The 54983-nt window shown below is 71.2% G+C and carries 56 protein-coding genes and 1 pseudogene (1 of these 57 only partly in view); 29 read left to right on the forward strand and 28 right to left on the reverse strand.

The window, feature by feature from the left end:
• Positions 1 to 789: pseudogene (locus ACGF3C_RS10085) on the reverse strand (hypothetical protein); the annotation flags it as partial.
• A 598-nt stretch (positions 790 to 1387) separates the two neighbouring features.
• On the opposite strand from ACGF3C_RS10085, the gene ACGF3C_RS10090 reads away from it, so the two are divergent.
• The gene (locus tag ACGF3C_RS10090) at positions 1388 to 3166 is read left to right on the forward strand and encodes a glycoside hydrolase family 6 protein (RefSeq protein WP_393220508.1); all 1779 of its coding nucleotides are present in this window, start codon (positions 1388 to 1390) and stop codon (positions 3164 to 3166) included.
• A 126-nt stretch (positions 3167 to 3292) separates the two neighbouring features.
• Here ACGF3C_RS10090 and ACGF3C_RS10095 read toward each other — a convergent pair whose 3' ends face one another.
• The 5 genes from ACGF3C_RS10095 to ACGF3C_RS10115 all read right to left on the reverse strand — a co-directional run bounded on the left by ACGF3C_RS10095 (position 3293) and on the right by ACGF3C_RS10115 (position 7640).
• Positions 3293 to 3679: a hypothetical protein gene (locus tag ACGF3C_RS10095; protein ID WP_357224280.1), complete on the reverse strand. Its 387-nt coding sequence runs from the start codon at positions 3677 to 3679 to the stop codon at positions 3293 to 3295.
• A 111-nt stretch (positions 3680 to 3790) separates the two neighbouring features.
• Positions 3791 to 4099: a hypothetical protein gene (locus ACGF3C_RS10100; protein ID WP_355008983.1), complete on the reverse strand. Its 309-nt coding sequence runs from the start codon at positions 4097 to 4099 to the stop codon at positions 3791 to 3793.
• A gap of 16 nt (positions 4100 to 4115) precedes the next feature.
• On the reverse strand, positions 4116 to 5774 hold the full coding sequence (locus ACGF3C_RS10105; protein WP_357224284.1) for a sodium:solute symporter family protein: 1659 nt from the start codon (positions 5772 to 5774) through the stop codon (positions 4116 to 4118).
• 187 nt (positions 5775 to 5961) lie between these two features.
• A complete protein-coding gene (locus ACGF3C_RS10110) occupies positions 5962 to 7035 on the reverse strand; it encodes a hypothetical protein (protein ID WP_393220513.1) in 1074 nt (357 codons plus the stop codon).
• Positions 7036 to 7046: 11 nt separating this feature from the next.
• The gene (locus tag ACGF3C_RS10115) at positions 7047 to 7640 is read right to left on the reverse strand and encodes a hypothetical protein (protein ID WP_357204252.1); all 594 of its coding nucleotides are present in this window, start codon (positions 7638 to 7640) and stop codon (positions 7047 to 7049) included.
• 287 nt (positions 7641 to 7927) lie between these two features.
• On the opposite strand from ACGF3C_RS10115, the gene ACGF3C_RS10120 reads away from it, so the two are divergent.
• From ACGF3C_RS10120 to ACGF3C_RS10150, 7 genes are all read left to right on the forward strand, one after another.
• Positions 7928 to 10411 (forward strand): nitrate- and nitrite sensing domain-containing protein, encoded by a 2484-nt coding sequence (locus tag ACGF3C_RS10120; RefSeq protein ID WP_393220517.1) that lies wholly within the window; start codon positions 7928 to 7930, stop codon positions 10409 to 10411.
• Positions 10411 to 10833, forward strand: coding sequence for a roadblock/LC7 domain-containing protein (locus ACGF3C_RS10125; protein ID WP_357204255.1), 423 nt, complete (start codon positions 10411 to 10413; stop codon positions 10831 to 10833). The genes ACGF3C_RS10120 and ACGF3C_RS10125 overlap by 1 nt, the downstream gene beginning before the upstream one ends.
• Positions 10823 to 11212, forward strand: coding sequence for a DUF742 domain-containing protein (locus ACGF3C_RS10130; RefSeq protein ID WP_393220520.1), 390 nt, complete (start codon positions 10823 to 10825; stop codon positions 11210 to 11212). The genes ACGF3C_RS10125 and ACGF3C_RS10130 overlap by 11 nt, the downstream gene beginning before the upstream one ends.
• A complete protein-coding gene (locus tag ACGF3C_RS10135) occupies positions 11193 to 11795 on the forward strand; it encodes an ATP/GTP-binding protein (RefSeq protein ID WP_355008977.1) in 603 nt (200 codons plus the stop codon). Before ACGF3C_RS10130 ends, ACGF3C_RS10135 begins: the two co-directional genes overlap by 20 nt.
• 87 nt (positions 11796 to 11882) lie before the next feature.
• The gene (locus tag ACGF3C_RS10140) at positions 11883 to 12920 is read left to right on the forward strand and encodes a lactonase family protein (RefSeq protein ID WP_393220523.1); all 1038 of its coding nucleotides are present in this window, start codon (positions 11883 to 11885) and stop codon (positions 12918 to 12920) included.
• 158 nt (positions 12921 to 13078) lie between these two features.
• Complete coding sequence (locus ACGF3C_RS10145) at positions 13079 to 14836, forward strand: substrate-binding domain-containing protein (RefSeq protein WP_357224304.1); 1758 nt, start codon at positions 13079 to 13081, stop codon at positions 14834 to 14836.
• A 216-nt stretch (positions 14837 to 15052) separates the two neighbouring features.
• Entirely contained in the window at positions 15053 to 16534 is a 1482-nt protein-coding gene (locus ACGF3C_RS10150) for a sugar transferase (protein WP_387354612.1), read from the forward strand.
• A gap of 7 nt (positions 16535 to 16541) precedes the next feature.
• Here ACGF3C_RS10150 and ACGF3C_RS10155 read toward each other — a convergent pair whose 3' ends face one another.
• Entirely contained in the window at positions 16542 to 17672 is a 1131-nt protein-coding gene (locus ACGF3C_RS10155; protein ID WP_357224308.1) for a PP2C family protein-serine/threonine phosphatase, read from the reverse strand.
• 97 nt (positions 17673 to 17769) lie between these two features.
• Here ACGF3C_RS10155 and ACGF3C_RS10160 point away from each other — a divergent pair, with 97 nt between their 5' ends.
• Positions 17770 to 18396 carry a MarR family transcriptional regulator gene (locus ACGF3C_RS10160; protein ID WP_357224312.1) on the forward strand — a complete coding sequence of 209 codons (627 nt, stop codon included), beginning with the start codon at positions 17770 to 17772 and terminating at the stop codon, positions 18394 to 18396.
• A 28-nt stretch (positions 18397 to 18424) separates the two neighbouring features.
• Here ACGF3C_RS10160 and ACGF3C_RS10165 read toward each other — a convergent pair whose 3' ends face one another.
• Together ACGF3C_RS10165 and ACGF3C_RS10170 are read right to left on the reverse strand one after the other, a co-directional pair.
• The gene (locus ACGF3C_RS10165) at positions 18425 to 20029 is read right to left on the reverse strand and encodes a SpoIIE family protein phosphatase (RefSeq protein ID WP_393220530.1); all 1605 of its coding nucleotides are present in this window, start codon (positions 20027 to 20029) and stop codon (positions 18425 to 18427) included.
• A 125-nt stretch (positions 20030 to 20154) separates the two neighbouring features.
• Positions 20155 to 21393, reverse strand: a complete 1239-nt coding sequence (locus ACGF3C_RS10170) for an ROK family protein (protein ID WP_393220533.1) — start codon at positions 21391 to 21393, stop codon at positions 20155 to 20157.
• Between the two features lie 78 nt (positions 21394 to 21471).
• Here ACGF3C_RS10170 and xylA point away from each other — a divergent pair, with 78 nt between their 5' ends.
• The 3 genes from xylA to ACGF3C_RS10185 all read left to right on the forward strand — a co-directional run bounded on the left by xylA (position 21472) and on the right by ACGF3C_RS10185 (position 25625).
• Positions 21472 to 22659, forward strand: coding sequence for a xylose isomerase (xylA, locus tag ACGF3C_RS10175; RefSeq protein ID WP_357235303.1), 1188 nt, complete (start codon positions 21472 to 21474; stop codon positions 22657 to 22659).
• A 9-nt stretch (positions 22660 to 22668) separates the two neighbouring features.
• Positions 22669 to 24096, forward strand: a complete 1428-nt coding sequence (gene xylB, locus ACGF3C_RS10180) for a xylulokinase (RefSeq protein WP_393220537.1) — start codon at positions 22669 to 22671, stop codon at positions 24094 to 24096.
• A gap of 95 nt (positions 24097 to 24191) precedes the next feature.
• Positions 24192 to 25625 (forward strand): MFS transporter, encoded by a 1434-nt coding sequence (locus ACGF3C_RS10185; protein ID WP_357233089.1) that lies wholly within the window; start codon positions 24192 to 24194, stop codon positions 25623 to 25625.
• Between the two features lie 115 nt (positions 25626 to 25740).
• Here ACGF3C_RS10185 and ACGF3C_RS10190 read toward each other — a convergent pair whose 3' ends face one another.
• The 5 genes from ACGF3C_RS10190 to ACGF3C_RS10210 all read right to left on the reverse strand — a co-directional run bounded on the left by ACGF3C_RS10190 (position 25741) and on the right by ACGF3C_RS10210 (position 31995).
• Positions 25741 to 27414, reverse strand: a complete 1674-nt coding sequence (locus tag ACGF3C_RS10190; RefSeq protein ID WP_393220799.1) for a glycoside hydrolase family 13 protein — start codon at positions 27412 to 27414, stop codon at positions 25741 to 25743.
• Between the two features lie 30 nt (positions 27415 to 27444).
• On the reverse strand, positions 27445 to 28491 hold the full coding sequence (locus ACGF3C_RS10195; RefSeq protein WP_091405707.1) for a LacI family DNA-binding transcriptional regulator: 1047 nt from the start codon (positions 28489 to 28491) through the stop codon (positions 27445 to 27447).
• Between the two features lie 69 nt (positions 28492 to 28560).
• Positions 28561 to 29529 carry a carbohydrate ABC transporter permease gene (locus ACGF3C_RS10200; RefSeq protein WP_357208069.1) on the reverse strand — a complete coding sequence of 323 codons (969 nt, stop codon included), beginning with the start codon at positions 29527 to 29529 and terminating at the stop codon, positions 28561 to 28563.
• 1 nt (position 29530) lies between these two features.
• Complete coding sequence (locus ACGF3C_RS10205) at positions 29531 to 30577, reverse strand: carbohydrate ABC transporter permease (protein WP_393220542.1); 1047 nt, start codon at positions 30575 to 30577, stop codon at positions 29531 to 29533.
• A gap of 71 nt (positions 30578 to 30648) precedes the next feature.
• Positions 30649 to 31995, reverse strand: coding sequence for an ABC transporter substrate-binding protein (locus ACGF3C_RS10210; RefSeq protein ID WP_393220545.1), 1347 nt, complete (start codon positions 31993 to 31995; stop codon positions 30649 to 30651).
• 250 nt (positions 31996 to 32245) lie between these two features.
• Here ACGF3C_RS10210 and ACGF3C_RS10215 point away from each other — a divergent pair, with 250 nt between their 5' ends.
• Positions 32246 to 33019, forward strand: coding sequence for a peptidoglycan DD-metalloendopeptidase family protein (locus ACGF3C_RS10215; protein WP_357234316.1), 774 nt, complete (start codon positions 32246 to 32248; stop codon positions 33017 to 33019).
• A gap of 51 nt (positions 33020 to 33070) precedes the next feature.
• Here ACGF3C_RS10215 and ACGF3C_RS10220 read toward each other — a convergent pair whose 3' ends face one another.
• From ACGF3C_RS10220 to ACGF3C_RS10240, 5 genes are all read right to left on the reverse strand, one after another.
• On the reverse strand, positions 33071 to 33565 hold the full coding sequence (locus ACGF3C_RS10220; RefSeq protein ID WP_357234313.1) for a TspO/MBR family protein: 495 nt from the start codon (positions 33563 to 33565) through the stop codon (positions 33071 to 33073).
• A gap of 173 nt (positions 33566 to 33738) precedes the next feature.
• Positions 33739 to 33882, reverse strand: a complete 144-nt coding sequence (locus tag ACGF3C_RS10225; RefSeq protein WP_007464364.1) for a GPGG-motif small membrane protein — start codon at positions 33880 to 33882, stop codon at positions 33739 to 33741.
• Positions 33873 to 34649 (reverse strand): metallophosphoesterase, encoded by a 777-nt coding sequence (locus tag ACGF3C_RS10230; RefSeq protein ID WP_112621865.1) that lies wholly within the window; start codon positions 34647 to 34649, stop codon positions 33873 to 33875. The genes ACGF3C_RS10225 and ACGF3C_RS10230 overlap by 10 nt, the downstream gene beginning before the upstream one ends.
• Positions 34650 to 34659: 10 nt before the next feature.
• Complete coding sequence (locus ACGF3C_RS10235; RefSeq protein WP_355008963.1) at positions 34660 to 34935, reverse strand: hypothetical protein; 276 nt, start codon at positions 34933 to 34935, stop codon at positions 34660 to 34662.
• Positions 34932 to 35516: a nucleotidyltransferase gene (locus ACGF3C_RS10240; protein WP_387354605.1), complete on the reverse strand. Its 585-nt coding sequence runs from the start codon at positions 35514 to 35516 to the stop codon at positions 34932 to 34934. The genes ACGF3C_RS10235 and ACGF3C_RS10240 overlap by 4 nt, the downstream gene beginning before the upstream one ends.
• Positions 35517 to 35698: 182 nt before the next feature.
• Here ACGF3C_RS10240 and ACGF3C_RS10245 point away from each other — a divergent pair, with 182 nt between their 5' ends.
• Positions 35699 to 36367, forward strand: coding sequence for a thymidylate kinase (locus ACGF3C_RS10245; protein ID WP_393220802.1), 669 nt, complete (start codon positions 35699 to 35701; stop codon positions 36365 to 36367).
• On the opposite strand, the gene ACGF3C_RS10250 is transcribed toward ACGF3C_RS10245, so the two are convergent.
• Complete coding sequence (locus tag ACGF3C_RS10250) at positions 36352 to 37044, reverse strand: SDR family NAD(P)-dependent oxidoreductase (RefSeq protein ID WP_357228894.1); 693 nt, start codon at positions 37042 to 37044, stop codon at positions 36352 to 36354. The genes ACGF3C_RS10245 and ACGF3C_RS10250 overlap by 16 nt on opposite strands.
• 158 nt (positions 37045 to 37202) lie before the next feature.
• Here ACGF3C_RS10250 and ACGF3C_RS10255 point away from each other — a divergent pair, with 158 nt between their 5' ends.
• The 4 genes from ACGF3C_RS10255 to ACGF3C_RS10270 all read left to right on the forward strand — a co-directional run bounded on the left by ACGF3C_RS10255 (position 37203) and on the right by ACGF3C_RS10270 (position 41514).
• Entirely contained in the window at positions 37203 to 38219 is a 1017-nt protein-coding gene (locus ACGF3C_RS10255) for an NAD-dependent epimerase/dehydratase family protein (RefSeq protein ID WP_393220552.1), read from the forward strand.
• A gap of 75 nt (positions 38220 to 38294) precedes the next feature.
• Positions 38295 to 39209: a MurR/RpiR family transcriptional regulator gene (locus ACGF3C_RS10260; protein WP_355008959.1), complete on the forward strand. Its 915-nt coding sequence runs from the start codon at positions 38295 to 38297 to the stop codon at positions 39207 to 39209.
• Positions 39206 to 40147, forward strand: coding sequence for an N-acetylmuramic acid 6-phosphate etherase (murQ, locus tag ACGF3C_RS10265; RefSeq protein ID WP_357228899.1), 942 nt, complete (start codon positions 39206 to 39208; stop codon positions 40145 to 40147). Before ACGF3C_RS10260 ends, murQ begins: the two co-directional genes overlap by 4 nt.
• Positions 40148 to 40524: 377 nt before the next feature.
• Entirely contained in the window at positions 40525 to 41514 is a 990-nt protein-coding gene (locus tag ACGF3C_RS10270) for an RNA polymerase sigma factor RpoD/SigA (RefSeq protein ID WP_091405669.1), read from the forward strand.
• 73 nt (positions 41515 to 41587) lie between these two features.
• Here ACGF3C_RS10270 and ACGF3C_RS10275 read toward each other — a convergent pair whose 3' ends face one another.
• Positions 41588 to 42565, reverse strand: coding sequence for an NlpC/P60 family protein (locus tag ACGF3C_RS10275; RefSeq protein ID WP_357228902.1), 978 nt, complete (start codon positions 42563 to 42565; stop codon positions 41588 to 41590).
• A 501-nt stretch (positions 42566 to 43066) separates the two neighbouring features.
• Here ACGF3C_RS10275 and ACGF3C_RS10280 point away from each other — a divergent pair.
• Positions 43067 to 43588, forward strand: a complete 522-nt coding sequence (locus ACGF3C_RS10280) for a DUF6232 family protein (protein WP_357228904.1) — start codon at positions 43067 to 43069, stop codon at positions 43586 to 43588.
• 54 nt (positions 43589 to 43642) lie between these two features.
• Here the strand turns inward: ACGF3C_RS10280 and ACGF3C_RS10285 are convergent, their stop codons facing one another.
• Both ACGF3C_RS10285 and ACGF3C_RS10290 read right to left on the reverse strand, forming a co-directional pair.
• Entirely contained in the window at positions 43643 to 43975 is a 333-nt protein-coding gene (locus ACGF3C_RS10285; RefSeq protein WP_357206485.1) for a DUF3817 domain-containing protein, read from the reverse strand.
• 25 nt (positions 43976 to 44000) lie between these two features.
• Positions 44001 to 44423 (reverse strand): hypothetical protein, encoded by a 423-nt coding sequence (locus tag ACGF3C_RS10290; protein ID WP_357228907.1) that lies wholly within the window; start codon positions 44421 to 44423, stop codon positions 44001 to 44003.
• A 131-nt stretch (positions 44424 to 44554) separates the two neighbouring features.
• Between ACGF3C_RS10290 and ACGF3C_RS10295 the strand changes: the two genes are divergently transcribed.
• From ACGF3C_RS10295 to ACGF3C_RS10305, 3 genes are read left to right on the forward strand one after another with little or no spacing between them, the layout of a single operon-like run.
• On the forward strand, positions 44555 to 44896 hold the full coding sequence (locus ACGF3C_RS10295) for a DUF6158 family protein (RefSeq protein ID WP_393220805.1): 342 nt from the start codon (positions 44555 to 44557) through the stop codon (positions 44894 to 44896).
• The gene (locus ACGF3C_RS10300) at positions 44896 to 45234 is read left to right on the forward strand and encodes a hypothetical protein (protein ID WP_393220560.1); all 339 of its coding nucleotides are present in this window, start codon (positions 44896 to 44898) and stop codon (positions 45232 to 45234) included. The genes ACGF3C_RS10295 and ACGF3C_RS10300 overlap by 1 nt, the downstream gene beginning before the upstream one ends.
• A 53-nt stretch (positions 45235 to 45287) precedes the next feature.
• Positions 45288 to 45824 carry a DUF1360 domain-containing protein gene (locus ACGF3C_RS10305; RefSeq protein ID WP_355008951.1) on the forward strand — a complete coding sequence of 179 codons (537 nt, stop codon included), beginning with the start codon at positions 45288 to 45290 and terminating at the stop codon, positions 45822 to 45824.
• A 53-nt stretch (positions 45825 to 45877) separates the two neighbouring features.
• Here the strand turns inward: ACGF3C_RS10305 and ACGF3C_RS10310 are convergent, their stop codons facing one another.
• The 3 genes from ACGF3C_RS10310 to ACGF3C_RS10320 form a co-directional block, all read right to left on the reverse strand.
• Positions 45878 to 46072, reverse strand: coding sequence for a hypothetical protein (locus ACGF3C_RS10310; protein WP_091405645.1), 195 nt, complete (start codon positions 46070 to 46072; stop codon positions 45878 to 45880).
• 23 nt (positions 46073 to 46095) lie between these two features.
• Positions 46096 to 46329, reverse strand: coding sequence for a hypothetical protein (locus tag ACGF3C_RS10315; RefSeq protein WP_355009012.1), 234 nt, complete (start codon positions 46327 to 46329; stop codon positions 46096 to 46098).
• Positions 46330 to 46687: 358 nt separating this feature from the next.
• Complete coding sequence (locus ACGF3C_RS10320) at positions 46688 to 47782, reverse strand: 3-deoxy-7-phosphoheptulonate synthase (protein ID WP_357206493.1); 1095 nt, start codon at positions 47780 to 47782, stop codon at positions 46688 to 46690.
• A 273-nt stretch (positions 47783 to 48055) separates the two neighbouring features.
• On the opposite strand from ACGF3C_RS10320, the gene ACGF3C_RS10325 reads away from it, so the two are divergent.
• On the forward strand, positions 48056 to 48274 hold the full coding sequence (locus tag ACGF3C_RS10325) for a hypothetical protein (RefSeq protein WP_355008950.1): 219 nt from the start codon (positions 48056 to 48058) through the stop codon (positions 48272 to 48274).
• Here the strand turns inward: ACGF3C_RS10325 and ACGF3C_RS10330 are convergent.
• On the reverse strand, positions 48241 to 48990 hold the full coding sequence (locus ACGF3C_RS10330) for a phosphodiesterase (protein ID WP_393220565.1): 750 nt from the start codon (positions 48988 to 48990) through the stop codon (positions 48241 to 48243). The two genes, ACGF3C_RS10325 and ACGF3C_RS10330, sit on opposite strands and share 34 nt — an antisense overlap.
• Before the next feature lie 102 nt (positions 48991 to 49092).
• Here ACGF3C_RS10330 and ACGF3C_RS10335 point away from each other — a divergent pair, with 102 nt between their 5' ends.
• From ACGF3C_RS10335 to ACGF3C_RS10350, 4 genes are all read left to right on the forward strand, one after another.
• The gene (locus ACGF3C_RS10335) at positions 49093 to 50382 is read left to right on the forward strand and encodes a pitrilysin family protein (RefSeq protein WP_357206497.1); all 1290 of its coding nucleotides are present in this window, start codon (positions 49093 to 49095) and stop codon (positions 50380 to 50382) included.
• The gene (locus ACGF3C_RS10340; RefSeq protein WP_357233265.1) at positions 50379 to 51716 is read left to right on the forward strand and encodes a pitrilysin family protein; all 1338 of its coding nucleotides are present in this window, start codon (positions 50379 to 50381) and stop codon (positions 51714 to 51716) included. The genes ACGF3C_RS10335 and ACGF3C_RS10340 overlap by 4 nt, the downstream gene beginning before the upstream one ends.
• Before the next feature lie 158 nt (positions 51717 to 51874).
• On the forward strand, positions 51875 to 52900 hold the full coding sequence (locus tag ACGF3C_RS10345) for an aspartate-semialdehyde dehydrogenase (RefSeq protein ID WP_393220570.1): 1026 nt from the start codon (positions 51875 to 51877) through the stop codon (positions 52898 to 52900).
• A 146-nt stretch (positions 52901 to 53046) separates the two neighbouring features.
• A complete protein-coding gene (locus ACGF3C_RS10350; RefSeq protein ID WP_357224329.1) occupies positions 53047 to 53487 on the forward strand; it encodes a PPOX class F420-dependent oxidoreductase in 441 nt (146 codons plus the stop codon).
• Between the two features lie 47 nt (positions 53488 to 53534).
• On the opposite strand, the gene ACGF3C_RS10355 is transcribed toward ACGF3C_RS10350, so the two are convergent.
• Positions 53535 to 54116: a nucleotidyltransferase family protein gene (locus ACGF3C_RS10355; protein ID WP_393220574.1), complete on the reverse strand. Its 582-nt coding sequence runs from the start codon at positions 54114 to 54116 to the stop codon at positions 53535 to 53537.
• 112 nt (positions 54117 to 54228) lie between these two features.
• On the opposite strand from ACGF3C_RS10355, the gene ACGF3C_RS10360 reads away from it, so the two are divergent.
• A complete protein-coding gene (locus ACGF3C_RS10360) occupies positions 54229 to 54645 on the forward strand; it encodes a CBS domain-containing protein (RefSeq protein ID WP_030333361.1) in 417 nt (138 codons plus the stop codon).
• A gap of 203 nt (positions 54646 to 54848) precedes the next feature.
• Positions 54849 to 54983, forward strand: the beginning of a protein-coding gene (locus tag ACGF3C_RS10365) for an SCP2 sterol-binding domain-containing protein (RefSeq protein ID WP_355008943.1). The gene runs 237 nt beyond the window's last position; the window shows 135 of its 372 coding nt (coding positions 1-135); it begins with the start codon at positions 54849 to 54851; the stop codon falls past the right edge of the window.

The following is a 54983-nucleotide window of genomic DNA, read 5'->3' on the forward strand; positions in this document are numbered from 1 at the left end:
CGAGCCGTGCTCGTCCTTGTTCTCCCAGCCCTTGTCCGAGCCGTAGTCGGAGCCGTGCTCGTCCTTGTTCTCCCAGCCCTTGTCCGAGCCGTAGTCGGAGCCGTGCTCGTCCTTGTTCTCCCAGCCCTTGTCCGAGCCGTAGTCGGAGCCGTGCTCGTCCTTGTTCTCCCAGCCCTTGTCCGAGCCGTAGTCGGAGCCGTGCTCGTCCTTGTTCTCCCAGCCCTTGTCCGAGCCGTAGTCCGAGCCGTGCTCGTCCTTGGACTCCCAGTCCTTCTTGTCTTCGTCCTTGGAGTCCCAGTCCTTCTTGTCACGGCCTTCTTCGGCGTCCTGGCCGTGCTCCTCGCCCTTCCAGTCCTTGCTGCCCTCGTCGCCGTAGGCGTCGGCGGCAGCGCCGCCACCCTGGCCGCCCTTGCCGTTCTCGTCCTTGCCCTTGTCGTCCTTGCCCTTGTCGTCCTTGCCGTTCTCGTCCTTGCCGTGTTCGTCCTTGCCCTTGTCGTGGTCGGAGGAGTCCTCCTCCTCACGCCACTCGCGGTCCTCGCCCCGGTCTTCGTCCGCCGGCTTGAGCTTGACCTTGCCGGTGACCTTGGACCACACGTACGCGTGCTCCTGCCGATCCGGGCAGATCTCGAGGAGCTTGACCTCGTCGCCAGCCTTGACGACGTGCGGCTTGGCGTAGACCTTGCCGTCGTCGTGGCCGTCGGCGAACGCGATCCCCGGTGCGAACACCAGGAGCGACGCGCCGCCGAGCGCGGCGCCCGCAACGACCTTCCCGAGCATCTTCTTAGCCATGACCTGCGTCACTCCATCCCTGTTGTCCTGAGCTCGGCGACAACCGAGCTAAGACCGACGTTAGACCGTTTCATGACTTATGAAGTGAAAGATTCGCGTTTTACCTTTGATCCAAGTAAGAGGTGAAGGGGTGGTACGCGGCTTTCGCCGCGCTGAGTGTCGTGTCAGGTGTCCCGGGGGCCCCTGGGTGTGCTGAGGTGTTCCGCGCTCCCCGTGCCTGGCCTGCCCGGGCATCCGATAGCTGCGGGTCCGGGCGGCGCGTGCCGGCGCGGCGCGCTCGGAGGTATCGTCCGAAGCGGCTCCGGCAACGCATCGAGCCATTGCCATGGAAGCGCTCCCATGCAAGAATCGGCGAACGCGGTTCTGAGAGCCACACCGTGCAGGCAGGGAGTCGAGGGCACCCGGTTTCACCGGGCGACGCACCCGCCGCCGATCGACCGGCCGACGCATCGGTCGGGCACCACCACCACTATCGCCCGTCCGGGTCGGGCGCCCCCCAAAGAATCCCGTGGCGCCGACGGCCGTCCGTGCAGGACGCCCATCGGGCCGTCCCGCCGGGCCGCACGTGGGCCCGGTCTCGCCCAAGGAGATCAGTGGCATGAATGTGTGGAGAAGGTTAACCGGCCCACGCCGGGCCCTCGCGCTCGCCGGCGCGGGTGCCCTGGTCGCCGGTGGGCTCGTAACGATTCCGGGTACCGCGGCACAGGCCGCGACGCAGTGCGACATCGCGTACACGAGTAACGACTGGCAGGGCGGCTTCACCGCGAACATCACCATCAAGAACGTCGGCGACCCGCTGAACGGCTGGACGCTCGGCTGGACCTTCCCCAACTCCAGCCAGCGGGTGCAGCAGGGCTGGTCGGCCACGTACACCCAGTCCGGCAGCCAGGTCACCGCCCGGAGCATGTCCTACAACGGCACCCTGGCCACCGGCGCGTCGACGAGCATCGGCTTCAACGGCGCGTGGAGCGGCAGCAACCCGAAGCCGACCTCGTTCACCCTCAACGGCGTGGCCTGCAACGGTGGCACCACCCCGCCGACGACGTCCCCGCCGACCGACCCGCCCACCGACCCGCCGACGGACCCGCCCACCGATCCGCCGACCACGCCGCCGCCCGGCACCAAGGTCGACAACCCGTACGTCGGGGTCCGCGGCTACGTGAACCCGGAGTGGAAGGCCAAGGCGGACGCCGAGGCCGGCGGAAGCCGGGTTTCCAACAACCCCACAGCCGTCTGGCTGGACCGGATCGCCGCGATCAACGGCACGCCGAACAGCAGCTCCAACGGCGCCTTCGGGGTGAAGGAGCACCTGGACGAGGCGCTGCGCCAAGGCGCCGGCTACATCCAGTTCGTGATCTACAACCTGCCCGGCCGGGACTGCTCGGCGCTCGCCTCCAACGGTGAGCTGGGTCCGGACGAGCTGCCGAAGTACAAGGCCCAGTACATCGACCCGATCGCCGCGATCCAGAGTCAGTCGAAGTACAGCAGCCTGCGGATCATCAACATCATCGAGATCGACTCGCTGCCGAACCTGGTGACCAACACCTCCGGCCAGCCTGGCGGCACGGTCATGTGCGACACGGTCAAGGCAAACGGCGCCTACGTCAACGGCGTCGGCTACGCCCTGGCCAAGCTGGGCGCGATCGGCAACGTCTACAACTACATCGACTCCGGCCACCACGGCTGGCTCGGTTGGGACAGCAACTTCAACCCGAGCGCCGAAATCCTGAAGACCGCCGCGGTCGCCTCCGGCAGCACGGTCAACAACGTGCACGGATTCATCACCAACACCGCGAACTACTCGGCGCTCCAGGAGCCGTACTTCAAGGTCACCGACAACGTGAACGGCCAGACGGTGCGGCAGTCCAAGTGGGTCGACTGGAACTACTACGTCGACGAGCTGTCGTTCGCCCAGGCGTTCCGGACCAAGCTGGTCTCGTTGGGCTTCAACTCGAACATCGGCATGCTCATCGACACCTCCCGCAACGGTTGGGGCGGCTCCGCCCGACCCACCGGGCCGGGCGCGACGACGAGCGTCGACACGTACGTCAACGGTGGCCGCATCGACCGCCGGGCGCACCTCGGCAACTGGTGCAACCAGGCCGGTGCCGGTCTCGGTGAGCGGCCCCGGGCGAACCCGGCGACGGGCATCGACGCCTACGTCTGGGTGAAGCCGCCGGGCGAGTCGGACGGCTCCAGCAGCGAGATCCCGAACAACGAGGGCAAGGGCTTCGACCGGATGTGTGACCCGACGTACGGCGGCAACGCCCGCAACGGCAACAACCCGTCGGGGGCTCTGGGCAACGCGCCGATCTCCGGTGCCTGGTTCTCCGCCCAGTTCCAGGAGCTCATGCGCAACGCCTACCCGGCGCTCTGATCGGGTAGCTCACGCACCAACCCGCTGCCAGTGGTTGGTGAGGCACTGTTGGCAGCAGGTTCCCCCCGGGTCCCCGGCTCGACCGTCACAGGTCGGGCCGGGGACCCCCCCTTTTTGTCGGCCCGATCAGGGCACTGTGCGTTCGATCGCCGCCTGGCCCTGCTCGGCCAGGTCACGGCGAGCCTTTTCCAGGTTCTCCGGCGTCAGATCCTGCCCGCGGGCCATCACCAGGTCCTCCGGCTCCCAGGGCTGCTCGCCCCCGGTGCGGATGTTGTCCCCGCCGGCACCGGTGCCCGTCCCGGTCGCCCCGGTGCCGGCGGCGTACGGGTCGCCGATCAGTTCGTCGGTGTCGGGTGCGAGGTCGCCCGGTCGACCGCGGGGTTCGGCGAAGCCCGGTGTGTCCCGGTCCGGGCCACCTCCGGTCCGCAGTTGCGGCACGGTGGCGTCATCGTCCACCGCCGAGGCCACCTCGGGGCTGTCCTCCAGCGGCGGTTGGCCATCGCGATCGGTCATGGTGCTGCCTCCTGGGTCCGACACGGTGCCTGATTCCCCCGCGTACCCCTTCGTGCCGGGCTCATGCCGCACCGCCCGGCGGTCGGGGCGGGCCGTGCCAGCGCAGTGCGGTCAGGCGTCGGGCTGCTGCTCGTTCGGCTCCGGCGCCTCCGCTGGGCGCCACCACTGCCAGAGCAGCATGAGCAGACCGAACACGAGCATCGCCAGCCCGGCCCACAGGTTGATCCGTACGCCTTCGGCCTTGTCGATCTCGGCTCGGCTGTCGAAGATGCCGATCAGCGTGACGATGACCCCGTACGCGACGAAGAGGCCACCGATCACCCGGCGGATGTCGAACAACCGGGCCGCGGCCGAGCGCCGCTGCTCCGCCTGTGCCTCGTCGATCAGTGGGTCCTGTGCCGGCTGGCCGTCGTTGCTCATCTGCCGACCCCTTTCCTCAGAAGACCGGGATGTAGAAGAGGGCGGCCAGCGCGACCGCGATCAGACCGAGCAGCACCGGGGAGCGGTACCAGGCGGCGTCCCCGGCGAGCACGTCGCCCTTCAGGTCGACGCCGCCCATGCCGTACACCAACCCGCGCAACTCCTCGTCCCGCTTGGGTGAGGTGAGCGGGGTGACGATCGCGGCGACCACCACCGCCGTGACGAACGCCAGACCGGCACCCCAGAAGCTCTCCTCCAGGTCGGAGTTGAAATCGATCACCCCGCCCTTGTAGAGCAGGTAGAGGCTCAGCGACACCAGGGTGCCCAGCAGCAGCGACCAGAAGCCGGCCAGCGCGGTCATCCGCTTCCAGAACATGCCGATGATGAAGGTGGCGAACAGCGGCGCGTTGAAGACGGAGAAGAGCGCCTGGATGTAGTTCATGATGTTGCTGAACCCGGCCGCGATGAACGCGGTGCCGATCCCGATCACGACGGCGGCGACCGTCGCCCACCGGCCGACGCGCAGGTAGTACTCGTCCGACCGGTCACGGCGGATGTACGCCTGCCAGATGTCATAGGTGAAGACGGTGTTGAAGCCGCTCACATTGGCCGCCATGCCGGCCATGAACGAGGCGAGCAGGCCGGTGACCGCGACCCCGAGCACGCCGTTGGGGAGCAGGTCGCGCATCAGCAGCGGGATGGCGTTGTTGTACTGCAGGTCGCCGCTCTCCGCGCCGAGACCCTTCACCGTGACCAGGGCCACCAGGCCGGGGATGATCGTGACCAGGGGGATGAACAGCTTCGGGTACGCGGCGATGATCGGCGTACGCCGGGCGGCGCTCATGTTCTTGGCCGAGAGGGCCCGCTGCACCTCGGCGAAGTTCGTCGTCCAGTAGCCGAACGACAGCACGAAGCCGAGGCCGAAGACGATGCCGATCCAGTGCGCGCCCAGCGGGTTGGCCGTGCTGCCGGTGTCCTGCCACGCGTGCAGGCCGGCCTCGCCGAGCTTGGTGTCGCCGACCGCGTCCATCAGGCCGTTCCACCCGCCGACCTTGACCAGGCCGATCACGGTGACCGGGATGAGGCCGGCCAGGATGACGAAGAACTGGAGCACCTCGTTGTAGATCGCCCCGGACAGGCCGCCGATGGTGATGTACGCCAGCACGATCGCCGCGCCCACCACGATCGCCGTCCAGAGCGGCCAGCCGAGCAGCGCCTGCATGACGAGCGCCAGCGCGTACAGGTTCACGCCGGCGATCAGCACCTGGGCGACGGCGAAGCTGATCGCGTTGAGCAGGTGGGTGGGGCGGTTGAAGCGCAGCCGCAGGTACTCCGGCACGCTGCGGACCTTGGAGCCGTAGTAGAAGGGCATCATCACGATGCCCAGGAAGACCATCGCCGGGACCGCGCCGATCCAGTAGTAGTGGACCGTCATGACGCCGTACTGGGCCCCGTTGGCGGCCATTCCGATGATCTCCAACGCGCCCAGGTTCGCCGAGACGAAGGCGAGACCGGTCACCCAGGCCGGCAGGGAGCGACCGGAGAGGAAGAAGTCGACGCTGGTCCGGATGGCCCGGCGCGCGGCGAAGCCGACCCCGAGGACGGTGACGAAGTACAGCGCCAGGATCAGGTAGTCCAGGCCGTTCATGTTGAGCCGAAGACCGTCGCCGTCCATCCCGTCACCCCTCGCCCCGACGTACGCGCTGGTTGGTTCGCGCGCGCCCTATTACCCAATCCGCGCGGTTTCACTCCCGGACGTTGCGCCCGGGCGTGTCTGACCCCTTCGGGCGGTCTGGCTGGATCGGTACGCAGAAGGGCGCCCCGGCCGTTTCGGCCGGGGCGCCAGTGTCGGTCTGGTGGACTCAGCGACCGAGTACGCGGTCCAGGAAGTCCCGGTAGTTGCGGACCGCCATCCGCAGTTGCTCGGTGTCGGCCGAGCCGGCGTCCTGCCAACCGCCCAGCGTGTTCTTCTGCGCGGCCAGCGCCGAGGAGAGGGCCTGAATGGCCTCCTCCACCAGCGACTGCGCCTCGCCGGCAGCCGCCTGCGGGTCGTCGACGAAACGCAGCTGCACGTCCCGCCAGCGGTCCCGGAAGCCCTGCGCCGTGTCCGTGTCGAGAAGCGTGGCCGGCTCGGCGGCGACTGTCGACCCGGCGGGTCGGGATGTTCCGGCGGACTCCAGCGTGGTGCTGGTGTCGTCGCCGGGGACCGGTTCGCCGTCCGCGTCCGGGTCGACCATCTCCGGTGTCGCGCTGCCGTAGCCGGCCGCGCCCGCCGTCGCGGCGTCCCGGTCGCCGGTCAGGTCGCCGCGCCGCTCAGGGTCGCCGTCAGTGCTCCCCGGCGCGACGACGGTGCGCGCGGACGTGTCCGAGTCGGCGCGGTCGTCCAGGTCGGTGCGGTCGTCGACGTCCGCGCTGTCGTCGACGTACGCGTCGCGGCGGTGCAGCTCGGCGGTGGGGTCGGCGCGCAGGCCCTCCCGCTCACCGTCCTCGGCGCCGTCGCCCGGCTGGGCGGTCCGTTCGGCCCTCGGGTCCGGCTGATCCTGCGGGTGCGGGCTGGCCAGTGCGGAGGCGGCCACCGCGTCGGCCACCGTGGTGGCGCCGAACGTCGTCGGCAGCGGCCCCGGCTCGTGGAAACCGCCCTCGTCGGTGGACCGGCCGTCGCGCCGGTGGCGCGGGTCGGAGTCGTCGGTCAGCTCATCGTCGGCCGGGTCGTACGCGGCCTCCCGGTCGGTGTCGTCGTCGTACGCGGCGTCCCGGTCGGTGTCGTCGGCCCGCTCGTGGGCGGCGGTCTGGTCGTCGAAGGTGCCCCGGTCGTCGAGGGCGTCCTCCGGGACGTCGGAGCGGTCGGCCCGGTCGTCGGCCGGGGGTACCGGCACGGGCGCGGAGCGGACGGCCTCCGGGTGGTCGTTGCTCACCTGCTGCTCTTCCTGGCGCATCGGTGGCCTCCTCAGCGGCTCGTGGCGTCGTGGTCCGGGTGGTGGCGCTGTTCGGGCGTGCGGTGGCCGACCGGCTCCTCGCCCAGCAGGTCGGCGAAGAGTGCGCGGTAGTGCACGACCGCCTGCCGCAGCTCCTCGGTGCTGGCCTCGCCCCGGGAGTTGCGCAGGTGGATCTCGTGCGCGTCCCGGTAGTTGGTCAGAGTGCGGGCGTGCTCGACGGAGAGATGGGCGATCTGGTCGGAGAAGTCACCGGTCGGGTAGCCCTGCTCCTCGATGAGCCGGGTGACCAGTTCGTCCGCGTCGCCCACCGTCTCGCCGGGGGAGTCGATGAAGCGGACCTGGAGTTCCTCCCAGGCCGCGGCGTAGCGAGCGCGGGACTCCGGGGTGAGTGGGGTGAGCGTGAGCTCGGCATGCCGGCGTTCCCGGTCGCGCAGTTCGCGCTCCGCGGCGGACCGGCTGTCCTGTTCCGCCACCACCCGGTCGTACTCCGGGCCGAACCGGTTGCGCAGGGCCCGGCGGTTGTTGAGCGAGCGGGCGGCCACGGCCAGCACCGCGACGATCACCAGCACGACGAGCACGATGACGACTATCTGCGTGGGCGACATGGGCTCCTCCTTCGCCCTCTGCTATTCCCTCCGCGCAGTGATCGCCAATCCCGATCCGAGACACTTTCCTGACGAGGGGCGCAACCACTCACCGGCCGAGACCTGATTCATCCCGGAAGCGGCGCTTGGGCGGTGACGACACGGGCGGTAGTGAAACAGCCTCCGATTACGTATCCTGCCCAAGGCGCCCGCGCCGGTGCCCGGCGACGCGGCCGGGCGCGCAGCCGGCAGGCGCGGTGCCCGGCGGTGCCGGCACCCCTCCTGCCACCCTGTACGGGCGAGGTCTGATGAAAACCCGCGACTGGCCGATCCGCTCGAAGCTGACCGCGTTGGTCGTCGCGCCGGTGACCGCGCTCCTGGCGCTGTGGATCTTCGCGACCACGCTGACCTTCGGTCCCGCCCTGAACCTTCTCTCCGCCCGCACCCTGTTGTACGACCTGGGTCGCCCCGGCGAGACGGTGGTCACCGAGCTGCAACGGGAACGCCGACTCTCGGTGGTGCAGCTCGCCGGCGACACCGAGTTGCCCGCCCTCGCCGAGCAGCGCGGGCGCACCGACCGGGCGGTCGCCGAGCTGCGCCGCCGGGTGGACGGGGAACCGCTGCGCGACGCCGCTGACGACCTGCTGGAAACCCGGGTCGACCAGCTGGTCAACTCCCTGGCGGCGCTACCCGACGGACGGAGGTTCATCGACGAGCGCAAGGTGGACCGGGCCGGTGCGATCGGCCTCTACAGCGGCATGGTCGCCGCGGCCTTCCAGGCGTTCGCCGGCATGGCGACCCTCACCGACCCGGCCATCAACCGGCAGGCGTTGGCGCTCACCGCGCTGGGTCGGTCCCGGGAACTGCTCGGCCAGAGCGACGCGCTGCTGGCCGGCGCGCTGACCGCCGGACGGTTCGCCGAGGGGGAGCACACGCAGCTCGTCCAGGCCATCGGCAACCAACGGTGGCTCACCGAGAGCGCCGTGGCAGACCTGCCCGAGAGCAGCCGGGTCGCGTACCAACGGTTGACCGAGAGCGAGGCGTTCACCCGGCTTCGCAGCATGCAGGACGCGCTGGTCGTGCCCAACCGGTCCGGCCGGCCGACTGTCGACGCCGCGGCATGGCAGGCCAGCCAGGACGCGGTACAGCAGCAGTTGCGGGACTTCGAACTGTCCGAGGCCGACGCTCTCGCCGACCGTTCGGTGCCGATGGCGGTCCGCATCCTGGTGCGGCTGGCCGCCGCCGGCGTACTCGGGCTCGTCGCAGTCGTCGTCTCGGTGCTGGTGGCGCTGCGGGTCGGCCGCACCCTGGTCCGCCGGCTCAGCGGCGTCCGCACCGCAGCGCTGGAGCTGGCCGAGCACCGGCTGCCCGACGTGGTCGCCCGGCTGCGCCGTGGCGAGCAGGTCGACGTCGCCCGGGAGGCACCACCACTGGAGTACGGCCACGACGAGATCGGCGAGGTCGGGCGCGCCTTCACCGAGGTGCAGCGCACCGCCGTCCAGGCCGCGGTGGACGAGGTCACCCTGCGTCGCGGGCTCAACGAGGTCTTCCTCAACATCGCCCGACGCAGCCAGAGCCTGGTGCACCGTCAGTTGCACCTGCTGGACCGGATGGAGCGGCGTAGCGAGGACCCGGACGAGCTGGCCGAGCTGTTCCAGGTCGACCACCTGGCCACCCGGCTGCGCCGGCACGCCGAGGATCTGGTCATCCTCGCCGGCTCCGCGCCCGGTCGGGGTTGGCGGAACCCGGTCGCGATGGTCGACGTGATCCGTGGCGCAATCTCCGAGGTCGAGGCGTACGAACGGGTGGACGTCAAGGCCGTGCAGCCGGCCGGCGTGCTGGGGCGGGCGGTCGGCGACGTCATCCACCTGCTCGCCGAGCTGTTCGAGAACGCCACCGCCTTCTCCCCGCCGGACACCCGGGTCACCGTCACCGGCGCGCAGGTTGCCGACGGGTACGCCCTGGAGATCACCGATCAGGGGCTGGGCATGTCCGCCGCGGCACTGGAGACCGCCAACACCCGACTGGCCAGCTCGCCCGAGTTCGACCCGGCGCAGAGCGCCCGACTCGGCCTGTTCGTGGTGGCCCGGCTGGCGGCCCGGCACGGCGTACGGGTGCTGTTGCGCCCATCCGGGGAAGGGGGCGTGACCGCCGTGGTGCTGGTCCCCGGCGACCTGGTCACCACCGAGCCGCCGGCCGGCCCCGACCCCGCCACGCTCGACACCGCGTCGGCCGACCCGAGCCGGCGGCTGGCCCGGACGGCGCGCCGGGGCGCCGTGACCCGCCCCCGTACCCGCCCGCCGACGGCCCCGTCCGCCAGCACGGCCCCGCCCGCCGGAGCGCCGACCTCTACCGTCGCGCCCGCCGATGGGCTCGTCGAGGGGTCGGCCACCCCCGACGAGCCGGACGACGAGCTGGATGGTCTGCCCCGCCGGGTGCGACGTCGTACCCCCGCCGCCCAGCCCCGCTCGACCGTCACCGACATGCCGTCGCCCCGCTCGCCGGAGGAGGTCCGCCAGGTGATGGCGGCGCTCCAGGCCGGCACGGCGCGCGGACGCGCCACCGCCATCACCCCGCCAGCGCCGACCGGCCCGGCTGCGTCGACCGGCCCGGCTGCGCCGACCGGCCCGCCAGCGCCGACCGGCCCGGCTGCGTCGACCGGCCCGGCTGCGTCGACCGGCCCGGCTGCGCCGACCGGCCCGCCAGCGCCGACCGGCCCGGCGGTCCAGGCGGCCCCCACCGACCCGCCGACGACCCCCGAACCCCCGACCGCGACTGAGAGGGACGCCTAGTGCCGCATTCGACGAAGCAGAGCGCCGGCCTGGACTGGTTGCTCGACGAACTGGTGCAACGGGTACCCGCCGCCCGCGAGGCGGTGGTGCTCTCCGCCGACGGCCTGCTGCTCGGCTGCTCGGCCGAGCTGGAGCGCTCCGACGCCGAGCACCTCTGTGCGCTCGCCGCCGGCTTCTCCAGCCTCGCCCGAGGCGCCAGCCGGCACGTGGACGGCGGCCCGGTCCGGCAGACAGTGGTGGAGATGGAGGAGGCGTACCTCTTCGTCACCGCCGCCGGGCAGGGTGCCTGCCTGGCCGTGGTGAGCGACGCCGACGCGGACATCGGGCTGGTCGCGTACGAGATGGCGATGCTGGTGATCCGCGTGGGGGAGAGCCTCGCCGCGCCGGCCCGATCGGCGGCGGGTGCCGGAGATGCGGACTGAACCGCCCGGGCCGCAGCACGAGTGGCTGGACGGTGAAGCCGGCCCGGTGATGCGCCCGTACACCCTCACCGGAGGCCGAGTACGCCCCGCCGTCGACGGATTCAACCTGGTCGCGTTCGTGTTGGCCGGTTCGGACGTCGACGCGACAAGCCTTTCGCATCTGCTGCCGGAGCATCGACGGCTGGTCACGTTGGCCCACCGGCCGGTGTCGGTGGCCGAACTGGCAGCCGAGCTGGACCTCGCGGTCGGCGTGGTCCGGGTACTGCTCGGTGATCTGCTCGCCGAGGGCCTGGTCGCGGTGCACGAGCCGCCGGCCGCCGGCATCCTTCCCGACGTCGACATCCTCAAGGCGGTGGTCAGTGGACTCCGTGCGCTATGACCAGGTGGGCACCAGCACCACCATCCCGCTGGCACTGAAGATCCTCATCGCGGGAGGCTTCGGAGCTGGCAAGACGACCTTGGTGAGCGCCCTGAGCGAGGTCCGTCCGTTGCAGACCGAGGAGGTGCTCACCGGTGCCGGGATCGGCACCGACGACCTCTCCGGCGTGGAGGGCAAGTCCACCACCACTGTGGCGATGGACTTCGGCCGCATCACCATCAACGAGGACCTTCAGGTCTACCTGTTCGGCACGCCGGGCCAGGACCGGTTCTGGTTCCTCTGGGACGAGCTGGCCTTCGGTGCGCTCGGCGCCGTGGTGCTCGCCGACACCCGGCGGTTGGCCGACTGCTTCCCCTCCATCGACTACTTCGAGCAGCGGGGAATCCCGTTCGTGGTGGGCGTGAACTGTTTCGACGACTCCCGCCGGTTCAACCTGGAGACCGTACGCCGAGCGCTCGACCTGGACCCGGACGTACCGATGGTGCTCTGCGACGCCCGGGACCGGCAGTCCGGGAAGATGGTTCTGATCTCTCTGGTGGAGCACGTCGCCCGACAGCGCGGTGAGCCGGTGCCGGCGGCCTGAGATCCGGGCCGGAAAGCTGGTTAACGGGCGGGCAACGCGGGCAGCCTCTGGTTGGATCAACGAAGGTTGCCGGCGGAGGAGTTGGGCGTGAGCGGTCAGGGTGAGGTCGTCCACATCGGGGGTTACACCGCGCAGAGCGGCGGGCGGGGCAGCGGCATCGTCGCCGCGCGTCGTGACCCGAGGACCGGGGCGCTGACCCCGCTCGGCACTGTGGCGGTCACCCCGTCCCCCTCGTTCCTGGTCCGGCACCCCACCCAGCCGGTGCTCTACGCGGTCAACGAGCTGACGGACGGCGAGATCAGCGCCTGGCAGGTGGGTGCGGACGGCGCGCTGGACCCGCTCGGCAGTCGGTCGACCGGCGGCGCGGAGCCCTGCCACCTGGCGGTGCTGCCCGGTGGCGGTCACCTGCTGGCGGCCAACTACGGCAGCGGCAGCATCGCGGTGTTTCCGCTCGACCCGCAGGGCGTGCCCGGCGAGCGCACCGACCTGGTGGTGCACAAGGGGCACGGCCCCGACCCGGAGCGCCAGGACCACGCCCACGCCCACATGGTCTCGCCCGGTGCGGGCCAGGGGCCGATCTTCGGCGTGGATCTCGGCACCGACTCGGTCTACCGGTACGACCTGGACGAGGCGACCGGACGACTGGTGCCGCGTGCGCCCCGGGTGCGTACGAAGCCCGGAACCGGCCCCCGACACCTGGCCCGGCACCCCGACGGACGGCGCTGCTACGTCGTCGGTGAGCTGGACGCCTCGGTCACCGCCTACGAGCTGACCGACGACGGCGCGTTGCACCAGCGCGGGCGGGTCGAGGCGAGCGGGCGCGCCGGTCACGTCCAGCCGTCGGAGGTCGCGGTCGCCCCGGACGGCCGGTTCCTCTACGTCGCCAACCGTGGGGTGGGGACGCTGGCGGTCTTCGCACTGGCCGGGGAGTTGCCCGAACTGGTGGCCGAAGTGGACACCGGCGGGGAGTGGCCCCGGCACTTCGCTCTGATCGGGGAGCACCTCTACGTCGCCGACGAGCGGGCGGACATGGTGCGGGTGTTCCGTCGCGATGCCGACACCGGCGTCCTGGAGGCGGCCGGCGAGCCGGTGCCGGTGCCGAGCCCGACGTGCGTGCTGCCCTGAACGCTCGCTAAATAGACGTGAGGGTGGCACTGGTTTGGCAACGCCGCGAGGCTGACCCGTCACTCTGTGTTGCAAAAAAGTGGTCAACTGTTTCTCCTCCGTAACTTTAGTCCGAACGGATGTGGCAGAGACGGCACCTAGTACGCAAGATGGTCACCGTGTCAGCAGGCCGCCATCGCATGCGTTCGAAACTCCACCTAGCCGCCGCCGCCGCAACGGCGGGTGTGCTCGTCGTGACGACGGGCGCGTGGTTCGGTTACCAGGAGTTGATCCAGCCCAGCTGCTCGGGAGAGATCCGACTAGCCGTGGCGGTCGCCTCCGAACTCGCGCCAGCGGTGGACGCCGCCGCGTCCCAGTGGGTGAAGGACGGCGCAGCGGTGGGCCCGACCTGCATTCGCGTCGACGTGTCCGCGTCCGACCCGGTCGACGTGGCGGCCGTGGTGGCGGCCAAGCACGGGGCCCTGCTGGCCGGTGTGGGGCAGGCCAGTGGCACCGCCGTCAGCCCGGACGTCTGGGTGCCCGACTCCTCGACCTGGCTGCTGCGGCTGAAGAAGGACGCGACGGCGTTCGCTCCGACCAACGGCCAGTCCATCGCGCGCAGCCCGATCGTCGTCGCGATGCCCGAGCCGATCGCCACCCGACTGGGCTGGCCGGACAAGAAGTTCAACTGGACCGACCTGCTCAAGCAGGTCAACAACACCAGCTCTCCGCTGCGGACCGGGATCGTCGAGCCGACCCGCGACGCTGCGGGTCTGTCCGGTCTGCTCTCGCTGACCGCCGCGGCGAACGGCGCCGGCGGCGACGCCCAGCGCAACACCGTCGGAGCGCTCCGCGCACTGGCCACCGGGCGTTCCTCGCTCCGCAACGACCTGCTGGCCCGCTTCCCCACGGCCAACGACTCGACGTCCATCGCGAGCGGTCTCGGCGCGGCGGCTCTGTCCGAAGAAGACGTGATCGCGTACAACAGCAAGAAGCCGCCGGTGCCGCTGGCCGCGCTCTACATGGAGCCGGCGCCGATGCCGCTGGACTACCCGTACGCGGTGCTGCCCGGCATCGAGCCGAGCAAGGCGTCGGCGGCCAAGGTGCTGTACGAGCTGCTCACCAGCCCGACCTTCCGTAACCGGCTCGCCGCGCAGTCGCTGCGCGCGCCGGACGGCAACTGGGGCGATGGTTTCAAGGCGCCACAGGGTGCTCCGAGCCCGTCCGGCGGCGCGCCGACCGCACCGGCGAACGGCGGCACCGCGGCGGGTGGCCTCGACCCGGCCGCCATCCAGCGGGTCGTCTCCAGCTGGTCGATCGCCACCCAGTCCGGTCGGATGCTCGCCGTCATCGACGTCTCCGGCTCGATGAAGGACCCGGTGCCCAGCGCCAACAATCGCAGCCGGGAAGAGGTGACCGTCGACGCGGCCCGTCGCGGCCTCGGCCTCTTCGACGACTCCTGGTCGATCGGCCTGTGGACCTTCTCCACCAAGCTCGTCGGCAACCGGGACTACCGGGAGCTGGTCCCGATCGGGCCGCTCTCCGGTCAGCGGGCCCAGTTGGAGGGCGCCCTCGCCACCGTCAAGCCTTCCAGCGGTGACACCGGCCTCTACGACACCATGCTGGCCGCGTACCAGGCGGTGCAGGAGAACTGGCAGCCCGGCCGGGTCAACTCGATCGTGCTGTTCACCGACGGCAAGAACGAGGACGACAACGGCCTCAACCAGCAGCAGTTGCTCAGCAAGCTCAAGCAGATCGCCGATCCGGAGCGGCCGGTCCAGGTCATCATGATCGGTATCGGCGAGGGCGTCAGCAAGGCAGAGCTGGAGTCGATCACCAAGGTGACCGGTGGCGACGTCTTCGTTACGAAGGATCCGAGCGAGATCGGCAGCATCTTCCTCAGCGCCATCGCACGGCGTCCGCCAGCGCCGCGCTGATCCGACGCTCAGACGTCCAGGGGCCTGCCGTACCGTCGATTCGGTGTGGCAGGCCCCTTTTCGGCCACCAGGTTGTTGAAGAAAAGTGACGGCAATACGTCGGAAGCAATCGGCAGTCATAGTTGTCAAGGCAGGATGTCGACTGTTCCGGCATAGTCGGTCCGCCTCCGGACCGACCCGTCGGCCGGGGCCATCCTGTACAGAGTGGGAGGGCCGGTGAGCGTGGCGACACTGTTGACCCCCGCCACGTCGGCGGAGCCGGACGATCGACGCGCCGGTTTGGTGGCGCGCGCCGACGAAAGGTCCTACGTCCGGGTTCTGGTGGTGCTGGACACCACCATCCTCATCATCGCGCTGCTGATCGGGTACGTCGCCCGTTTCGGTGACGACGAGCCGACCGGCTCGGAGATCCCGTACGTGCTGGTCGCCCCCGGATTGGTGCTGGCCTGGCTGATCTCGCTCAAGGCGCTCGGCTGCTACGACGACCGGGTGATCGGCTACGGGGCCGACGAGTACCGGCGGGTCAGCTCAGCCAGCCTGCGCCTGGCCGGGGCGATCGCCATCATCGGCTACATCGCCGATGTCGGCGTCTCCCGGGGTTTCCTGGGCATCTCCTTCGCGGTGGGCACCGTCGGGCTGGAGGTGGCGCGGTTCGCCGCCCGTAAGCGGCTGCACCGGGCCCGCTCGCTGGGTGCCGGCTGGTCCCGCAAGGTGCTGGTGGTCGGCGACACCGCTCACGTGTTGGAGTTGGTCCACACGCTGCGCCGCGAGCCGTACGCCGGCTACCAGGTGGTGGGCGCCTGCATCCCGGACGCGCTGCTCGCGCCGGTGGCGCAGCGGCTGGGTGACGTGCCGGTGGTGGGGTCCTTCCGGGGCATCCCGGAGGCCGCCACCGCCATCGGCGCGGACACGGTCGCGGTGACCGCCTCCGGTGAGCTGACCGCGGCCCGGCTGCGCCGCCTCGGCTGGCAGTTGGAGGGGACCGGCATCGACCTGGTCGTGGCACCCGCGCTGACCGACGTCGCCGGCCCGCGCATCCACACCCGCCCGGTCGCCGGCCTGCCGCTGATCCACGTCGAGGCGCCCGAGTTCCGCGGGGTGCGCAAGCTGGTGAAGGGTTTCGTCGACCGGTCCGTCTCGTCGTTGGCGCTGGCGGTGCTGCTGCCGCTGATCGCGTTCATCGCGCTGGCCATCAAACTGGACAGCCGGGGCCCGGTGCTGTTCCGGCAGGTCCGGGTCGGTCGGGGCGGGCAGGAGTTCGGCGTGTTCAAGTTCCGCACCATGGTGGTGAACGCGGACGCGCTGCTCGCCGAGCTGACCGCGCGCAACGAGACCGACGGCCTGATGTTCAAGATGCGCCAGGACCCCCGGGTGACCCGCGTCGGCCGGCTGCTGCGCAAATGGTCACTGGACGAGCTGCCGCAGCTGGTCAACGTGCTGCTGGGGCAGATGAGCCTGGTCGGGCCCCGCCCGCCGCTGCCCTCGGAGGTGGCCCGTTACGACGGTGACGTGGCCCGACGGCTGCTGGTCAAGCCCGGAATGACCGGCCTGTGGCAGGTCAGTGGCCGCTCCGACCTGAGCTGGGAGGACGGCATCCGGCTGGACCTCTACTACGTGGAGAACTGGTCCCTCGCCGCCGACCTCACCATCCTCTGGAAGACCTTCGGCGCGGTGCTGAACGGCCGCGGCGCGTACTGACCACCGGTCACGGCTGCGGGCCGGTCCAGTCCAGGCAGACGACCACCGCGTCGTCGACCAGGTCACCCGACACGAACGCGCGCAGATCACCGATCAGCGACCGGACGGCGTCCAGGGGGGCCATCGGCCCGGTCCGGCGCAGGAACCGGTCCAGCGCCGTCTCGCCGTAGCGCATGTGCTGACCGGTGGCCTCCACCACCCCGTCGCTGACCACGAAGACCCGGTCGCCGCGCTGCAGCGGGAACTTCTGCTCGTGGTAGTCGGTCGCCTCGAACATGCCCAGCGGGAACTGCGCCTCCAGCGGCTGCTCGGTGACGTCCCCGTCGCGGAGCAGGACCAGCCGGGGTGAGCCGGCGTCCACCACTGTCATCATCCCGGAGCGAAGGTCCAACTCCATCAGCAACGCGGAGAGGTGCTGCTCGCCCCGGTACAGGTCGTAGATGGCCTGGTCGGCGAGGGCGGCCTGGTCGGCCAGGCTCAGCCCGGCCCGACGCGCGTTGCGCAGCGCGTGGGTGGCCAGCGAGGTGAGCAGCGACGCGGCCACCCCCTCACCGGTGCCGTTGATCGTGGACAACCAGACCCGTTCCCCGTCGTCGGACCAGTCGAAGCTGTCGCCGCGCACGGCGTACGCCGGCTCCAACTGCCCGGCCAGGCTGAACGAGGGTCGGATCCGGCTGCGGCCGGGGAGCAGGTCCCACTGCATCTCGGCGGCCAGGGTGAGGCGTTGGGTGCGCTTGGCCGCCAGATAGACGTCGGTGCCGGCGGAGACCGCCGCCACCTCGTGGGCGAGCGCGGTGGCGATCTCGGCCAGCGCGGCGACGACGTCCTGGTCGTCCGGAACGGGTGACAGGCGCAGCACCCCTCGGCGTTCGCCACGCATGGTGACCGGGATCCAGGCAGTGCCGTCGGCCAGTATCGGCGACTGGTGGTCGAAGGCGCGCCAGGCGGGGTGCCCGGGGCTGGTGATCGAGTCGTCGTCGCCGAGTGGCAGCAGCTCCGCGATCCGGTAGTCGATCTGGTAGAGCTCGACGTCGGTGATCCCGTACGACTGGGCGAGCACGTCCCCGATGCCACCGACGAGCCGGTCAGCTGGTGTCTCGTTCAGGGCACGTCGTGCCCGATTGACCGGTTCGCTCATCGTCAGTCCTTCACTGAAAGCTCGACCACCAGGAGGTTCGGAGTACTCTCGGGCCACCATGGCCGAACTGAACCGTCCGACGGACCCTGAGACGAGTATGGCTGCCGCGCTGGATGCGACAGCCGCTGCCCTGCTGGGCATCTGGGAGTCTGCCCGGGAAGGGACCGCCAACCGCGTGTCCGGCGCCCAGTTGCGCGCGGTGATGGTGGTGGAACAGTACGACGGAATCAACCTGCGTCGGCTCGCCACCCGACTCGACATGCTGCTCAGCTCCGCCAGCCGTCTCTGCGACCGGCTGGTCGCCGCCGGCATGCTGGAGCGTGAGCCGGGCCGTTTCGATCGGCGGGAGATCTCGCTGCACCTCACCCCGGAGGCTCGCCGGCTCGTCGCCGAGCTGCGGGCCGACCGCCAGGGCCAACTCGCCGCCGTGCTGGGCGGGATGAGTCGGGAGGGCCGCGACGCGCTGCTGCGCGGGATGCGGGAGTTCGACGAGACCGCCCGCCGCCAGCAGGCGAAGCACGCGCCGGCGTCGGATGAGTCGACGGACCAGGGAGACTGGCCGGACGGCCCGGACCGGCCCGGTGGGCGGTCGGGGGACTGGTCGGGCGATTCGGGCCGGCAGACCCGAACGGGGTGGACGGGTTCGTCGGGCGGCCCGGAGCGATCGGTCGGCAGCACCAGGGAGTGGCCGGCCGGCGACCCGCCGGTGGCGCGTACCGCCTGATCGAGCCGGCCGGGCGGTCGCCCGCCGGTCATGCCGAAGCGCCCACGGCCAGCATCGCGATGTCGTCGTGGGCCTGCCCGCCCGCCCAGTCGTCGACGGCGCGGAGCACCCGGTCGATCAGCGCCGCCGGCGGTTGCCCGGCCGCCGCCACGAGCGCGGCCCGCAGCCGGGCCTCGCCGAACATCGCCGCGTCGCGCGGGTCGCGCGCCTCGGTCACCCCATCGGTGTACGCGAGCAGCAGATCGCCCGGATCGAGGTGCACCCGGCTCTCGGCGAAGCGTGCGGCCGTCAGCGCCCCCACCGGCATGCCACCGACCGGGACCGGGGTGACGGTGCCGTCGGCGGTGACCAGCAGTGGCGCCGGATGACCTCCGCCGGCGACGCGAAGGTCCAGCCCGGTCGGCCCCCGGTCCAGGGAACCGAGCAACAGGGTGGTGAACTGGTTGCGCCGTGCCGCGTCCGGCGCGTCGAACAGCGCCTGGTTGAGCAGGTGGATCAGCTTCAGCGGGCGGTGCTCCACCAGCCGCAGCGTCTGCAACGACTGGCGGACCCGGCCGGTCAGCACCGCCGCGCCCACACCCTTGCCGCAGACGTCGCCGAGCGCGAACAGGGCGCCGCCCGGGTGCGGAAACACCTCGTAGAAGTCGCCGCCGATGCGGAGGGTGTCGCCCGCTGCCCGGTAGCCGCCGGCCAGGCTCACGCCGGGCACGGCGGGCAGCTCGGGCGGGAGCAGACTGGTTTGCAGCACCCGGGCCAGGTGAGCCTGCTCGCCGTGCACGTCGGCGATGGCCAGCGCGGCACCCGCGCGGGTGGCGAACTCCCGGGCCAGCTCCACGTCGCGCCGGTCGAAGCCGGCCCGCCCGGACCGACGGATGAGCAGCAGCGCACCGGCCGACCCGCTGGCGCTGAGAAGCGGACTGACCAGCATCATGCCCGGGGGGCCGAACCCGGGCGGCAGCAGGTCGGCCAGGTCGGTGATCGGGGCGTCCGGCCAGGGGCCCGGTTCGGCCCGGTCGCCGGCCAGCGCTTCGGCCAGCCCGGGCACGGAGCCGGTCAGCGCGGGGCTGGCCAGCCCGGTGATCGGGGCCGGCTCGCCGTCGGCGTACCGGATCCATCGGGGGTGCGGCTCGGCCGGCGCTGTCGGTCGGGGCAGTGCGACGGCGACGTCGGCGAGGTAGGGAACGGCGAGCGTGGTGGTGGCAAGGAGGACCTGGTCGCGGTGCAGGGCCAGCGCCAGCCGACTGCCGGCCTGGGCGAGGAACGCGGTGCGGGAGCGTTCGACGAGCAGGGCGTCGGCGCGGGCGTGCTCCTCGGTGACGTCGCGGACGTACCACGCCCACCGGGAGCCGGCGAGTTGCCGTCGGACGCCGCGCAGTCGCCTGCCGTGGTGGTCGGCGTCGAAGTGGTCAGCGCCGCCGGCGACAGCCCGGGCCAGTGCCGCCACCGAGCACCCGGCCAGCTCGGTGCCGGCGTCGATCTCCGGGATCAACTCGGCAGCCATGGCGTTGACCAGGGTGACCCGACCGGCCTCGTCCGTCGTCAGCACGGCCTCGGCGAGCCCGTCGAGCAACTCCCGGGCCAACCGCTCGTCGGCCGGCAACGGGGTGCCGCCGGGTCGCTGGGTCGTGGTCACCGCCGGACGCCGGCTCGCGTCTGACGACGTGTGCGCATGCTGCTTCTCGACTCCTCACCGGGATCGTTGCCTGATAGCAAGGGTACCGATTCCCCCCGACAGCGATGCACGGCGCGGGGTGGCGATCAGCCGGCGCGGGCCAGCCAGCCGGCGGGCTGGGCGACGATCCGGCGGGCCACCGAGCCGGCCGCGCCTACCGCGGCGGCCTCCGCGCCGAGCGTCGACGGACGGACCGTGACCGGTGACCAGGCCGCGGTGAGCACCCGGGCACCGATCTCGGCGAGGACCGGGGGACACAGCCAGGGCGCGAGCGCCGCGTAACCGCCACCGAGCACCACGGTGTCCAGGTCGAGCAGATTGACGACGCCGGCCACCGCTACGCCGAGTGCCGTTCCGGCGTCGCGCAGCGCCCGTAGAGCGTCGGCGTCGCCGGCCTCGGCCAACTCGGCCAACCGGGCCGTCGCGGTGTCTGCGGGAAGCTCCGCCCGGGCCAGCCCGGCGGCGGCCACGATCGCCTCCTGACCGGCGTACTGCTCCAGGCAGCCCTGCCCGCCGCAGCGGCACGGACGGCCCTCGGGGTGCACGGGAAGGTGCCCGATCTCGCCGCTCCACCCGCGTACGCCGCGAAACAGCGCGCCGTCCAGCACGATGCCGGCACCGATGCCCACCTCGCCGGAAATGTGCAGGAAGCTGGATGTGCCGGTGGGCTGCGAGTGCAGCTCGCCGAGCGCCGCGAGGTTGGCCTCGTTGTCCACCACGAGTGCGGGGATGCCGGGCACCTGCTCGATCAGCGGAGGGTGTTCGGCGAGCAGCGCCGGCACCGGCACGTCATGCCAGCCGAGGTTCGGCGCGAGCCGGACCAGCCCGGCGTCGTCCACCAGGCCGGGCACCGCCAGGGCGGCCCCGACCAGGGTGAGGCCGCGCCGGGCGGCGTCCTCGCGGGCTGCCCCGGCCATCTCGACAAGGCGGGCCAGGGCGTCGGCGGGGGCGACCGGGCGCAGGTCGGCCCGGTGCACGGTGCGGTGCCGGACCTGGCCGGCGAGGTCCACCACGCAGACCGCCAGGTAGTCCACGTTGACCTCCAGCCCGAGCCCGGCCGGCCCCTGATCGGCCAGGACCAGTCCGCGCGCCGGGCGGCCGGCACCCGAGCGGGGCGCGGGGTCGGACTCACTGACCAGCTGGCCGGCGAGCAGGTCCTCGACCACCGCGGACACGGTGGCTCTGGTCAGGCCGGTGGCGGTCGCCAGGTCGGCCCGGGAGGGAGGTCGGTCGGCCGCGGCGATCCGGCCGAGGACCAGGGCGAGGTTGAGCTCGCGCAGGCTGCCCTGACGGACAGCGCCGGCCGGGGCGTGGGTGAGGCTCACCCCTTGACAGTGCCATAGGGTGGGCAAATAATTCAATCGCTGAACAAATAGCGGACAACACCACCCCGGAGGTTGCTCATGGCACCCCGTCCCACCCCCGCCGACAAGTTCTCCTTCGGGCTCTGGACCGTGGGCTGGCAGGCCCGCGACCCGTTCGGTGACGCCACCCGTCCCGAGCTCGACGCGGTCGAGGCAGTGCACCGGCTCGCCGAGCTGGGCGCGTACGGCATCACCTTCCACGACGACGACCTGATCCCGTTCGGCGTCGACGCGGCCACCCGGGACCAGCACATCGCCCGGTTCCGCAAGGCCCTCGACGAGACCGGCCTGGTGGTGCCGATGGTCACCACCAACCTCTTCACCCACCCGATCTTCAAGGACGGCGGCTTCACCAGCAACGACCGCGACGTCCGCCGGTACGCGCTGCGCAAGGTGCTGCGTCAGGTCGACCTGGCCGCCGAGCTGGGTGCCAGCACGTTCGTCATGTGGGGTGGCCGCGAGGGCTCCGAGTACGACCTCGCCAAGGACGTCCAGGCCGCCCTGGACCGCTACCGCGAGGCCGTCAACCTGCTCACCCAGTACTCCATCGACAAGGGCTACAACCTGCGGTTCGCCCTGGAGCCCAAGCCCAACGAGCCGCGCGGCGACATCCTGCTGCCCACCATCGGGCACGCGCTCGGCTTCATCTCGCAGTTGGAGCACTCCGAGCTGGTCGGCCTCAACCCGGAGGTCGGCCACGAGCAGATGGCCGGGCTCAACTACGCCCACGGCATCGCCCAGGCGCTCTGGCAGGGCAAGCTGTTCCACCTGGACCTCAACGGCCAGCGCGGCATCAAGTACGACCAGGACCTGGTCTTCGGCCACGGTGACCTGATGAACGCGTTCGCCCTGGTGGACCTCCTGGAGAACGGCGGCCCCAACGGCGGTCCGGCCTACGACGGCCCCCGGCACTTCGACTACAAGCCGTCCCGCACCGAGGACATGGACGGCGTGTGGGCCTCCGCGGCGGCCAACATGAGCACCTACCTGCTGCTCAAGGAGCGCGCAGCGGCGTTCCGCGCCGACCCCGAGGTGGTCGAGGCGCTCGCCGCCAGCAAGGTCGGCGAGCTGAGCACGCCGACGCTCGGCGACGGCGAGGGCTACGAGGAGCTCCTTGCCGACCGGTCCGCGTTCGAGGACGTCGACGTCGACGCGGTGGCCGCCCGGGGCTTCGCCTTCGTCCGGCTCAACCAGCTCGCCGTCGAGCACCTGCTCGGCGCCCGCTGAGGCCCCGCCATGCCGTTGGTCGCGGGCGTCGACTCGTCCACCCAGTCCTGCAAGGTGGTGATCCGGGACGCGGAAACCGGCGCCCTGCTCCGGCAGGGCCGGGCACCGCACCCGGACGGCACGGAGGTCGACCCGGAAGCCTGGTGGCAGGCACTGCGTAGCGCCGCCGACCAGGCCGGCGGGTTGGCCGACGTGGCGGCGATCTCCGTCGCCGGCCAGCAGCACGGCATGGTGTGTCTCGACGAGGATTGCCGGGTGGTCCGCCCGGCGCTGCTGTGGAACGACACCCGGTCCGCCGACGCCGCCGCCGACCTCATCGAGGAGGCCGGCGGCGGCTCGGCCGGGAGTCGGTTCTGGGCGGAGGCCACCGGCAGCGTTCCGGTGGCCAGCTTCACCCTCACCAAGCTGCGCTGGCTGGCCACGCACGAGCCGGAGCGGGCAGCCCGGGTGGCGGCCGTCTGCCTGCCGCACGACTGGCTGACCTGGCGGCTGGCCGGAGCACCGGGGCTGGACGCGCTGCGTACCGACCGGGGTGATGCCAGCGGCACCAGCTACTGGTCGCCGGCCACCGGGCAGTACCGGCTGGACCTGCTGGAGCGGGGCTTCGGCCGGCGGTTGGTGCTGCCCGAGGTGCTCGGTCCGGCGGATTCGGCGGGAAAGCTGTCCGACGTACTGGGTGGGCCGGGCGGGGCCCTGCTGGGCGCGGGCACCGGGGACAACGCCGCCGCCGCGCTCGGTGTCGGCGCCGGGCCCGGTGACGTGATCGTCTCGATCGGCACCTCCGGCACCGTGTTCAGCGTCGCCGACGTGCCCGCCGCTGACGAGAGTGGTGCGGTGGCGGGCTTCGCCGACGCGTCCGGTCGCTTCCTGCCGCTGGTCGCCACGCTCAACGCGGCCCGGGTGCTGGACGCCGCCGCGGCGATGCTCGGCGTCAACCTGGACGAGCTGGCCGAGCTGGCGCTCTCCGCGCCAGCCGGGGCGGACGGGCTGGTCATGGTGCCCTACCTGGAGGGTGAGCGGACGCCGAACCGACCGCTCGCCACCGGTGCGGTGCACGGCCTGACCCTGCGTACGTCGACCCCCGCGCACCTGGCGCGGGCCGCCGTGGAGGGCATGCTCTGCGCGCTCGCCGACGGGTTGGACGCGCTGACCGCGCAGGGCGCTACCGCTCGCCGGGTCATTCTGATCGGCGGTGGGGCCCGGTCGGCCGCGGTGCGGCAGATCGCCCCGCAGGTCTTCGGCTGCCCGGTCGTCGTCCCGCCGGCCGGGGAGTACGTCGCCGACGGTGCCGCCCGCCAGGCCGCCTGGGTCGCCCTCGGCGGCGACGCGCCGCCGGTCTGGGCGGTCGAGGGCACCGAGGAGTACGCGGCGGCGGCCGTCCCCGCGGTGCGCGACCAGTACGCCGCGGCCCGCGGGTTGGTGCTCGACCGGCGCTGACCGTGGGGATCGACGCGCGGGTGGGTGCCGGTCGACGGTGACCGGCACCCACCCGCGTGACGACGTCCTGCACGCGGTCTGGTTGGCTGCCGGTCATGACGGTGACCAGTGGCGGGCCCGGCCTGCGCCCGCATGGTCGGGGCGGTGGGCGGGCGCACCGGTTGTACAGCGTGGTGGTGTTCGTGCTGCTCGCCTCGCTGGACAACGTGGCGATCGGGCTGGTCCCCCCGCTGTACGGCCCGATCTCCGACGCGTTCGACGTGTCCGGTCGGCTGCTCGGCGTGGTCACCGCGGTCAGCTTCCTGGTCAGCGCGGTCGCGGCGGTCGGCTGGGCGTACGTCGGTGACCACACCAACCGTAAACCGCTGCTCATGGTGGGCACCCTGCTCTGGGCGGCGGGCACCGGCGGCAGCGCGCTCGCCGGCGGCTACCTGACGTTCCTGGCCGCGCAACTGGTCGCGGCGGTCGGTCTCGGCGCGGTCGGCTCGGTGGGTTTCTCCGTGGTGACCGACCTGATCTCGCCGACCCGACGCGGGCTGGTGATGAGCTTCTGGGGGCTCTCCCAGGGGGTCGGCACCCTCGCGGGGACTCTCCTCGGCGGGCTGCTCGGGGCTGCCGACTGGCGTCGGCCGTTCCTGCTGTTGACCGGCGTCGGCCTCGTCGCCACGGTGGCCTACCTGTTCACGTACGACGTCCGGCGTGGCCAGAGCGAGCCGGAACTGGCCGGCAGGTTGGACGCCGGCGCCGAGTACGACTACCGGATCAGCCGCGCCGACCTGCCGCGCATCCTGGCTCGGCGGACCAACCGGTGGCTGATCCTGCAGGGTCTGACCGCGCAGGCCGCGTTCGGCTCGTTGGTCTGGCTGCCGGTGCTGTTCGCCGAACGGGCCGAGGCCCAGGGCTATTCCACGTCGACAGCTGTGGTGGTGGGCAGCGTCTTCGCCACGCTGTTCCAGCTCGGTGGGGTGCTGTCCATCGTGGGCGGGCTGATCGGTGACGCCGTGCAACGGCGTACCCCGCGGGGGCGGGCACTCGTCGCCTCGATCGGCATCCTCGCCGCGCTGCCGTTCTACCTGGTGTTGTTCTTCGTGCCGGTGACCATCGACGTGCCGGACGGCGCGAGCGGCGGCGCGGTGGTGGGTGCGGTACTGGCCAGTGTGTTCACCGAGCCGTCGGTCGGGCTGAGCCTGCTCACCGCCGTCGTGGCGCTCGCGTTGACCTCGGCCAACTCGCCGAACTGGTTCGCGTTGATCGCCGACGTCAACCCACCGGAGCACCGGGGTACTGTCTACAGCCTGGGCAACCTGGTGAACGGGGTCGGTCGCGCCGCCGGGAACGGGCTGGTCGGGGTGGCCTTCCAGGCGCTGCGAGCGGCGTTCCCGCCACCGCTGAACTTCGCCGTCGGGCTGGCCGCGTTCCAGCTCTTCTTCATCCCGACGGGGGTCATGTACTGGCTCGCCTCGCGAACCTCACCGGCGGACATCGACAACGTGCACGACCTGCTGCACACCCGGGCCGACCGCCTCTGACCGCCGACCTACTCTCCCTGATCCGCGCAACATCAGGGAAAGTGCTGCCTTGGGCGAGCGTGAGGGGCCAACATCCCTGATGTTGCGCGGATCTTGGCCCCTCACGGCGTTTGGATCAGCCTCGCAGCCAGACGGTGACGTCGGCCGGGAGCGCACCGTCGTCGTCCAGGGGCGCGCTGGCGGCGAGCACCTCGGCGTTGGCCGGCACCGGCACCGGGGCGGCACCGAAGTTGGTCAGCACGGTCAGCTCACCGTTGCGGAAGCTCAGCACGTCGTCGCCCGAGGACAACCACTCCAGGGTGCCGCGACCCAGCCCGTGGGCACGGCGCAACCGCAACGCCGTGCGGTACAGCTCGTACGTCGAACCGGGCACGTCGCGCTGGCGGTCCAGCGCGTACTCCGCCCAGAGCGCGGGCTGCGGCAACCAGCTCGCGTCGGTCGGCCCGAAGCCGTACGACGGGGCGTCGGCCTCCCACGGGATCGGCACCCGGCAGCCGTCCCGGCCGCGCTGGGTGTGCCCGCTGCGTGCCCAGGTCGGGTCCTGCCGGGCCTCGTCGGGCAGGGTGGTGTGCTCGGGCAGCCCCAGCTCCTCACCCTGGTAGAGGTACGCCGAGCCGGGCAGCGCCAGCATCAGCAGGGTGGCCGCCCGGGCCCGGCGCAGACCGAGTGCGGCGTCCGGCTGCGGGTCGCCGATGCCGATGCCGTTGGGGCGTACGGTGCCGATCGGCAGGCCGAGCCGGGAGGCGTGCCGCACCACGTCGTGGTTGGACAGCACCCAGGTGGTCGGTGCGCCGACCGAGTCGGTCGCCTCCAACGAACGGGTGATCACCGCGTACTGCGCCGGTGCGCTCCACGCGGCGAGCAGGTACTCGAAGTTGAACGCCTGGTGCATCTCGTCCGGGCGGACGTAGCGGGCCAGCCGCTCGGCCGGTTCCACCCAGGCCTCGGCGACCAGCACCCGCTCGCCGGGGTAGCTGTCCAACACCTGCCGCCACTGCCGGTAGATCTCGTGCACGCCGTCCTGGTCCCACATCGGCGGGCGGGGCTTGTCGATCTCGTTGCCGGAGAGGATCTCCTGCGGCTCCTGCCAGTCGGCCAGGTCGGCCTGCTTGATGAGGCCGTGCGCGACGTCGACCCGGAAGCCGTCCACCCCGCGGTCCAACCAGAAGCGCAGCACGTCCAGGAACTCCGCGTGCACCTCCGGGTTGTCCCAGTTGAGGTCCGGCTGCCCGGTGTCGAACAGGTGCAGGTACCACTGGCCGGGCTGTCCGTCGGCGTCGACTGTCCGGGTCCAGGCCGGACCACCGAAGACGCTCTGCCAGTCGTTCGGCGGCTGGTCGCCGGCCGGACCACGGCCGTCCCGGAAGACGTACCGCGACCGTTCCGCGCTGCCGGGCGCGGCCGGCAGCGCGGCCTGGAACCAGCGGTGCGCCGACGAGGTGTGGTTCGGAACCAGGTCGACGATCACGCGCAGGTTGCGGGCCCGGGCCTCGGCGATCAGCTTGTCAGCGTCGGCGAGGGTGCCGAACAGCGGGTCGATGTCGCGGTAGTCGGCCACGTCGTAGCCGGCGTCGGCCTGCGGCGAGGGGTAGAAGGGGGAGAGCCACACCGCGTCCACGCCCAGCTCGACCAGGTGGTCGAGGCGGGCGGTGATGCCGGGCAGGTCACCGATTCCGTCCCCGTCCGAGTCGGCGAACGAGCGGGGGTAGATCTGGTAGATGGCGGCCTCGGTCCACCAGCCGGTGGCCGGGGGACCGGAGGGGATCTGCTGCGTCGAGTCGGTGTTCAGGGTCGTCTCCCGTGTTGCGGTGTGTGGACTTCAGTGTGCCCGGGGTGGTGCTGTCGAATCCCGGACCACCAACCGGGTGGGCAGGACCACCGGAGTGTCGCAACCGGCACCCCGTTGACTGACGATGGGCCCCGGAGGCCGGGCCCCGAGCGGGTCGAGCAACATCTGGGCGGCCAGCCGGCCCTGCTCGGCAGCGGGCTGGGCGACGGTGCTGAGCCCGAGCACACCGGCCAGGTCGTGGTCGTCGATGCCGACCACGCTGACGTCCTGCGGCACCCGCAGCCCGACGTCGCGCAGGGCGGTCATCGCGCCCATCGCCATCTCGTCGCAGGCGGCGACGATCGCGGTCGGTGGCTCGCCGCGGGCCAGCAACTCGGCGGTGGCCCGGTTGCCACCGTCGATGGTGAAGGTGGACTCGATGTCCAGGGTGGGGTCGGGTCGCAGGCCCGCGGAGCGCAGCGCCGCCTGGTAACCCCGGCGTCGGTCGAGGTGGGTGGTGAAGGCCAACTCGTCGTCCGGGTCGCCGGAGATGTGGGCGATCCGGTGATGGCCGAGGTCGATCAGATGCTTGGTCGCGACCCGCGCGGCCGCCACGTCGTCGATCCGTACGCACGGCCAGTTGGGCACCCTGCTGCCCGAGCTGATGGTGACGCCGGGCAGTTCCAGCGTGGCCAGCGCGGTCAGGTCGGCCGGACGCAGCGGTGTGGCGACCAGCATCATGGCGTCCACCCGCTTGTGCAGGTTGGCCGTCCGCAGGACCCGCTGGCGGACCTGCTCCCGGCCGCCCAGGTTGTAGAGCAGCAGGTCGTAGCCGGACTGGTGGAGGTACTCCTCGACCGCCTCGACGACGGTGCTGAAGAACCAGCGGGTGATCCGGGGGACCACCACCGCTACCGTGCCGGTCCGGCCCCCGGCGAGCCGGGACGCGCTCGGCGAGACCTCGTAGTCGAGTTGCTCGGCGGCGGCGAGCACCCGGCGCCGGGTGGCGGCCGAGACCGTCGGTAGTCCGCGCAGCGCCCGCGAGACGGTGGCCGTGGAGACTCCGGCCAGCCGGGCCACATCATCGATCCTCGTCACGGTTTCCCCCGCTCGGTGCCCGGAGCGCCCGCCGCCGCCCGAGGGGCCAGGCGGCGGCGGGCGCGCGGGTCAGCCCTTGACGCTGCCGGCGAGCAGACCTCGCACGAAGAAGCGCTGCAGGGACAGGAACACGATGAGGGGTACGACGATGCTGACGAACGCACCGGCGGTCAGGCGCTGCCACTCGTTGCCCCGGGTGCCGGCCATCTCGGCGAGCCGGACCGTCAGCGGAGCGGTCTCGTCACCGCCACCCGCGAAGATCAGCGCGACCAGCAGGTCGTTCCAGACCCAGAGGAACTGGAAGATGCCGAACGCCGCCAGCGCCGGGGTGATCAGCGGCAGCACGATGGTGCGGAAGATCTTCGGGTGGGTGGCCCCGTCGACCCGGGCCGCCTCCATCAGGTCCCCCGGCAGTTGCGAGATGAAGTTGTGCAGCAGGAAGACGGCGAACGGCAGCGCGAAGCAGGTGTGGGCGAACCACACCTGGGCGAACTTCTGCTCGTCGACCAGGTCCCAGGCCGGCATCAGAGTGACGCCGCCGAGGCTGACCCCGGTGGAGAAGAACCTCAGCAGCGGTACCAGGGCCATCTGCAACGGCACGATCTGCAACGCGAAGATCGCGATGTAGACCCAGTCCCGGCCGCGGAAGTTGATCCACGCCAGCGCGTACGCGGCGAGGCACGCGAAGGCGAGCGGGAAGAGCACCGACGGGATGGTGATCGCCAGCGAGTTGATGAAGGAGCCGGCGAGCTGCCCGGAGGACGACGAGCGCCCGAACAGGACCTGCTCGTAGTTCTCGAAGGTGAACTGCGGGTTGGTGAAGGCCGTCCACCAGCCGGTGGTCTTGATCTCGTCCTCCGGCCGGAGGGAGGACACGAGCAGGCCGAAGGTCGGGATGGTCCAGACCACCGCGATGACGATCGAGACGAGCGTCGCGGTGCGGCTGTTCAACCGCTTGCGGACCCGGCCGGCCGTGGTGGTCGGGGTGCCGTCGGTCTTCTGGGTGCCGGCGGCGACGGTGGGCGTTGCGGTGGTCATCTCAGCCCTCCCGCTGTTGACGGAGGTTACGGATCTGGTAGATCACGACCGGGATGACCAGGAGGAAGAGGAAGACCGCGAGCGCGGAACCCCGCCCGTTCTCGCTGTACCGGAACGCCTGGTTGTACATCTCGTTGGCGATCACGCTGGTGTCGTAGTTGCCGTTCGTCGAGGTCCGGACGATGTCGAAGACCTTGAGCGTGGCGATCGTGAGGGTCACCATCACGACGATCAGCGCCGGTCGGATGCTCGGCATGGTGATCTGCCAGAACATCTGCCACGGGCTGACACCGTCGAGCCGGGCGGCCTCGACGATGTCGCCGGGGATCGCCTTGATCGCGGCGGAGAGCACCACCATGGCGAAGCCGGCCTGGATCCAGACCATGATGACGATCAGCAGCAGCGTGTTCAGCGGCGATTCGAGCAGCCACTGCTTGGGCTCACCGCCCAGGCTGACCACGATCTGATTGAGCAGACCGATCTGGTCGCCCTCACCCCGGTAGGCGTAGACGAACTTCCAGATGATGCTGGCGCCGACGAAGGAGATGGCCATCGGGAGGAAGATCAGTGACTTGGCCACGGCCTCGAAGCGGGCCTTGTCCACCAGGACGGCGTAGATCAGGCCGAAACCGGTCGCTACCAGCGGGACCAGGAGCACCCAGATCAGGGTGTTGATCAGGACCCGGACGATCGCGTCGTCGGAGAACATCCAGCCGAAGTTGTCCAACCCCACCCACTCCGTGCTGGTCCTGTTCATCAGGGAGAGCAGCACGGTGCGGATGGCCGGCACGACCAGACCGATGGTGAGTAGCAGCAGCGTCGGCAGCAGGAAGAAGAGCGCGAAGATCCCCTCCCGCTGCTTGGGTCGACGGGGAAGTGGAGCACCACTAACCGAGGCAGCGACGAGCTGCGCCTCCCGTCGCCGGGCGAACCAGGCCGGCACCACGTCGAGCAGCAGTAGGAGACCACCCACCACCAGCACGAAGGCGACCAGCCCGTACATCAGCATGAGGAGCTTCGGCTGCTGATCGGCGAAGTCGAACTCCATCAACCCTCCCTTCCGGGTCCACCTCGGCCGGTGGCCCGGCCCGCGTCAGCGGACCGGGCCACCGCCGGGGATCACTTAGGCCAGCTGCTCTCGATGCCCTGGAGCACCGGGGCGGTCGCCTTGCCGTTCAGCCACTCGACCATGCCCTTCCAGAACGTTCCCGCGCCGACGGCGGCCGGCATCAGGTCGGATCCGTCGAAGCGGAAGGTGCCCGTCTTGTCCTGAAGGATCTGGACGGAGAGCTTGTCGATCGGGCTGGCGACGTTGGTGATGTCCAGCTTGTTGTTCGCCGTGACCCAGTTGCCGAGCTTCGCGCGGCTGTTCACGTACTCCGCCGAGACGAGGTAGGTCTGCACGGCCTGGACCTCGGGACGGTCGGCGTAGCCGACGACGAACTCGCCAGCGCCCAGCACCGGCTTGCCCTTGGCCGGGTCGATGGCCGGGAGGTAGAAGGCGAACGCGTCGCCGTCCTCGGCCACCTTGGTGCCCTCGGGGAACTGGTTGGCGTAGAACGACGCCTGTCGGTGCATCGCGCACTTGCCGGTGGTCACCGGCAGGCCCGCCTCCTGGAAGGCGGTGGTGGTGATGCTCTTGACGCCGCCGAAGCCGCCGTTCATGTACTTGTCGTTCTTGAGGATGCTGCCGGCCCGGTCGACCGCGTCGACGATCTTCGGGTCGTTGAACGGGATGGTGTGGGTGGTCCACTGGTCGTAGACCTCGGGGCCGCCCGTCCGCAGCAGCACGTCCTCGATCCAGTCGGTGGCCGGCCAGCCGGTGGCGTCACCGGACTCGACGCCCGCGCACCACGGCTTGATGCCGCTGGCGGCGATCTTGTCGCTCAGGGCGATGAGCTGGTCCCAGGTGGTCGGAACCTCCCAGCCCTTCTCCTTGAACGTCTTCGGCGAGTACCAGACGAAGGACTTCACGTTGGCGCCGAGCGGCACGCCGTAGAGCGTCCCGTTGACGGTGCCGTACTTCAGCCAGTCGGCCGGCATGTTCTGCTCGGCGAGGGCCTTGGTGTCGGCGCTCAGGTTCTTCAGCTTGCCGGCGTCCGCGAAGCGCTTCACCAGGCCCGGCTGGGGCACGAAGGCGATGTCGGGGGCGTTGCCACCGTCGACCCGGACCGGGAGCTGCGCCTCGAACTCGCCGCTGCCCTCGTAGTCGATCTCGATGCCGGTGCAGTCCTCGAACGTCTTCCAGGAGTTCCTGAGCAGGTCGGCCTCGGCGTCACGGATGGACGCGTAGATGGAGACCTTCTTGCCGTCGTGGCCCTCGTACTTGTCGTATGCGGCGCACTCCGCGGAACCCGCTTTGCTGCTCTTCTTGTCGTCGCCGGTACCGCAGGCGGTGGCGCTGAGCGCCAGCCCGACTACACCGGCGATCACGAAGGCCTGGCGTGGTCTGGTAAAGACCGCCATGCCGTCCTCCTTCCTAGCCGGCGCGGTCGTGCTGGTGACCCGTCGCCGGTCCGATTGGGCGTGCACACATGTAAGCGCTTGCATCCGGCCCGGTCCACCCCCTGTCAGACACGAGCGAGTAACAATCCGGAAACCTGCGGGCTGCCTGGTGGGCGCGCGTCCGGGACAAGCTGAGGACTCTTTCGAAGATTGACGATATCTGTCAGGCTGGCCCCACCAGATCGAAGGTTTTCGACATAGGAGGAGCTGTATGCGAAAGCGGTGGATCAGCCTGTTGGTGACGGGTCTCCTCGTCGGGGGAGCGCTGGTGCCGGCGACCCCGGCCCTGGCCGCGCCGACCTTCAGGGTGCCGTTCCCGTGCGGGCAGTCCTGGTCCGGGCAGACCCGGTCGGACCACAGCCCGGCGTACGCCGTCGACTTCAACCGCACCGACGACCAGGGCGACCCGGTGGTGGCGAGCGCCCCCGGCACCGTCGACCGGGTGACCGACCTCGGCGGCACCAGCTACGGCAAGTACGTCCGAATCAACCACGGGGGCGGTTACAGCACGTACTACGCCCACCTCAGCGGCTTCAACGTCTCCGTCGGGCAGACTGTCGGGTACGGCAAGGTGCTCGGCTGGGTCGGCAGCACCGGCGGATCGACAGGCCCCCACCTGCACTACGAGCAGCGCCTCAACGGCGCCGACATCCAGGTCCGCTTCAATGGCACCCTCGCGCTGTACTGGGGCACCAAGAGCTACACCAGTAACAACGGGTGCTCCTCGGGCAGCGGCAACGGCACCGTCGACACCAGCGGCACGCCACTGACCGTCCGCTCCGGCCCCGGCACGGGGTACGCCTCGGTGGGCACCGTCGCCGACGGCACCCGGGTGACGATCGCCTGCCAGACCAGTGGCACCACGGTCACCGGCACGTACGGCACCAGCTCGATCTGGGACCGGATCGGCTCCGGCCGCTACATCGCCGACGCGTACGTGTACACCGGCTCCGACGGCTACATCCCGGGAGTGCCCCGCTGCTGACCCGGTGACTGTCACGGTCCCCGGCGGGCGTCGCCGCCGGGGACCGTGCGGTCAGTTGTTGAGCTGCCAGATCGCCAGGTTCAACGCGGCGGCGAAGGTGACCCAGGCCCAGTACGGCAGCAGCAGCGCCGTCGCCACCCGGGACACCCGGGCGAACAGCACCACGGTCAGGCCGATCGCCAGCCACATCAGCACGATCTCGGCGAACGCGAGACCGTACTGCCCGGCGCCGAAGAACAGCGGGGTCCAGATCGCGTTGAGCACCAGTTGGGCGGTCCACGCCCAGAGGGCGGGGGAGAAGCCGACCCGGCGCCACACCAGCCAGCCGGCCACCGCGATCAGCGCGTAGAGCAATGACCAGACCGGGCCGAAGAGCCACGAGGGCGGGGCCCAGCCGGGCTGCCGCAGGTTCGCGTACTCCCCGGTGGTGCCCTGCACGCCCAGGCCGCCGATCGCGGCCGCGACGAAGACCGCCGCCGCGAAACCGGCGAGGGCCCACCACGCCCGCCGCCCGGAGGCCGCCGGCGCGTCCTGAGACATCTCCATGGTCGAGATATTTCCCCTCGGGGTCGGCTCAAACCGCCGAGCGGAAGGAGGGCGGTTCACCGGGCCGGCAGCCACAAAAAAGCGCCGGGATCGCCGCGGCCGGTGCTTCTGTCGGGAGGACGAAGCTCCGGTCGCGGCGACCCCGACGGGTCCCGGTGTTAGAGGTACGAGCGCTAATTGAAGATGCTGACACCACCCGGGCCGACCAACAGCCCGACAACGATGAGGACGATGCCCCACAGGATCTGCCGGCGGAACAGCGCGAGGATGCCGGCGACCACGAGTACGACTGCGAGAATCCAGAGAATCAGCTCCATGACCTCTGACTACCCGACTGGCCGATCGGGGAAACCTGGTCGGTGTCGAGTTGATCGCCAACGTGAAAGACGCTGTACGCCTGCTTGATCACCGGGTGCGCGACGTTGCGGACGCGTACCCCGCCGGGGGTCGTGCCGCGCTCGGTGCCGGCGTGCGCGTGCCCGTGCACGGCCAGCGCCGTGGGCGCCGAGTCGATCGCCTGCCCCAGCTGGTACGACCCCAGGAAGGGGTAGATCTCCAACGGCTCGCCGGCGAGCGTGTCCGGCACCGGCGAGTAGTGGGTGAGCGCGACCAGCATGTCGCAGTCCAGCGAGCGCAGCGCCGCACCGAGACGGTCCGCGCTCTCGGTGGTGGTCCGTACGAAGGCCTTCATCTCCGGCTCGCCGAAGTCGCTGGCGCACCGTCCGGCGAACCCGCCGCCGAAGCCCTTGACGCCGGCGATGCCGAGCCGGCCACCCGCGCAGTCCAGCACGACGCCGTTGCCCTCCAGCACCGTGATGCCCGCGTCCTCCAGCACCTTGACCACCTGTGGCACCTGGTCACACTGGTGGTCGTGGTTGCCGAGCACGGTCACCACCGGTACGGCCAAGCCGCCGAACTCCTCCGCCACGCAGCGCGCCTCGGCCTCGGTGCCGTGCCGGGTCAGGTCCCCGGCCAACAGCAGCACGTCGGCGCACTCCGGCAACTCCTCCAGCGCCGGTCGGAACCGGCCGACCACGTCCTCGTCCAGATGCACGTCGCCCACAGCGGCAATCCGGATCACCATGGAACCTCCCTCAGGGCAGTTGCTCGATCTCCGTGGGCGCTTGGGCGCGGATCACCCCGATGTCGCTGGTGACAGGCACGTCCGGGAAGCGCTCGGACACCCGACGCAGGATCTCGTCCCGTCGGTGCGGACTCTCCACCTCGCCGTAGAGCACGAGGGCGCGTTCCCGTCGAACCACTGTGATCCCCTGTTCGGCGACGGCGGGGTCCTCGACGAGCAGCCGTTGGATCTCCGCCTCGACGTACTCGTCGGGTGGCCCGGTGTCGATGTCGCGATGGTGGGTCACGATGTCCCCTCTCCTGGCTGGGTGCCGGCGGCCGACACCACCTCCAGCCGGTCCAGCAGCACCAGGAACGCCTCGGCGTACGGCGAGTGCTGCGTCTCCTTGCGTACCCGTTCCCAGTCGATCTGCTCCCGCAGTGAGCGGGCCAGCGGCAGACCGCGGGCGAAGTCGCAGTAGTGCTGGGAGAAGCTGAGCAGTTTGTGCACCATCAGCTGGGTCGCGGACAGCACCGGCATGCGAATCGCGTCCACCGGTCGGACGACGGTGTCGGCGAACGTCTCCTCGGTGACCGGAGTCTCGATCGGCCGGTGGATCAGGTCCACCATCCGGCCGTCGTCGAAGACCTTCACCAGCCAGTCCTCCGGCGGACGCTCCGCGACGAAACCGGCGGCCACCAGGGCCTCCAGTGCCTCTTCCACGTCGGCCTCCCGGATCAGGAAGTCGACGTCGTGATCGCTGGAGTGCCCCCCGTGGGCGTAGACCGCGAAGCTGCCGCCCAGGGCGAACGGAATCTCGGACTGCTTGAGCACGGCGGCGACCTTCTTGAGGGTGTGCACCAGACTCTCGTCTCCGCGCTCAGCCATCTGGTTCCTCCGTCGTCGTGTTGGTGGACCGGCGGTTGGATTTCGAACTCCGGTACCCGGCATTCCGGTCGTCCACACCTGCTGGTGTCTCGGTCGGGCGTCAACAGGGATGAAGCACCACAAACCTCGCGGACCATGTGCGTGAGTCGGATAACCTGTGGAGGGTGGCCAGATCATCGGGGATGCGACGACGCAAGGCCCGATTGCGCACCGTCGCCCTGATCGGGATCGACGGTTCGGGTAAGACCACGCAGGCGCACCGGCTGGCTGACGCGCTGACCGCCGCCGGACGCCCCGCCACCTACCGCCGCAACGCCAGTGGCCGCCGCTGGCTCGGTCGGATCGCCCAACGCCTCGGCCGTCCGGACGCGCAGCGGCTCGTCGGTCGCGACGGCGTGCTGGCCGTGGAGTCGGTACTGCGCTGGCTGGCCATCGCCATCGCCCTGATCAGCTGCCTGCTCACCGGCCGGACGGCGGTCATGGACCGCTACTCGGCCTGCCAGTACGCGAGCATCCGGGCGCACGGCGGGCAGCGCTGGGAACGGCTCGCCCGGGCCGGCTACCGGCTGTTCCCGACGCCGCAGGTGACCTTCCTGCTCGCCGTCGACCCGGCGGAGGCGTACCGGCGTATCGAGGAACGCGGCACCGACCACGAGACGATGGGGTGGTTGACCGCCGCCGACACCGCCTACCGGGCACTGCCCGAGTACCCCAGCTTCGTGCTGGTGGACGCGGGCCGCCCGGCCGAGGAGGTGACCGAGCAGATCCAGGCGCACCTGGAGACCTGGCTACCGCCGTCCGCCTCGGGCGGAGAGGACCTCGGCCCGGTGGTGGCTCAGGCCCGCCCGTAGACCGGCACTGTGGCGCCACTGGTCGGGGCGGAGTCCGCCGACGCGAGGAACCGGATCACCGGCGCGATCTCGGCCGGGGTGACCCAGCGGGAATGGTCGGCGTCGGGCTGGGCGGCCCGGTTCGCCGGGGTGTCGATGACGCTGGGCAGCACCGTGTTGCAGCGCACGTTCTGCGAGCGGTACTCCACCGCTACCGCGTTGGCGAAGGCCAGCACCGCCGCCTTGGCCGTCGAGTAGCCGGCCGCGCCGCGGAACGGGGTGACTGCCGCGCGGGCCGAGACGCAGACCACCGCGCCGCCGCCGGACGTCACCAGGTGCGGGAGCGCGGCCTGGGTGACCAGATAGGTCGGCCGCAGGTTGACGGTGAGCATCCGCTCGAACTCCTCGACCGGCGTCTCGTGCACCAACCCGCCGCTGGCGTACCCACCGACGAGGTTGACCACCGCGCGCAGCGGCGCCGCCGGTTCGCCGGCAGCGGCCTCGACCGCCTGCGCCGCGCCCGCCGCCTCGCCCAGGTCCGCGACCACGCGGACCAGTCCGGCCACCGCCGGCTCCGACCCGGGCCGGGCTTTCCGCTCGGGTACGACCACCCGCCAGCCCGCCTCGACGAACGCGGTGACGACCGCCCCGCCGAGCCCGCCGGAACCCCCGGTCACCAACACGCTGCGCTCTCCCATAAGCCCCACGCTAGTGCCCCCGCCCTCTTCGAGCCCCTCCGTCGATCATGAAGTTGTTGCCGTGACACGCCGATCCGAGGGGCAACAACTTCATGATCGCGGTCTGCCGTCGGCAGATTGGTTGGGTTGTTCGGACCTCGGGGGCGCAGGATCGGCGGATGCGGATCCTCATTCTCGGTGGCACCCGGTTCCTCGGTCGGGCCACGGCGCAGCTCGCCGTCGAACAGGGGCACGAGGTGACCTGTGCGGCCCGGGGCGTGTCCGGCGCGGTGCCGGCCGGGGCGCGGTTCGTGGCGGCCGACCGGGATGATCCCGATTCGCTCGTCCCGCTCGTCGCCGCGGGCTTCGACGCCGTGGTCGACGTGACCCGCCAGATCAGCCACGCCCGGCACGCGCTCGCCGCGCTCGCCGACCATGTCGGCCACTGGTCGTTCGTGTCGACGATCTCGGTGTACGCGGATCACACCACCCCGGGCCAGACCGCTGCGGACGCGCCGATCCTGGCGCCCGCCCCGCCGAACGTGGACGGTCCCATCGGCCCGGACCACCGCTGGTACGGCGAGTGCAAGGTGAGCATTGAGGAGCTGGTCCGGGCGCGGGTGGGCGTGGACCGTTCGTTCATCTGCCGGGCGGGGCTGATCGTCGGCGCGGAGGATCCGAGCGACCGTTTTCCGTACTGGGTGCGGCGGCTGTCGGCCGGTGGCGAGGTGCTGGCCCCCGGGCGTCCGACCGATCGGGTGCAGTTCGTGGACGTCGCCGATCTGGCGCGTTGGTTGCTGCACGCCGCCGGCACCGGCCTCGGCGGCACGTACGACGGCTCCGGTCCGGCGATGTCCCGGGCCGACCTGTTGGCGGGGGTGGCCGCCGGGCTGGGCGTCGCCGATCCGGCCCTCACCTGGGTCGACCAGGAGTTCCTGCTCTCCCACGACGTACGCGAGTGGTCGGGGGAGCGGGCGCTGCCGCTCTGGGTGCGACTGCCGGAGACCGCCGGCCTGATGGACCGGGACGTCCGGCCGGCCCTGGACGCCGGTCTGACCGTCCGTCCGCTGGCCGATACCGTTCGGGCGACGGCGTCGTGGATGGCCGCACACCCGGCGGCCGTCCGGCAGGGTGGACTCGACCCGGCGGATGAGGCGGCGATCCTGGGGAAGTGGCAGGCTGTGCGGGACCGGTGATCCCGGCGATCGAAGTTTCCCCCACGTCGGACAGTCATAGTTGACGCTCACGCTTGGTGAAAGTAAGTTTCATCCGTGGCGAAGAGTCCGAAGATTTCTGCGAGTCACGAGCCCGGTGGGCTGATCGTCCACATCAGCGGGCTGTTGCCATCGCTGTCGCCCGCCGAGCAGCGGGTCGCCCGGCTGGTCGTCTCCGACCCGGCGGCCGCCGCCCGGCGGACAATCACCGACCTCGCCACCGCAGCCGAGACTTCCGAGGCGACGGTCATCCGGTTCTGCCGTTCGGTGGGCATGGACGGTTACCCCCAACTGCGCATCCGCCTCGCCGCCGAGGCCGCCCGCCGGATCGAACCACCGGACGCCCGCGTCGTCGGCGGCGACATCCCGCCCGGTGCCGACCTCGCCCAGATCATCGCCACCATCGCGTTCAACGACGCCCGCGCCGTCGAGGAGACCGCCGAGCAACTCGACCCCGCCGTCTGCGAGCAGGTGGTCGAGGCGATCAGCGGTGCCGCTCGGATCGACATCTACGGCGCCGGCGCCAGCGGGTTCGTCGCCTCGGACTTCCAGCAGAAGCTGCACCGCATCGGCCGGATCGCCTTCTACTTCCCGGACGTGCACACCGCGCTGACGTCGGCCGCCCTCCTGGGCCGGGGAGACGTGGCGATCGGCATCTCGCACACCGGCACCACCTCCGACGTGATCGAGGTGCTGGAGCAGGCCCGTACCCGCGGTGCCGTGACAGTGGCGCTGACCAACTTTCCGCGTTCGCCGATCACCGACGTGGCGGACTTCGTGTTGACCACGGCGGCCCGGGAGACCACCTACCGCTCCGGCGCGACGGCCAGCCGGCTGGCCCAGCTCACAGTGGTCGACTGCCTCTTCGTCGGGGTGGCCGCCCGCAACCGAGCCCGGGCCCGCAAGGCCCTGGAGGCGACCGCCGAGGCGGTCCAGTCGCACCGGGTGGGTGCCAACCGGAGGCGGGCATGACGGCCGGTGCGGAGATGCCCGCACGGCCCGCTCGCCCCACGGTCCGGGTGGGTGCCCCCACCGAACGGCGTAACCCGCTCAGCGTCGACCTCGACCTGATGTCGACGCGGGACGTGCTCACCGTGATCAACGAGGCGGACCGGCGGGTGCCCGCAGCGGTCGCCGCGGTGCTCGACGAGATCGCCACCACCGTCGACCTGGCTGTCGCGGCGCTACGCGGCGGCCACCGGGTGCACTACTTCGGGGCCGGCACCTCCGGCCGCCTGGGCGTGCTCGACGCGGCCGAACTGGCCCCCACCTTCAACTCGCCCCGACACTGGTTCTGCGCACACCTCGCGGGAGGCCCGGACGCCATGTGGCGGGCCGTCGAGGACGCCGAGGACGACGACCGGGGCGGCGCGGTCGAAGCTGCCAGTTGTGTACGGGCCGGGGACCTGGTGGTCGGTCTGGCGGCCAGCGGACGCACCCCGTACGTCCTCGGGGCGCTGTCCGCAGCCCGCGGCAAGGGTGCCTCGACGGTGTTGCTCTGCGCCAATCCGGAGGCGGAGGCCGCCCGGTCGGTCGACGTGTTCATCGGGGTGGACACCGGACCCGAGGTGGTCACCGGGTCGACCCGGATGAAGGCGGGCACAGCGCAGAAACTGGTGCTCAACACGTTCTCGACCGCCGTCATGGTGCGTCTGGGCCGGGTCTACTCGAACCTCATGATCGATATGGTGGCCACCAACGCGAAACTTCGCGGACGAATGATCTCGATTCTGGTCGAGGCCACCGGTTGCTCGGAGGAGCTTTCCCAGCAGGCCCTCACCGACGCCGACGGCGACCTGAAGACGGCGCTCGTCGCCCTTGTCTCGGGTGCCGAGATCGACGCTGCCCGGGCCGCGCTGGCCCGCTCGGCCGACCAGGTGCGCGGCGCCCTCGCCCTGCTCGCCTCATAGCGCCCCCGTCCCCCGGGAAGCGAATGGGCCCTCGGATTGTTCATCTGGCCGGGGGGTAATAACACCCCCGTGAATGAACCGACCGGCTCACCCGTGCGTATCTGGCAGTGACCAGGATCGCATCGTGGTGGTGATCCGGGTCGCTGTGCCCCCGCGACGGGCGGTGTTGCCATGGTGCGGTAATCCGTACGTGGTGCCCAGTGGCGAGCCACCCGACGGGTGCTGACAGCAAACATGGACCGTGCTCTCAGCTACTACTCAGGCATTCGTGACACTTTCGACTCACGACGAGGAATCCCCGACACGTCTCATCTGTTGTGTAGGTGTCAGCACCGATGGGCACAGCAGAAGTTACCAGGGGCTGACAGGTGTGGGGAATGGCAAGGAACCGGGCAACCGGCGCGAGCGAGGGGACCGTGGGCAACGTGGACAAGAACATCGGCATGCGAACCGACGAGGTTGCCGAGGAGCGCGACCTGGTCGGCGTCTACCTGCACGAGATCTCCCGGACGCCACTGCTGGACGCCGCCAAGGAGGTCGATCTCTCCAAGGCGATCGAGGCCGGCCTCTACGCCGAGCACCTGCTCGGTGAGGAAGCCGTTCCCGCCGGTGTCGACCGGGCCGACCTGGAATGGCTGGTCGTCGAGGGCGAGCGGGCGAAGGACCTCTTCATCCGCGCCAACCTCCGACTGGTCGTGTCGATCGCCCGGCGCTACGTGCGCTCGGGGATGCCCATGCTGGACCTGATCCAGGAGGGCAACACCGGCCTCGTCCGGGCGGTCGAGAAGTTCGACTACGAACGCGGCTACAAGTTCTCCACCTACGCCACCTGGTGGATCCGGCAGGCGATCAGCCGGGCGATCGCCCAGCAGGAGCGCACCGTCCGTCTGCCGGTGCACCTGGTGGAGGACGTCAACCGGATGCGCAACGTGGCCCGGCAGCTGACCCGTGAGTTGGGCAGCGACCCGGAGCCGGAGCAGATCGCCAACGCCCTCGGCGTCACCGTCGAGCGGGTGAACGAGCTGCGCCGCTGGTCGCAGGACACCGTTTCGCTGGACACCCCGGTGGGCGACGACGGCGACACGAACCTCGGTGACCTGGTCGCCGACAGTGACGCGCCGTCGCCGGAGGACATCGTTCTCAGCGGCCTGGAGCGGCAGCGCATCGAGGGGCTGCTCAACCACCTCGACGATCGTTCCGCCGGCATCATGCGGGCCCGCTACGGGCTGGAGGACGGCCGGGAGCACTCGCTCACCGAGGTCGCGTCACGGTTCTCGCTGTCCCGCGAGCGGATCCGGCAACTGGAGATCCAGGCGCTGGGCCGGCTCCGTGAGCTGGCCCGGGCGGAGGGGCTGCAGGCGGCCTGACCTGGTAGTAATGACGGCGAGCGGCCGGCGTCCGATAGGGGGACGCCGGCCGTTCGCCGTCCATTGACAGTGGTTAGCGGACCCGGCCGTAACCGTGGATGGACATCATGTTCATGCCACGCTTGAGCACGTTGCGACCGGCGCTGGGCGCGTCGATCACCTGACCGTCGCCGACGTAGAGGGCGACGTGCCCGAGCCCGCTGTAGAAGATCAGGTCGCCGGGGCGTAGCTCGCCCCGCCCGATGTGGGCGACAGCGCTCCACTGCATCCGGGCGCTGTGCGGCAGCGACTTGCCGGCTGCCCGCCAGGACGCCAGGGTCAGCCCGGAGCAGTCGTAGCCGTCCGGCCCTTCGCCCGCCCACTTGTACGGCTTGCCGATCGCCCCGAACGCGTAACGCACCGCTGTTCCGGCAGCACCGGACACGGCGGGCACGTTCCTTGCCTCGGCCGTCGCTGCCTTGGGCTCAGGTCGCTCAGTGGCGGCCCCGTACGCCTGCCGGCGCAGCTCGTACAGCTTGGCCAGGTCCTGTTCGATCTGCTTCTTGGCCGTGGCGAGCTGACGGGCCTGTGCGGCCTGCCGGGTCAAGGTCGTGCTCAGGCGGGCCTTCTCGTCGAGCAGCTGCCGCTGGTCGGTGGTGAAGCCGGAGATGCGCTCCTGCCGCTGGCGGGTCAACTGCTCGATCGTGCCGAGCCGGTCCAGCAGCGCAGCCGAGCCGCCCGCGCGCAGCAGGGCGTCCGCGGTGCGCAGACCGCCACTCTTGTACGCGGTGGAGGCGATCTCGGCCACGTCGGCCCGGCTCTGCTCGACCTGCTGTTCGAGCGGGCCGATGCGGGTCTGTAATCGGGCCACGGCGGCCTCGTTTGTCTTGATCTCCTCACGCAACTTGTTGTACGACTCGACGACCCGCTCCAACTCGGCCGAGGATGTCTCGATCCGGCGGGTCAGGTCGGCGGGGGACGGCTCGGCCTGGGCCACCGCCGTCGGGGCGATCAGCGCGGCCGACATGCCGACCAGCGCCACGGTGCGCAGCAGATTTCTCAGGGATGACAAGAGCGGAAGGCCCCTCTCCCACGGCCGCCGGGGCTGCTGACGCCCTCGACGACACCGGCCGGGGCCACCCGGGCGGACGGCACTGGGCCGGACCGGCTCGCCCAACCTAACCCGAGACGGATGTGACTCGCAGTTGAAGCAGGGGCGAAAGTTGGGAGAGTTGCGGGTCGGGCCGGTGGGCTGGGTGTCGCCATCGTGGCTGATGACACCTGCGAACGAGGGAACATCGCCCTTTTCGCCGCTTATTGACAGATATATGACTTTCGTCGTTCCGGGCTTATGCCGCCGGATTCCTGGTGGCCATAACCGATAAAAGCTGAAATGGATGCGGTTTCTCGGCGATCTCACCCGGTCGGGGTGAGCTGTCGGGACCCGGTAAATGCCCAGGTCGACTGGCGGTGCCGCAACACAATGAAGTCCGGAGCCGGGAATCCCGTCGGCAGGCAGCGATGACTGTCGCCAGCAGGCCCACTCGGCCAACCGTCCCCTTCGGGAGGAACCGTGAATCGTGAAGGCGCAAAGACGCGACCGCCGCGAACGGTGCCGGGCGCCCGGTCGACCCTGCTGTACGCGCGGCCCGGCATCATCGTGACCGTCGACCGGTTCACCATCGGCCGGAACAGTTACCGGGTCGCCGACCTGACCCATCTGCGTACCACCCGGGGCCCGCACGACCGGATCGCCGTCCGGGCCGTGGTCATCACCGCCAGCATGCTCGGTGGTGTGGGGGTGCTTCTCGGCTTCACCGGCGGTCTGCACCGCCTCACCGCCGGGGCGTACCTGATCCTCGGCGCTGTGCTCCTGCTCCCGGCCGCTCTCGCCCTGGTCGGCGACCGCTGGCGCCCACCGCCACACGAACTGTGGGGGTGGTACCAAGGCTCGGAGGTGCTGCTGTTCAGCGCCGACGACGAACGGCAGTTCGGCCAGGTCACCCGGGCGCTGTTGCGGGCCCGGGAGGTCAACCGCTACGGCAGTTGGGTCGACCCGATCGCCGAAGCGGACCCGTGGCGGCCCAACCGCTGATGCGGCGCGACCGGCGTGAAGGTCGGCGCAACCAATCTTCACGCCCGCTCACCGTCATCGCGGGAGGACGGGCTCCGGAGTCCGTTCGGCCTGCGGCGCGGCCACCCAGGCGCTGACCCGGCGCTCGGCGTAGAACGAGACGAACGGCACCGTGCCGGCCAGCATCACCAGCAGCATCCGCTTCAGCGGCCAGTCGGCTCGGCGGCTCAGGTCGAACGCGGCCACCAGGTAGATCATGTAGAGAAAGCCGTGCGCCGGCCCGATCGTCTCCACCACGACCGGATTGTCGAACGCGTACTTCAGTGGCATGCCGACCACGACCAGCAGGATCAGCACCACGCCCACGATCCAGGCGATCACGCGGTACCGGGTAAGGGCAGCGCCCACCTTCGTCCGTCCTTCCGAGCCCGGCTCAGCCGGGATAGTCACCGGGCCGGGCGCCCGGATTGGCGTTCAACCATGACAGGTAGTGGTTGTAGGCGGCCAGGTCGTTGTCCTCGACGACGTCGCCGGTGGCCGGCACCCGGGACACCCGCACCGGTCGGCGTACCCCCGGTCGGGACCCGGTGGTGACCGCCGGCGCCGGCTCGACGGCCGGATCCGCTGGCGGCGCGTCGGCCTCCGCCGCCCTGCGGCGGGCCAGCTTCACCTCACGCCACCAGACGTAGACCACGAAGCCGGCGAAGATCGGCCACTCGACCGCGTACCCCCAGCTCAGGCTGTTGCCGGCGGTGGCCCGGCTGATCTGCCACCAGCCCAGCCCCAGGAAGCCCACGACCAGGACGACCATGGCCACGTGGCGCGCGATCCACGCCGGGGTCCAGAGCCGCCTCATGACAATGAGGGTACCGGGGACGCCACCGGTCTCCGACACCGTGTCGTAGTCGTCGACTCGCCGCCTTGGTTTGGCGTCACCGCGCTTGGGCAATCGTTTAGACGCCAGCCCAAACGAGATCAAGGGGGGCGATCATGACCGGATCGGTACGTGAGGACGGCTTTGCGTCCAGCGGCAGCGCGGATACGAGCCCGGAGCAGCGGGTGCCCGAGTGGGGCGGCGATCAGCTAGCCGACCCGGCCGGCGCTCCCGGCCTCGACGACGACCTGCTCGGCATCGACCCGACGGAGCTTTCCGACGAGGACCTGATCCGCGAGATGCACAGCCTGCACCGAACCCGCCTGGACACCCTGCGGCACGCTGCCGACTCCGCACTCGCGAACCACCTCCGGCGCACGGCGGAGCTGGAGACCGAGTACCTGGCCCGACACCCGGGTCGCGAGGTCGATCCCAGCCGCCTGCGGGACGCGTGATGCCGGCGCGCGCCGTGCGCGGCATGTCCGCGCCACCCGAGGTGGTCTTCAGCACGGCCACCGACCCCGACCGCGCCTCGGCCTGGCTGCCGGAGCCGCTGCGCGGCGACGGCAGCCCCGCTGCGGAGATCAACGGCGAGGAGCTGCGCGCCCGCTGGGGCGACGGCGACGCCGACGACTGGTCCGCCGAGATCCGGGTGGAGCCGGCCGATTCCGGTGGCGCGCGGATCCAGCTGGACCTGGCCGACGGGTCCGGCGGATCCGGTCCGGACCAGCTGGCAGACGAGGCGCTCACCAACCTGGCACGCGAGGTCGCCGACAACCTCCAGGCCGGCTGAGCCGGCCTCGCGCGACGCCGTTCCCGCACCACCACGACACGTGAGGAGATCGGGTGAGCGACACTGGCCTGCGGCAGAAGGCGGCCCGGCTGCGCCGGGCATACGCGCCGCACGAGCACCGGCCGCTCGGCGGCTACCTGGTGGCGATGGGCGCCTACGCCGGGGTGACCGGGGCTCTGGCCGGCCTGGTCAAGGCGACCGGCCGGCCGGTGCCGGAGCGTCCCGCGCCGTCCGACGTGGTGCTGCTCTCCATCGCCACGCACAAGCTGAGCCGGTTGCTGTCCAAGGACGCGGTGACCAGCCCGTTACGGGCGCCGTTCACCCGCTACGACCGCCCGATCGGCAGCGGCGAGGTGATGGAGCAGGTCCGCGACTCGGGCAGCCCCACCCGGCATGCCATCGGCGAGCTGCTGAGCTGCCCGTTCTGCCTGGCGGTCTGGGTGGCCACCGGGCTGACCGGTGGCCTGGTGCTCGCGCCCCGGCTCACCCGCCTGGTGGCGACCGCGCTGACGGCGGTCGCCGCATCCGACTTCCTTCAGATGGCGTACGCGACGGCGCAGCAGGCCGCCGAGGGTGGGCACGACGACTGAAAAACCAAAAAAGGGGGGCTGGCCTGCGCCGGCCCCCCTTTTTTCGTACGCCGTCAGCGCTGCATGCCGGACCAACCGTGCGGCGACTCCGGTTCCCGTTCGTCCTCGTCCGCCCCGGTGATGATGTCCCGATCCACCGCTGTGCGGTCGTGCTCGTTGGCGAAGTCCGGCTCGGGCGTGGTGTCCCTGCCCTTCGGGGGCTGACCCAGCGCCGGCACCTTCTCGTCGTGGTCCTCGTGGTGCGTCATGTCGGTGTCCCTTCCGCGGTCGCTCAGCCGACCGAGCCGCCCAGCAGGTCACTGGCCTCGTCCACCGCGTACTCACCCTCGGGGAGCGCGTCGATGCGGGCGAGCAGCTCCGGCGGGAGTTCTGCGGCCACCGCCTGACGGTAGATCTCCGCCTGCTCAACCCGCTCCTGGCCCCGGAAGATGCCGTCGAGCAGGTCGTCGAGTGCCCGGGTGTCCGGCTCGTCGGCCAGTGGTGAGTCGTCGGTCACGTCGATCAGCTACCCGGGGCGGAATCGGTCAAACGTCACCCCGTCGGCTGGTCTGCGCGCTTGGTCGACGGCCCCGTAACCCTTCCTTTGCTCTGCACCCGCCGATGCGAGGGTCACGCGTTGTGAGTGGTGCGCGGAGGGGTGCAGAGCAAAGGACCGGACAGACAGCGCCGCCCCCGGCCTTGTGGGCCGGGGGCGGCGCTGGTGACGGTGTGCAGGTCGCCTCTCGGCGAGTGGCACTACGCGGCTCCAGCCGGACGGTATTCCGCGAAGGCTATTTAGGTGAGGCCCGGGGACACTGGACACACCGACACCCCAGTCAACGAGCCGACCCCCGTTCGTGTTCCGCCGGTCGTGGTGTCGGCGGTCACACCGTCGTGGGCAGGGTGGCCCGGCGGGCCCGCACGGCCGAGGCGAGGTGGTCGAGCACCTCGGCGGTGTCGTCCCAACCCAGGCAGGCGTCGGTGACCGACCGCCCGTACTCCAGCGTCCGGGTCGGGTCGAGCTCCTGCCGGCCGGGCAGCAGGAACGACTCCAGCATCACGCCGGTGATCCCGCGCTGACCGGCGGCCAGTTGGGCGGCCACGTCCGCGGCCACCAGCGGCTGATTACGGTGGTCCTTGCCGCTGTTGGCGTGACTCGCGTCGATCACCAGCCGCTCCGGCAGGTCGGCGGCGCGGAGCAGGTCGAGTGCCCCGGCGACCGACTCGGCGTCGTAGTTGGGTCGGCCGCCCCCACCGCGCAACACGAGGTGCCCGTCCGTGTTGCCCCGGGTGTGCATGATCGCCGGGGTGCCGGAGAAGTCGATGCCGGGGAAGACGTGTGGCACCCCGGCGGCGCGGATCGCGTCCACGGCCGTGCCGATGCTGCCGTCCGGGCGGTTCTTCATGCCGATCGGCATGGACAGGCCGGAGGCGAGCTGGCGGTGCACCTGGCTCTCCACCGTGCGGGCACCGATCGCGCCCCAGCCCACCGTGTCCGCGATGTACTGCGGGGTGATCGGGTCCAGGAACTCGCAACCCACCGGAAGGCCGAGGCGGAGTACGTCGAGCAGCAGCGCCCGGGCCAGCCGCAGACCGGTGTTGACGTCCCCGCTGCCGTCCAGGCCGGGATCGTTGATCAGGCCCTTCCAGCCGACGGTGGAGCGCGGCTTCTCGAAGTAGACCCGCATGACGATCAGCAGGTCGTCGGCGAGCCGGTCAGCTGCCGTCCGCAGACGCTGCGCGTAGTCCAGGGCGGCGGCCGGGTCGTGCACCGAGCAGGGACCGACCACCACCAGCAGGCGGTCGTCCTCGCGGTCCAGCACGCGACCGACCGCGCGGCGGCCGGTCAAGACGGCCGCCGCGAGCGGGGCGTCCAGGGGCAACTCGTGGTGCAGCAGGGCGGGCGTGGTCAGCGGCACGACACGGTCGATCCGCTGATCGCTGACCCGATCGGTCTCCGGGGTCGTCACGGTGGGCATCCTTTCGCCGACCGTGCCCGGGGCCGGTGCCCGGGACGAGCCGGCTGCTCGTACGCAAAAGGGCAGGAACGACAGCTCCTGCCCAGCCGGCTCGGTCCGTGGTGACATCAGTTCATGGTGAAGTCACCGGCGTGCGAGCCGGCTGCCTAAACCATCGATAGGAACGCGTCACCGGGCCAGCGTACCCGACCGGACGCCTTCCCCCGTGCTGTCGTCCCAAGATGCGGGGTGAAGATCGCGTGCCGGGGACGCGGTCGGGGTAACAGGGGTGCCATGACACACGAGCAGAGCGATCAGGACCGGGTGGAGTCCCGCGCGCACCACCTCCTGCCCGAGGAGGAGGCGGTGGGCAGCGACGACCCGGAGGCGCAGGCGGAGGCCATCCTCGCCGAGTCGGACATCCGCACCGCTGACCAGAACGCCGCTCCGGACACGGTGCTGGAGCGTCGTACCTCGGATCAGACAGTGGTGGCGGTCGAACCGCCGGACTGAGCGGTCGCCCCGCGTGCCCGGCGCGACCCCCGGTAGGTCTGGTCACGCAGCCAGGCCAGCGGACCTGCCACCCGCAGTTCGGGTGGCAGGTTGCGCACCGGGTCGAACGCGAGCGCCTCGTCCTCCTCGGCGCTGAGCTGGGCGCCGAGGCTGACCTGCCCGACCAGTCGCCACGGCCCCACCGCCGACGCGACCGCGAGCACCAGGCGCGGGGTGTCCGTCCGGGTCGCGGCGGACGCCGCGGCCAGGCTGCGACCGAGGTCGGCCGAGTCGGGGTCGGCCAGCGCGGCCAGCCAGAGGCGGCGCCGGCCCGCGCGGTAGCACGTGATCGTGCTGTACGTGCCGGTGAAGCGGCGTCGCGGCAGCGGCAGGTTCCGCAGCACCGGGGCCGCGCCGCTGGAGCTGACCAGCAGATCGAACGGCCGGCCGCCGTCGCCGTGCAGGCGCAGCGCGAGGCCCAGGACGTCGGGCCAACTGCCGGGCGTGGGCGTTCCCTTGGAGAGCCGGATGGTGGTCCGGTACCGGCCGGGCTGGTCCAGCAGCGCGACCCCGGTGGGCGGTCCGGGCGTACCCCAGATCACCGTCTCGCCGACGAACGAGCGACCGGCCGGATGCAGCAACCGGCCGCGGCGCAGCCGGCCGAGTGCGGTGCTGGCGCGTTCGACGGCGGTGGCGGCCCGGCCGGCGGACCGGAACGGAGGCGGGGTGACGGTCATTGCTCTCCGGTACCCCGCGCGGCGGCTCCGAAGCCGCCCGGGTCGGCTCGCCGACCGACGGCACGTCACCTTTCCGCCTCCGAGATCGGATAGCGTCGGGGCATGCCCGACAGCGGTTACCCCTGGCCCATTCAGACGTCCCGACTGGACAACGGCCTGCGCGTGGTGGTGAGTGAGGACCGCACCGCGCCCGCAGTGGCCGTCAACCTCTGGTACGACGTCGGCTCCCGACATGAGCCGGCCGGGCAGACCGGTTTCGCCCACCTCTTCGAGCACCTGATGTTCGAGGGCTCGGTGAACGTGGCGAAAACCGAGCACATGAAGCTGATTCAGGGCTCCGGCGGCTCGCTCAACGCCACCACCAACCCGGACCGGACCAACTACTTCGAGACGGTCCCGGCCGAGCACCTGGAGCTGGCGCTCTGGTTGGAGGCCGACCGGATGGGCGGCCTGGTCCCCGCCCTCACCCAGGAGACGCTGGACAACCAGCGGGACGTGGTGAAGAACGAGCGCCGGCAGCGCTACGAGAACGTGCCGTACGGCGACGCCTGGCTGCGGTTGCTGCCGCTGCTCTACCCGCCGGGGCACCCGTACCACCACGCGACGATCGGCTCGATGGCCGACCTGAACGCCGCCGACCTGGCCACCTTCCAGGCGTTCCACCAGACCTACTACGCGCCGAACAACGCGGTGCTCACAGTGGTCGGCGACGCCACAGCCTCCGACGTGTTCGCGCTCGCCGACAAGTACTTCGGCGCGCTGCCCGCCCGCGACGACATCCCGCCGGCACCGGACGGCCGCACCGTCCCCGCCACCGGGCAGACGGCCGTCGAGTCGGTGAGCGCCGACGTGCCGGCGCCCCGGGTCTACATCGCCCACCGCAGCTACCCGTTCGGCACCCCCGGATACAACGTGATCACCGTGCTCGCCACCATCCTGGGCAGCGGCCGGGGCAGCCGGCTCTACCAGCGCCTCGCCGACGGCGAGCGGATCGCGCAACCGGACCTGGTCGGGGCGTACGGGGTGGACCTCGCCCACGCCCCGGCACCGCTGATCGCCACCGCCACCGCCCGCCCCGGAGTGAGCGCCGAGCGGCTCGCCGAAGGGCTGGCCGAGGTCGTCGACGAGTTGGCCACAGTGCCGGTCACCGCCGCCGAGCTGGATCGCGCCAAGGCGTTGCTCAGCACCGGGTGGTGGCGTCAGCTGTCCACCGTCGACGGCCGCGCGGACCTGCTCGGCCGGTACACCACGCAGTTCGGTGACCCGGCCCGCATCGCCGAGCAGTTGCCGGCCCTGCTCGCTGTCACCGCCGAGCAGATCGCCGAGGCCGCCGCCGACGTGCTCGCCACCGACCGGGTGACCCTGACCTACCTGCCCGAGGAGACCTCATGACGCTGATCGCCGACCGTCCCGGCCCGGGCGCGGCCCGCCCGTACCGGTTCCCGCCGGTGGTCCGCCGCGCCGCGGCCGGTGGTCAGGTCGTCGCCGCGCACCTGCCGGGGCAGAACCTCGCCGTGGCCCTGCTGCTGCTCGACGTGGGCGCGGGCCAGGAGCCGGTCGGCAAGGAGGGTCTGTCCGGCGTGCTGGCCAAGGCGTTGGAGGAGGGCACCGCGCAGCGGGACGCCGCCGCGTACGCGCTCGCCGTCGAAGGGCTCGGCACCGCTCTCTCGACCGGTCTGGACTGGGACTCGTTCCAGGCCAGCGTGGTGATCCCGGTGGACCGGCTGAGCGCCGCCGTGGAACTGCTCGCCGAGGCGGTCCGGACGCCGAAGCTCGACCCCGCCGACGTACGCCGGGTCCGTGACGACGAGGCGACAGCGCTCCGGATGGACTGGGCCAACCCCGGCCCGCGCGCCGACGCCGCGCTGCGCGCCGACCTGTTCGGTGCCCAGAACCGCTGGGGACGGCCGATGCACGGCGACCCGGAGTCGGTCGCCGGGTTGGACGTGGAGGACGTCACGGTCTTCCACTCGGAGTGGTTCCTGCGCCCCGGCACCCTGATCGTCGCCGGTGACCTGGACCGGATCGACCTGGACGCGCTGGCCGCCGCGGCGTTCGCCGGCACCGGTGGTGGTCCCGCCGAGCGCGGCGGTCCCATCGAGGTGCCGCTGCACAGCGGTCGCCGGATCATCCTGGTGGACCGGCCCGGCTCGGTGCAGTCCACGCTGCGGCTGGGCCACCCGTCACCGCACCGGGCGCACCCCGACTACGTGCCGATGACGCTCGCCGGCACCGTGCTCGGCGGGGCGTTCACCTCCCGACTCAACCACCTGCTGCGGGAGGTGCACGGCTACACCTACGGCATCCGGGGCGACTTCGCCGCGTCGCGGCGGTTCGGTCGGTTCGCGGTCAGTTCCGGCGTGCAGACGGCGGTCACCGCGCCGGCCCTGGTCGAGGCGGTCGGCGAGATCACCCGTACCCAGGCCACCGGGGTGACCGAGGAGGAGCTGGAGGTGGCCCGCTCCTGGCGTGCCGGGCAGCTCTCGGTCGAGTTGCAGAGCCCTCGAGCCATCGCCTCCGCGCTGACCACCCTGGTGGTGCACGACCTGCCGGACGACTACCACGCGCGGTTGCGCGAGTCGCTGCTCTCCGCCGACGTGGACCAGGTCTCCGCGGCGGCGGCCACCCACCTGCACCCGGAAGCTCTCACCCTGGTCATCGAGGGCGACGCCGCAGTGATCCGCGACGACCTGGAGGCCACCGCCCTGGGAGACCTCCTCCCCTAACCCGCTGAAAGCGCCGTCGATCAAGAGGTTTGCGTCACCCGGAGCGCGGCTCCTGACGCAAACCTCTTGATCGACGGCTGTGGGGCGCGGTGTGAGGTGGACCCGGGGGGTGGGAAAGGGGTCCCGGTTTCGGGGGTGGGGTCGGTAGCCTCGCGGGCATGAGGATCGGCATTGTGGGGGCCACCGGCCAGGTCGGTGGCGTGATGCGGCAGGTGCTGGCGGAGCGGGAGTTCCCAGCGGAGCAGGTGCGGTTGTTCGCCTCGGCGCGGTCCGCCGGGCGTACGCTGCCGTGGCGCGACGGCGAGGTGACAGTCGAGGACGCCGCGACCGCGGACTATTCCGAGCTGGACATCGTGCTCTTCTCGGCCGGTAAGGGCACCGCCCGGGAGTTGGCCCCCCGGGTCGCCGAGGCCGGCGCCGTGGTGATCGACAACTCGTCGGCGTTCCGGATGGACCCGCAGGTGCCGCTGGTGGTCGCCGAGGTCAACCCGCACGCCGCCCTGGACCGGCCCAAGGGCATCATCGCCAACCCGAACTGCACCACGATGGCCGCGATGCCGGTGCTGCGTCCGTTGCACGCCGAGGCTGGCCTGGTTGGCCTGGTCGTCTCCACCTACCAGGCGGTTTCCGGCGCCGGGCTGGCCGGCGTCGCCGAGCTGGACGAGCAGGTCCGCAAGGTGGCCGAGCACGCCGCTGGGCTGGCCTTCGACGGGTCGGCCGTGGAGTTCCCCGCGCCGCGGTCGTTCACCCAGCCGATCGCCTTCAACGTCCTCCCGCTGGCCGGGTCGATCGTCGACGACGGCTCGTTCGAGACCGACGAGGAGCAGAAGCTCCGCAACGAGAGCCGCAAGATCCTGGAAATCCCCGGCCTGTTGGTCTCCGGCACCTGTGTCCGGGTGCCGGTCTTCACCGGGCACTCGCTCCAGATCAACGCCCGTTTCGCCAGGCCGCTCACCCCGCAGCGCGCCCACGAACTGCTGACCGACGCGCCCGGGGTGGCACTGACCGACGTCCCGACGCCGTTGCAGGCCGCCGGACAGGACCCGACCTACGTGGGCCGGATCCGCGCCGACGAGACCGTCGAGTACGGGCTGGCGCTGTTCTGCTCGAACGACAACCTGCGCAAGGGTGCCGCGCTGAACGCTGTACAACTCGCCGAGCTGGTCGCCGCCGAGCGCCGCTGACCGGCACGGTCGCCGAAACATCGAACAATCACCGAGCCCTCGCCGTACGTCGGTGGGGGCTCGGTGCCGTTCCGGGTGGTCGCCCGCGGCGGCCGGCCGGTCGTGCTTGGATGGGTCGGAGACGATCGTCCAACCTGGAGGACACCATGCCGGATGACCGGACCCAGCAGGCGTTGACCGATCTGGTGGCCGGCCGCTCGATGGGCGTGCTCGCCACGATCAAGCGGGACGGGCGTCCGCAGCTGTCGACGGTGCTCTACTCCTTCGACCGGGACGCGGGCCTGATCCGGGTCTCGGTCACCGACGGCCGTGCCAAGACCGCCAACCTGCGCCGCGACCCACGCGCCAGCTTCCACGTCAGCAGCGAGGACGGCTGGGCGTACGCGGTGGTCGAAGGTCGCGCCGAGCTGACCCCGCCGGCCACCCGACTCGACGACGACACGGTCGAGGAGTTGGTGGCGCTCTACCGGGGGCTGAGGGGCGAACACCCCGACTGGGACGAGTACCGCCAGGCCATGGTCGACGAGGGCCGGATCGTGCTACGCCTGCACGTCGAGCGGCTCTACGGCATGCCGCCCCGAGGCTGACCCGCCCCGAGGCTGACCCGCCGTTCAGGGTGACCCGCCACAGTCGATCAGCCTGGCTCGATCACTGTCACGCCGGGCCAACGCTGCGCCGGCCGGTGCCGGGCCAACCGCTGCCGCGACAGGGTCACGTCCACCCGGGCCGGGTTGTGCCGCCACACCCCGCCCAGCAGATCCGTCAGACCGTACGGCGCGCAGACGTCCAGCCGGCCGGCCTGGTCCAGGCGGACGGCCACCGCTGTCGCGTACTCCGGCCAGGTGGCGACCGCCTCGGCCACGCTGCGGTACGGCTCGATCGGGTCGCCGCCGAACGTGGCCGCGTACCAGGTGTGCACAGCCGCCTGGTTGCGAGCCTCCCACGGCGGCTGCGCCCACATCCCCTTCAACAACGTGGTGGCCCGGTCGTCGTCGGCTCGGGTCAGCCTCGCCGGGTCGAAGAAGACCACGTCCACGTCGCGGACCCGCGCCGGGTCGAACCCGTTGCCGTACCGCTCGCCCCAGACCAGGTCGCGCAGTGCGCCAGCGCCGATCCAGGCGTCCGGCAGCCCGGAATCACGCACCACCGCCAGCGCCCGGGTCAGCCAGCTGCTGCCGGCGACCAGGTCCCGCAGCTCGTCCTCGCCCGTCGTCATGCGCCCACGCTAGGCAGCGGACACCCACACGGACAGCCCCGGTGGGCAGTCGGCGTTACCCCCTCCCACCCGGCGGGTAGACGGGCCGTGCCGACACCGAGAGGGGAGCACCATGACAACGGTCGGAGAGTTCATGACGACCCGGTTGGTGACGATGGACGGCAACGACACACTCATCGCAGCCGCGCAGGAGATGCGTGACAGCGCGATCGGCGATGTGGTGGTTACCGACGGTGACAGTGTGGTCGGCATCGTCACGGACCGGGACATTACGGTCCGAGGTGTCGCGGAGAACATGGACCCGGGCTCGACCCGGTTGAACCAGATCACCACTCGTGACGTGATCACGGTGAGTCAGTACGACGATGCCGTGGCCGCCGCGGACCTGATGCGGACGTACGCCGTACGCCGACTTCCGGTGATCGACGACGGGCGCCTGGTCGGCCTGGTGTCGATGGGTGACCTCGCTGTCGAGCGCGAACCACAGTCGGTCCTGGCCGACATCAGCGCCGACGACCCGAACAACTGACCCGTCCGCCGCGGCGCGCGCCGGCTCTCCCTTCCGGGAGGGCCGGCGCGTGGCGTCTCCACCCCCCCCTGCTCACCCTGATCGGGCGAGGTTGAGCGGGGGAGCGGCGGGGACCCGTTCGGGGACGTGCAACGCCGGCCGTCCGTGCGACGCGAGCGCGGTGGGTGGGATCCCCGGCCCGGCAACTGGGAGGAGTGGACCCGATGGTGGACGCGACCACGAGGTTCTTCGAGGACCTGGACCGGCGGGGGTACGAACCTCTGCTGGCCAAGACCTCCGGGACGCTGCGGATCGACCTGCACGAGGGGGCGCAGACGCGGCACTGGCTGCTGAGGATC

Source organism: Micromonospora sp. NPDC047762 (assembly GCF_043204655.1).
In the GTDB taxonomy this organism is placed as follows: Bacteria; Actinomycetota; Actinomycetes; order Mycobacteriales; family Micromonosporaceae; genus Micromonospora.

Excerpts from the sequence above, each read along its gene's own strand:
- ACGF3C_RS10210 (WP_393220545.1), bottom strand. The coding sequence starts at position 31,995 with ATGGCGGTCTTTACCAGACCACGCCAGGCCTTCGTGATCGCCGGTGTA.
- ACGF3C_RS10200 (WP_357208069.1), bottom strand. The coding sequence starts at position 29,529 with ATGACCACCGCAACGCCCACCGTCGCCGCCGGCACCCAGAAGACCGAC.
- ACGF3C_RS10355 (WP_393220574.1), bottom strand. The coding sequence starts at position 54,116 with ATGACGACGGGCGAGGACGAGCTGCGGGACCTGGTCGCCGGCAGCAGC.
- ACGF3C_RS10095 (WP_357224280.1), bottom strand. The coding sequence starts at position 3,679 with ATGACCGATCGCGATGGCCAACCGCCGCTGGAGGACAGCCCCGAGGTG.
- ACGF3C_RS10105 (WP_357224284.1), bottom strand. The coding sequence starts at position 5,774 with ATGGACGGCGACGGTCTTCGGCTCAACATGAACGGCCTGGACTACCTG.
- ACGF3C_RS10215 (WP_357234316.1), top strand. The coding sequence starts at position 32,246 with ATGCGAAAGCGGTGGATCAGCCTGTTGGTGACGGGTCTCCTCGTCGGG.
- ACGF3C_RS10335 (WP_357206497.1), top strand. The coding sequence starts at position 49,093 with ATGCCCGACAGCGGTTACCCCTGGCCCATTCAGACGTCCCGACTGGAC.
- ACGF3C_RS10360 (WP_030333361.1), top strand. The coding sequence starts at position 54,229 with ATGACAACGGTCGGAGAGTTCATGACGACCCGGTTGGTGACGATGGAC.
- ACGF3C_RS10320 (WP_357206493.1), bottom strand. The coding sequence starts at position 47,782 with ATGCCCACCGTGACGACCCCGGAGACCGATCGGGTCAGCGATCAGCGG.
- ACGF3C_RS10300 (WP_393220560.1), top strand. The coding sequence starts at position 44,896 with ATGCCGGCGCGCGCCGTGCGCGGCATGTCCGCGCCACCCGAGGTGGTC.
- ACGF3C_RS10225 (WP_007464364.1), bottom strand. The coding sequence starts at position 33,882 with ATGGAGCTGATTCTCTGGATTCTCGCAGTCGTACTCGTGGTCGCCGGC.
- ACGF3C_RS10255 (WP_393220552.1), top strand. The coding sequence starts at position 37,203 with ATGCGGATCCTCATTCTCGGTGGCACCCGGTTCCTCGGTCGGGCCACG.
- ACGF3C_RS10310 (WP_091405645.1), bottom strand. The coding sequence starts at position 46,072 with ATGACGCACCACGAGGACCACGACGAGAAGGTGCCGGCGCTGGGTCAG.
- ACGF3C_RS10220 (WP_357234313.1), bottom strand. The coding sequence starts at position 33,565 with ATGGAGATGTCTCAGGACGCGCCGGCGGCCTCCGGGCGGCGGGCGTGG.
- ACGF3C_RS10250 (WP_357228894.1), bottom strand. The coding sequence starts at position 37,044 with ATGGGAGAGCGCAGCGTGTTGGTGACCGGGGGTTCCGGCGGGCTCGGC.
- ACGF3C_RS10330 (WP_393220565.1), bottom strand. The coding sequence starts at position 48,990 with ATGACCGTCACCCCGCCTCCGTTCCGGTCCGCCGGCCGGGCCGCCACC.
- ACGF3C_RS10205 (WP_393220542.1), bottom strand. The coding sequence starts at position 30,577 with ATGGAGTTCGACTTCGCCGATCAGCAGCCGAAGCTCCTCATGCTGATG.
- xylB (WP_393220537.1), top strand. The coding sequence starts at position 22,669 with ATGCCGTTGGTCGCGGGCGTCGACTCGTCCACCCAGTCCTGCAAGGTG.
- ACGF3C_RS10340 (WP_357233265.1), top strand. The coding sequence starts at position 50,379 with ATGACGCTGATCGCCGACCGTCCCGGCCCGGGCGCGGCCCGCCCGTAC.
- murQ (WP_357228899.1), top strand. The coding sequence starts at position 39,206 with ATGACGGCCGGTGCGGAGATGCCCGCACGGCCCGCTCGCCCCACGGTC.
- ACGF3C_RS10350 (WP_357224329.1), top strand. The coding sequence starts at position 53,047 with ATGCCGGATGACCGGACCCAGCAGGCGTTGACCGATCTGGTGGCCGGC.
- ACGF3C_RS10090 (WP_393220508.1), top strand. The coding sequence starts at position 1,388 with ATGAATGTGTGGAGAAGGTTAACCGGCCCACGCCGGGCCCTCGCGCTC.
- ACGF3C_RS10290 (WP_357228907.1), bottom strand. The coding sequence starts at position 44,423 with ATGAGGCGGCTCTGGACCCCGGCGTGGATCGCGCGCCACGTGGCCATG.
- xylA (WP_357235303.1), top strand. The coding sequence starts at position 21,472 with ATGGCACCCCGTCCCACCCCCGCCGACAAGTTCTCCTTCGGGCTCTGG.
- ACGF3C_RS10155 (WP_357224308.1), bottom strand. The coding sequence starts at position 17,672 with ATGAGCGAACCGGTCAATCGGGCACGACGTGCCCTGAACGAGACACCA.
- ACGF3C_RS10230 (WP_112621865.1), bottom strand. The coding sequence starts at position 34,649 with ATGGTGATCCGGATTGCCGCTGTGGGCGACGTGCATCTGGACGAGGAC.
- ACGF3C_RS10240 (WP_387354605.1), bottom strand. The coding sequence starts at position 35,516 with ATGGCTGAGCGCGGAGACGAGAGTCTGGTGCACACCCTCAAGAAGGTC.
- ACGF3C_RS10185 (WP_357233089.1), top strand. The coding sequence starts at position 24,192 with ATGACGGTGACCAGTGGCGGGCCCGGCCTGCGCCCGCATGGTCGGGGC.
- ACGF3C_RS10110 (WP_393220513.1), bottom strand. The coding sequence starts at position 7,035 with ATGCGCCAGGAAGAGCAGCAGGTGAGCAACGACCACCCGGAGGCCGTC.
- ACGF3C_RS10120 (WP_393220517.1), top strand. The coding sequence starts at position 7,928 with ATGAAAACCCGCGACTGGCCGATCCGCTCGAAGCTGACCGCGTTGGTC.
- ACGF3C_RS10270 (WP_091405669.1), top strand. The coding sequence starts at position 40,525 with ATGGCAAGGAACCGGGCAACCGGCGCGAGCGAGGGGACCGTGGGCAAC.
- ACGF3C_RS10115 (WP_357204252.1), bottom strand. The coding sequence starts at position 7,640 with ATGTCGCCCACGCAGATAGTCGTCATCGTGCTCGTCGTGCTGGTGATC.
- ACGF3C_RS10325 (WP_355008950.1), top strand. The coding sequence starts at position 48,056 with ATGACACACGAGCAGAGCGATCAGGACCGGGTGGAGTCCCGCGCGCAC.
- ACGF3C_RS10130 (WP_393220520.1), top strand. The coding sequence starts at position 10,823 with ATGCGGACTGAACCGCCCGGGCCGCAGCACGAGTGGCTGGACGGTGAA.
- ACGF3C_RS10245 (WP_393220802.1), top strand. The coding sequence starts at position 35,699 with ATGCGACGACGCAAGGCCCGATTGCGCACCGTCGCCCTGATCGGGATC.
- ACGF3C_RS10345 (WP_393220570.1), top strand. The coding sequence starts at position 51,875 with ATGAGGATCGGCATTGTGGGGGCCACCGGCCAGGTCGGTGGCGTGATG.
- ACGF3C_RS10100 (WP_355008983.1), bottom strand. The coding sequence starts at position 4,099 with ATGAGCAACGACGGCCAGCCGGCACAGGACCCACTGATCGACGAGGCA.
- ACGF3C_RS10160 (WP_357224312.1), top strand. The coding sequence starts at position 17,770 with ATGGCTGCCGCGCTGGATGCGACAGCCGCTGCCCTGCTGGGCATCTGG.